Below are 57,671 nucleotides of genomic sequence, written 5' to 3'. Positions count from 1 at the left end.
CGTGCGCGGCTCCGATCTGGTCGTCACGGCCATTGACGAAGGGCGCAAAGCCGCAGAAGGAATACTTGACTACTTAGGTCTTTAAGCCTTAACTGCTTAATATCCTTGAAGGATTCATGGTAACGTGAATCCTTTTTTCTTAGGCCATTTTCCTTCAACCATCGACACTGCAGCTTGCTTGTATTTTGGCGATTGGTAATGAGGATTCATTTGATAAGGACTATCATGCGCGTAGTACTAAGTTTACTGATGTTTGCCACACTAACCGCTTGCAGCCAAGGAGTGACAACTATGACCGATCGCACTGCGACCCCTTGCGGAAATAAACCGAATTGCGTTTCAACTCAAGATGAGCGTAACGCGTTCTCGCTCTCTCCCTTTATCCTCAAAACAGGCGTCTCTTTAGATAAAATTGAAGCGGTTGCGCTTTCTATTCCTCGCTCTAAAACGGCGGTGAAAGAGGACAATTATCTCCGCATTGAATGCACCAGTCGTATTTGGCGATTTGTGGATGATCTTGAACTTAAGATAGAGAACGGCCGTTTAATCGTACGATCTGAATCGCGCATTGGTTATTCAGATATGGGCGTCAATCGTAAGCGAGCAGAAACACTGCGAGAAAACCTCACCAAAGCAGGCTTGATTGAATAGTTGCTCGATATCGCACTGGCGGAAAGTTTCGTGCTAAACTTCGGCCAATTTAGCTATACCCAAACAACTTGGAGTTGCAGGTAGGCGGCAAGTGAGTGAGTCCCTATGAGCATAGGCAAACTATGTGATTGGGGTGAACGAACGTAGCCAACACCGCTGCGGCTTCAAGTAGGAAGGGCATATTCACCAGATATTTACTATTAACCGAATATTTACTACTAACCGAATAAGAGAAACCTCATGAAAATCGGCATTATTGGCGCGATGGAGCAAGAAGTCGCGATATTAAAAAACGCAATCGACAATGTTCAAGAAGTCAGCAAAGCGGGCTGCACCTATTTTTCAGGTCAAATCCATGGGGTGGATGTGGTGCTGCTACAATCTGGCATTGGTAAAGTCGCCGCAGCCATTGGCACCACTCTTTTACTTAATGAATACCAACCAGATGTAGTGATTAACACCGGTTCTGCAGGTGGTTTTGATTCAAGCTTAACCATGGGTGATGTAGTCATTTCAAGCGAAGTTCGTCACCATGATGCCGATGTAACAGCATTTGGCTATGAAATGGGGCAAATGGCAGGTCAACCAGCCGCTTTCAAAGCGGATGATGCTTTGATCCGCGTTGCAGAACAAGCACTCACACACATCAAAGATAAGCACGCGGTACGCGGCCTGATTTGTACCGGAGATGCTTTCGTTTGTACCGCTGAGCGTCAAAGCTTTATTCGCCAACACTTCCCAACAGTGATTGCGGTTGAGATGGAAGCTTCAGCAATTGCACAAACTTGCCACCAATTCAAAGTGCCTTTTGTGGTCGTTCGCGCCATTTCAGATGTAGCCGACAAAGCGTCTCCGATGTCCTTTGATGAATTTTTACCGCTTGCCGCACAAAGCTCATCAGAAATGGTGATGAAGATGGTCGAACTGCTTAAGTAAGCAGTGACAGACTCAACATGGACGAGTTAATCACCTACTTGTATGCCAACGGTACGCTCCTCGTGATGTGGGGAGCGGTTGCCTTTCATCTTATTTTACCCATCCCGCGTAACGCTCATCCCGTCACTTTGTGGCGAAAATTTGCGGAAATATTAGCGGATAAAGTCAATACCAGTAGCAGTTATTCACAAAGCCTACTTTCCGGCACACTGGCTTGGCTATTGATGTGCCTCCCCGCATGGGTCACCTTAGTCGCGTTAAAACCTTTGGTATGGCAACCTCAACTATTTGATTTAGCGCTACTATTACTCGCATTTGATTGGCGTAGCCAAGAGTTATTAGCCAATCAGCTTATCGGCGCACTCAGTAAAGAAGACAAAAAATACGCTCGCAGCGTGCTTGCCCCTTTTGTGAATCGTGAAACCGATAGCTTGTCAGCGCTGGGGTTAGGTAAGGCGGGGGCTGAAACCGTCATTATTGGCTATGGGCGCAACGTGATCGCGGTGCTGTTTTGGTACGCCTGTCTTGGCGGTATTGGCGCGTTGATGTACCGTCTCATCGCTGAACTCGCCAGAGCTTGGGCGCCTTCGCGAGCGGCGTTTCATCCTTTTGGTATTCCATCGGTACGCTTGCTGGCTGTGCTTGACTTTGTGCCACTGCGCCTATTTAGCCTATTGATTATCATTGGTCGCAACGCATCAAACACCTTCTCAGCCATGTTACAACAAAGCCGCTTATGGCCACTCCCGGGGCCTGCATGGCTGTTAACCGCCGTCGGCAATAAACTATCACTGGCCTTAGGTGGCCCAGCTATCTACGGTGATAAAAAAGCCCTGCGCGTAAAAATAGGCGGACGTATCGCCCCATCAGCCTTCCACCTTGCGCAAATCCAAAAACTGTTAGCTTGGCGTATTTTCGCGTGGATAGCATTAGAGAGCGTGATACTGCTGCTCGTCCATCAAGGATTTTAGATGCGTTTACTGTTTCTCAATGTTGTCGTCACGCTGTGCGTGGCTTTTCCAGTTCAAGCGCAAGTTAAACGCATCATTAGCTTAGCCCCTCATGCCACGGAATTGGCCTTTGCGGCTGGCCTTGGTGATAAATTGGTGGCCGTCAGCGAGTACAGTGACTACCCAGCACAAGCACTCAAACTCGAAAAAGTGGCCAATTACCAAGGGTTGAATATAGAACGCATTCTTACCCTAAAACCGGATTTAGTGATTGCTTGGCCTGCAGGTAATCCGGCGAAGGAGCTCGATAAATTAGAGCAGTTAGGACTGACGATTTATACGACAAAAACTCAAAAACTCGATGACATTGCCAATAATATTGAAGCACTTAGCCAATTTGCCGATGATCCGAGTATCGGCCAGCAAGCGGCGCGTGATTTTCGTCAATCACTCATCACTCTGAAACAGAGTTATGGCAGCCAAAGTAAAGTTCGTTATTTCTATCAACTCAGTGAAAAACCGATCATCACACTGGCCAAAGGCAGTTGGCCCAGTGAGGTCTTTGAATTTTGTGGCGGCGAAAATATTTTTGCCAACAGCGCATCCCCCTACCCTCAAGTTGGGATTGAGCAAGTGCTGCTGGCTAAACCTGATGTAATTTTCACCTCTGAACATGCGATAAAAAATGGCACGATGTGGCAAAAGTGGCAACAGCAACTACCCGCTGTACAAAACGGGTTTGTGTGGGCATTGACCTCAGATTGGTTAAATCGACCAACGCCCAGAACACTGCAAGCGATAGAAGAAGTGTGTGAGTACTTTTCCGTCGTTCGCCAAAAACGCTAACGCTTGCGTAATAAAATCTCGTACAATTCCTGCCCGAATTTTGTTCCATTAACGACTAAAGAGAACCCAGTAACATGGACTCCATGCTGCTCTATCTTATTGACTTATTTGGTACGGCTATCTTTGCCATTTCTGGCGTATTATTAGCTGGTCGATTAAAAATGGACCCGTTTGGCGTGGTCGTGCTTGCGAGCGTTACTGCAATTGGCGGTGGAACAATTCGTGATATGGCATTGGGTGCGACGCCAGTTTTCTGGATAAAAGACACCACTTACCTTTGGGTCATTTTCATCACTTGTTTACTCACCATGCTGCTGGTTCGCAGGCCTAAACGCGTTGCTTGGTGGATCTTACCCGTTTGTGATGCAATCGGTTTAGCGGTGTTTGTTGGCATTGGTGTTGAAAAGGCGATGAACTATCAAGACTCGGCCATGGTTGCGGTAATCATGGGCGTTATCACGGGCTGTGGCGGCGGTATTATTCGTGATGTACTGGCCCGTGAAATTCCAATGGTGCTGCGCAGCGAAGTCTATGCTACAGCTTGTATCATCGGCGGTCTGTTTCATACCACAGCACTAGCGATGGGCTACGATAGCTCAAGCGCCTTTCTGGCCGGAGTGGCCTCAACCTTGATCATTCGACTTGGCGCGATCCGCTGGCACTTATCACTGCCCACTTTTGCACTGAATAAATAAAGCCGATTTCATCAAAACCACAAACAGTAACATGTACAGACGCTATAGGTTATGGTCGTTTTGCGATAAGATGAGCCAATCTATTCCTCATCGTCATTAATTATGTTGCTAGAAGGTATCGAAACTTTGCTGGTGCTGAGCAAAGAAAAAACCATGGGGCGTACAGGCAGCCTACTCTACATTAGCCAGTCCGCCGTTAGTAAGCGGATTGCTAATTTAGAAAAAAGGGTCGGTAAAAAGCTGATTGAGCCTGATGGCCGACAGATTAAATTAACCACAGATGCACAGGCCTTGGTTGAAACTATTGGCCCAAGCTTTAGTGAGTTATGCGGTTTGATTTTCGATCAGCAATCTTTTACGGATGCCACACTGCTCAGGATAGACTGCTCAGAAACGTTAGTCGCTGGCTATATTAATACCACCATGGGGCAGTACCTCAAGCACGATAAGTTCATCACCATCACCACGAACCATACGCCGAGGATTGTTCAGCACGTTCAATCAGGCAAAGCGACATTAGGATTTTGCGCAGGCTACTTACCCGCTAATCATGGGCTAATGACGTTTCATCTGGTAGATGAACCCTTTTACATTGTCAGCCAAACACCCTTATCTTCGTTACCTAAACAGCTCGTTACCAATGATTTATCCAACCCAGCGAACGCCTATCAAGTCGATATATTGGCGAAACTCGCCATCACGCCACAGATGGAAATGGACTCGTATACGGCCGCAGCGCAATTGGCATTAGGAGGCATGACGCCTGCTTTAGTACCACTTTCAGTGATTAAAGCGCTGAACATTGAACCTCGCTATTACTTTGATTTTGATGAACTGCAACCTTTGGTTCGGCCTGTTCATCTCTGTCTGCGCAGCAATAGTTATCGCTCGCCAAGGGTCAAAAGATTGATAACAACCATTGCTGATGCTGTTGCCAAAGAAGTTTTATTGCCATCAACATCGACATCACAATAACTAATGGGCGGATCCATTTCTGCCCTTTAGTCACCACTATCTTTGCGCCCATTCTCGCCCCTAAAAAACCACCAACGGCCATCACCAGCCCTATCTTCCAAATCGGCAAACCAGCAATAACAAAAAAAAGCAGCGCAGCAATGTTTGAAGTGAAGTTGAGAACCTTGGTTCTTGCAGTCGCTTCAATCAACGAAAAATGACCTAACACGACAAAACAGACCGTAAAAATAGACCCGGTGCCCGGACCGAAAAAACCATCATAAAAGCCGATACCAAAACCGACCGTAAAAGCAAAAGCCGTTTCAGACAATGGAGCAGGCCCATTGTGGGTTTTCGTCGCGGGTGCAAGTAGAAAATAGAGTGAAATACCGATCAGCAACAGCGGGATTAAGCTGGTCAACAAACTGGCATCCATATGCTGCACAAGTTCAGCCCCACACGCAGCGCCGATAAAAGTACAAGCTATCGCCAACTTCATCTCTTTTAGGTTCACAATGCCATTGCGTACAAAATACCAAGTGGCGGAGAAACTGCCAAATGAGCTTTGCAGCTTATTGGTAGCCAGCGCTTGAGTCGGTGGCACGCCTACTGCCAGCAAAGCCGGCAAAGTAAGCAAACCGCCACCGCCAGCCATCGCATCAATGAACCCTGCAATCCCTGCAACCAAAAACAACAGGCCTAATACTTCCAGTGAAAGTTCCATTTCTTATCAACGCATTGAACAATAAAAACCAACAATAACACCACTTAAAAGGTGAAAATAGCGAAAGCCAAGACAACAACCCATTCCCATTTTTCATCAATTAAAAAGCTATCCTCTAAGCCAAATCTCTTCTTCATTGGTAAAACGATTCAATTCGGCCGAAAAAAAAGCCCGCTTAATTCAGCGGGCAATGAGGTTGTCATGTAGGTCTTAGACCTACTGATTTATTATTTTTTAACGCTTATGCTAAGTGTGCTTTCACTTGCGCGTGTAACTCTTGCACTGACGTAACTGATGACTTCGCATCGGCCGTATGAGACATACAGGTTGCAAAGGCAGCATTCAGTGTTGTGGTGTAGTTGACTTTTTGTGCTAATGCTCCACGACGAAGAACTTTAGAATCTTCAATCGCTTGACGCCCCTCGGCTGTATTAATGATGTAGGTGTATTCATTATTCTTAATACGGTCAAGAATATGAGGGCGACCTTCATGCACTTTATTCACCAAACGTGGGTTAATACCGGCTTCACCTAAAATTACAGCTGTACCGTGGGTAGCATCAAGCTGATAACCTAATTTCACCAGTTTCGACGCTAAATCAACCACACGCTGTTTATCACCTTCACGTACAGAGAGCAGAGCTCGGCCGCCTTCAGGATAAACATTACCGCAACCTAATTCCGCTTTTGCATAAGCTTCAGCAAACGTTGCACCCACACCCATCACTTCACCCGTTGAACGCATTTCAGGGCCAAGCAGTGGGTCAACACCAGGGAATTTATTAAATGGCAGAACCACTTCTTTCACTGAGTAGTAAGGAGGAATGATCTCTTTAGTAAAGCCTTGTGACTCTAGAGACTGCCCTGCCATCACGCGCGCGGCAATTTTGGCAAGCGGTGCGCCCGTTGCTTTTGACACAAACGGTACAGTACGAGCGGCACGAGGGTTAACTTCAATCAGGTACACTTGATTATCTTTAACCGCAAACTGCGTGTTCATCAAACCACGAACGCCTAATTCAAACGCCAGCTTCTCAACTTGTTCACGCATCACATCTTGGATTTCTTGGCTTAACGTGTAAGCCGGTAGAGAGCAAGCTGAGTCACCAGAATGAACACCCGCTTGTTCGATGTGCTCCATGATGCCGCCAATGACGACACGCTCACCATCACAAATCGCATCGATATCGACTTCAATTGCATCATCGAGGAAGCGATCAAGCAGTACTGGGGATTCGTTAGACACACTGACCGCTTCGTTAAAGTAACGACGCAGATCTTGTTCGTCATAGACGATTTCCATCGCGCGGCCACCAAGAACATAAGACGGGCGTACCACCAGCGGGAAGCCGATGTCTTTCGATTTTTCAATCGCCTGTTCCATTGTGGTCACTGTTGCGTTTTCTGGCTGCAGCAGACCTAAACGCTCAACCGCTTGTTGGAAACGCTCACGATCTTCGGCGCGGTCAATCGCATCTGGGCTAGTACCAATGATAGGCACTCCAGCGGCTTCAAGTGCACGAGCCAATTTCAGTGGTGTTTGACCACCGTATTGCACGATGACGCCTTTAGGTTTTTCAACACGAACAATCGCCAATACATCTTCGAGTGTCACTGGTTCAAAATAGAGGCGATCGGAAGTGTCATAGTCTGTTGAAACAGTTTCAGGGTTACAGTTAACCATGATGGTTTCATAACCATCTTCGCGTAGCGCGAGTGAGGCATGAACACAACAGTAATCAAACTCGATACCTTGACCAATACGGTTTGGACCACCGCCGAGCACCATGATTTTGTCTCTATCGGTCGGTTGTGCTTCACATTCGTCATCATAAGAGGAGTACATGTAAGCCGTATCAGACGAAAACTCCGCCGCGCAAGTATCGACACGCTTGTAAACCGGATGAATATTATATTGGTCACGCATACGACGAATTTCACTTTCAGCCACGCCAAGCAGTGAAGAGAGACGCGCATCCGCAAAACCTTTGCGCTTCATCTTGCGTAGAACATCCGCATTTAAGCCAGCAAAACCACCCGCTTTGACTTCTTGTTCCATTTTGACCAGTTCTTCGATTTGTACCAAGAACCAGCGATCAACGTTAGTCAGGTTAAAGACCCCATCCACAGACAAACCAGCGCGGAAAGCATCTGCGATATACCAAATACGCTCAGCACCCGCTTCTTTCAGCTCATGGCGAATTTTAGTCAGTGCATCTGGCGCGTCTAAATCAACCATTTCGTCTAGGCCGTTTACGCCAATTTCCAGCCCACGCAGTGCTTTTTGCAGCGATTCTTGTTGATTACGACCAATCGCCATCACTTCGCCCACCGACTTCATTTGCGTGGTTAAGCGATCGTTAGCACCGGCAAATTTTTCGAAGTTAAAGCGAGGGATTTTCGTCACAACATAATCAATAGTTGGCTCAAACGACGCTGGGGTTGCACCACCAGTAATGTCGTTCATTAACTCATCAAGTGTGAAACCTACCGCCAATTTGGCTGCAACTTTGGCAATAGGGAAGCCCGTCGCTTTCGATGCAAGAGCCGAAGAGCGAGAAACACGTGGGTTCATCTCGATGATCACCATGCGGCCATCTTTCGGGTTGATACCAAACTGTACGTTCGAACCACCCGTTTCCACACCGATTTCACGCAGTACGGCTAGCGATGCGTTACGCATGATCTGATATTCTTTGTCAGTTAGCGTTTGCGCAGGAGCTACCGTGATCGAGTCACCCGTGTGAATACCCATTGGGTCAAAGTTTTCAATCGCACAGACTATGATGCAGTTGTCCGCTTTATCGCGAACCACTTCCATTTCGTACTCTTTCCAACCGATGAGTGATTCATCAATCAACAACTCGTTGGTTGGCGAAAGATCAAGGCCACGGCGGCAAATCTCTTCAAACTCTTCTTTGTTGTAAGCTATACCGCCGCCGGTTCCACCCATGGTAAATGAAGGGCGAATAATGCAAGGGAAACCCACCATCTCTTGAACGCGGTAAGCTTCTTCCATCGTTTTTGCCGTATCAGCGCGAGGACAAGCTAAGCCGATTGACTTCATCGCTTTATCAAAGCGAGAACGATCTTCCGCTTTATCAATCGCATCAGCCGTTGCGCCAATCATCTCAACGCCAAACTCAGCCAGAACACCATGCTTTTCCAGTTCAAGTGCACAGTTCAATGCGGTTTGACCACCCATGGTCGGTAATACCGCGTCTGGGCGCTCTTTTTCGATGATTTTACGCACTACTTCCCAATGGATAGGCTCAATATAAGTCGCATCGGCCATCTCTGGGTCAGTCATGATAGTGGCAGGGTTCGAGTTGACCAAAATCACTCGGTAACCCTCTTCACGCAGGGCTTTACATGCTTGAGCGCCAGAGTAGTCAAACTCACAAGCCTGACCGATTACAATCGGGCCAGCACCTAGAATTAGAATACTTTTAATGTCAGTACGTTTTGGCATTGTCTACTACTCCGAATTACGCTGTGTGCTTTTTAATTAGTTCAATAAAATGGTCAAACAAAGGGGCGGCATCGTGCGGGCCAGGACTCGCTTCAGGGTGTCCCTGAAAGCTAAAGGCTGGTTTATCGGTGCGGTGAATTCCTTGTAGTGAACCATCAAATAGCGATTTGTGCGTTGCACGAAGTGTGACAGGCAGCGTTGCTTCATCAGCAGAAAAACCGTGGTTTTGTGCCGTAATCATCACCACATTACGATCCAAATCTTTCACTGGATGGTTCGCGCCATGGTGGCCAAATTTCATTTTTACTGTTTTCGCACCAGACGCCAATGCCAAAATTTGGTGTCCTAAACAGATACCAAAAATAGGCAGCCCTTTCTCCATGAACACTTTGGTTGCTTCAATCGCATAAGTACATGGTTCTGGGTCACCAGGGCCATTTGATAAAAAGACACCATCAGGTTCCAGCGCTAGAACTTCTTCAGCCGAGGTTTGTGCTGGTACCACAGTTAGGCGGCATCCTCGGTCAACCAACATACGGAGGATATTGCGCTTTGCACCGAAATCGTAGGCAACAACGTGATAGGGCAACTCGCTGTCATCTTTCGCTTCAGGAAGTCCACCTTCGAGCGTCCACGAACCTTGTTTCCATTGGTACGCTTCTTTTGTTGTAACTTCTTTCGCAAGATCCATTCCTTTTAAACCGGGGAACTCTTTGGCTTTTACCAACGCCAATGCTTCATCTAAATGGTCACCTGCCATAATGCAGCCATTCTGAGCTCCTTTTTCACGCAAAATGCGCGTTAGCTTGCGCGTGTCGATATCGGCAATGCCCACAATATTTTGTGATTTAAGGTAGTCAGAAAGGGAAAGTTCATTACGGAAGTTAGAAGCGATAAGAGGGAGATCGCGAATCACAAGGCCTTGTGCATGGATAGAAGAGGATTCTTCGTCTTCGGAATTGGTTCCGGTATTGCCTATGTGGGGGTAAGTAAGAGTAACGATTTGTTGAGAATAGGAAGGATCAGTGAGGATTTCTTGGTACCCCGTCATCGAGGTATTAAAGACTACTTCACCAACGGATATTCCATCAGCGCCAATGGATACACCGTGGAACACCGTCCCATCTTCTAGGACTAACAGTGCTGACTTACTCAAGACAACCTCCAGAATAAAAATGCAAAAAATATAAATTAAACTGCAAACCTGTCTTCCTTAAGGCCATAGAGTCGCGCCATAGGGTGATTTAGACAAATTGGCGGTATTCTAATGACCACCATGATTACTGTCAACATTTCATAATAAATTAAGGCAACATTTAAAGCGTTAGAGATAAAAAGCGAACCTAAGACAGTAAAAAAATAGGTTTGATGAGTAAAAAAATGAGAATGGAGGAATTAGAATCAGCAAACTGAAACTCTTTGATGCATTTTAAACAATCAACGATAAACAAAATCACGCAAACGTTAATCAAGCAGAGAATAAGTACAATTTCAGAGATCTAAAACAAAAATAAAGCAATACCAACTAAAAATACAACAAAAGTAAGTCAGTAAAGTGAAAATAAAGAGAGATAATTAAATCGGTAAAAAGAGGTGTAACAAAGATGCGCCAGCAAACACTGACGCATAATTATGTAATCAAAGATCGTTCAAACCTAACACGTCAGTCATGCTATAAAAACCCGCAGGTTTATCAGCAAGCCAAACCGCCGCTCTCACTGCACCATTGGCAAAAGTCATACGATCCGTCGCTTTATGGGTGATTTCTACACGTTCACCGATATCAGCGAACATCGCGGTATGCTCACCCACGATATCGCCAGCACGAATCGTAGCAAAACCAATCTCATTTTTAGTACGTTCACCGGTAATACCTTCTCGCGCATAGACGGCAACGTCACTCAGTTGGTTACCCATAGCATTAGCAATCGCCTCTCCCATGCCAATTGCGGTTCCTGACGGAGCATCCACTTTATGACGATGGTGGGCTTCAATGATCTCAATATCACAGTAATCACCCATCACTTTAGCCGCTTTTTCAAGCAATTTGAAAACAAGGTTAACCCCAACGCTGTAGTTAGGAGCCATGACAATCGCAATCTGTTGTGCGGCAGCATTGATTTGTGCTCTTTCTGCTTCAGAAAAGCCCGTTGTGCCAATCACTAGCTTCTTACCGTGTTTTTTACATAACTCAATATTGGCTAAGGTGCTCACAGGAGCTGTAAAATCAATGATGACATCGAAGTTATCTACGGCATTCTCTAGGTTATCCACCAACGCGATATCAAATCGCCCTTCACCGCATAACTCACCGATATCAACACCAACCAACGAGGACTCAGGACGCTCTGAGCCCGCACCCACTCGAGCATGGTTATTTTGATAAGTGGCTTTCACCAAATTGCGGCCCATTCGACCCGCCGCTCCTGCAATCGCAATTCTCACCATTGCGTTATTCTCCATTGTGACGACATCAGCTTAAGCTTGCATCGTTTCTCTTCGTTCAAGGTGTTTCTGTAAACTATCAACATTTGCTTGTGGTGGCTAGCGACTTAGGCAAACTCTTTCATGACGCGCTCGACAATGGGCGTATTGGCTTCAGGAAATGAATAGTTTGCCAACTCAGAAACCGCTACCCATTCTCCTTGCTGCCCTTCTTTACCATACGGCTGATGATCAAATTGTGTCACGCAAATAAAATCAAAAGTTAAGGACTTGTCTGAATAGTCAAACTCAAGGTATTGGTAAGGAGATTGCTCAGTAATATGAATACCAATCTCTTCATCTAGCTCGCGGCAAATAGCTTGTTCAATCGTTTCTCCCGCTTCAACTTTGCCGCCAGGGAACTCCCAAAAACCGCCTTTGTGAAGATGATCTGGTCGTTTGGTAATGTAAATTTCTGATTTATCGCTATTGAAGATAATAGCCGCAACAATATGAACACGTTTCATAAAGACTCCGATTCGCCGACTTCCCAACCTAGAAAATAAAGATGAGAAATATTGAGTTAAAAAAAGAGTCGCCTAAGCGACTCTTGGGGTGATGATTCAAGGGATCAGTTGATCTGTCCGTGGCACTGTTTGTACTTTTTACCGCTACCACAAGGGCAAGGCTCATTACGACCAACTTTGCGCTCTTCACGAACCATAGGCTGGTGTCCTTGATCTTCAGAAGCTTCATCTGCAACCGAACTATCGGCACTTTGGTGCTGGAACTGTTGGCGACGCGCGGCTTCTTCCGCCTGTGCTTGACGCTGTGCTTCCATACGTTCAACTTCTTCTTGCTGCTGTACGCGCACCTTCGACAAGATAGTAATCACATCGGTTTTTAAAGAATTCAGTAGTTCTTCAAACAGCTCAAACGACTCACGCTTGTACTCTTGTTTTGGGTTTTTCTGCGCGTAACCACGTAGGTGGATGCCTTGGCGCAAATGATCCATCGCCGCTAGATGCTCTTTCCACAAGGTATCCAGAGTTTGTAGCATGACCGATTTTTCAAAATTACGCAGAACAGAAGCCCCAACCGCTTTCTCTTTTTCACGATACACACTAACCGCTTGTTCAAGAATACGTTCGCGCAGCGCTTCTTCGTACAATTTATCATCAGCATCTAGCCATTGCTGTAATGGCAGCTCTAAATCAAAATCGTTTTTCAAACGATCTTCCAATCCTTTAACATCCCACATGTCCTCAAGTGATTGTGGCGGTATGTATTCGTCAATAACGGAAGTCAGAACATCTTGACGATTCTGCTCAATCATTTCGCTGATATCGTCTGCTTCCATGAGCTCATCACGCAGCTCATAAACTACTTTACGTTGATCGTTAGCAACATCATCGTATTCAAGAAGCTGTTTACGAATATCAAAGTTACGTCCTTCGACTTTACGTTGCGCTTTTTCAATCGAGCGAGAAAGCATCTTACTTTCGATCGCTTCACCTTCATCCATACCACTTTGGATAAGGCTTGCCATACGATCTGAGGTGAAGATACGCAGCAGTGAATCTTCCATCGATAGATAAAAACGTGAAGAACCCGCATCCCCTTGACGACCAGAACGACCACGTAACTGGTTATCGATACGACGAGATTCGTGGCGTTCAGTACCAATAATGTGCAGACCACCAGCGGCTAACACTTGGTTATGAACCTCTTTCCACTTCGCTTTGATCTCATCGATCTGCTCTTGTGTTGGATTCTCTAGCTGCTCAATTTGTGCCTGCCAGCTGCCGCCCAATACAATATCAGTACCACGACCTGCCATGTTAGTCGCAATCGTCACCGCGCCCGGAATACCCGCTTGCGCTACAATTTCTGCTTCTTTTTCATGGAATTTCGCGTTAAGCACGTTATGTTTCACTTTAGCTTGCTTCAACGCATTAGAAAGTAGTTCAGATTTCTCAATCGAAACCGTACCGACTAGCGTTGGTTGACCTTTTGCAACACGCGCTTTGATGTCTTCAATGATCGCCGCAAATTTTTCAGCTTCAGTGCGATACACCACATCAGGCATATCATCACGAACCATAGGTTTATTGGTTGGGATCACCACGGTTTCCAAACCGTAAATCGATTGGAATTCGAACGCTTCGGTATCGGCAGTGCCCGTCATACCAGAAAGTTTTTCGTATAAACGGAAATAGTTTTGGAAGGTGATCGACGCAAGAGTCTGGTTCTCGTTTTGGATTTTAACACCTTCTTTCGCCTCGACAGCTTGGTGTAAACCTTCAGACCAACGACGACCTGGCATGGTACGGCCAGTGTGCTCATCAACGATGACCACTTCGCCCTCTTCTGTCACGATGTAATCAACGTTTTTCTCAAATAACACATGCGCACGCAATGCGGCATTGACGTGGTGAAGTAAGCTAATATTCGTGGGTGAATAAAGAGTATCGCCCTCTTCCATCAAACCATTTTTCACCATTAACTCTTCAACAAATTCTTGACCCGTTTCAGTCAAATGAACTTGTTTTGATTTTTCGTCAACCGTGTAGTGACCATCACCACGATACTCTTCAGAATCTTCTTTATCTTGCTTTTGCAGAAGTGGAATGAGGGTATTAATGCGGATGTACAACTCAGAACTATCTTCTGCAGGACCCGAGATAATCAACGGCGTTCGCGCTTCATCAATAAGAATCGAGTCCACTTCATCGACTACGGCAAAGAAACGTTCACGCTGTACACGATCTTCTTTACGGAAAGCCATGTTGTCGCGTAAGTAATCGAAACCAAACTCGTTATTGGTTCCGTAAAGAATGTCGGCTTGATAAGAAAGTTTTTTCTCTTGTGGTGGCATATTGGGTACGTTAATACCGACCGTCATGCCTAAAAACTCAAACAGTGGGCGGTTTGTTTCTGCGTCACGTTTAGCAAGATAATCGTTGACAGTAACAATGTGCACGCCTTTGCCAGGCAAGGCATTGAGATACGCAGGTAAAGTCGCGGTTAACGTTTTACCTTCACCAGTGCGCATTTCTGCGATTTGACCCGCGTTGAGAACCATACCGCCGATCAACTGTACGTCGAAGTGACGCATACCATATACGCGCTTGGACGCTTCACGCACGGTGGCAAATGCTTCAGGAAGTAATTGGTCTAAGGTTTCACCTTGCTCTAAACGTTGACGAAACTCAACCGTTTTGGCTTTTAATTCTTCATCAGTTAGTGCTTCAAAAGTAGGCTCGTAGCTGTTGATCTCTTTGACAATTTTTTTAAGGCGGCGCAGCGTTCTGTCATTGCGACTGCCAATAACCTTTGTCAGTAGCTTAGTTATCATGTGTCAGGAATCTCTCTTTATTAGATCGTTTTCGATCTACTCTTAATGCCGTCAGTCTCTACCAGTTTTGAACTAAGGATACTGAGATAAATCATGTATCACAGATATTGTGACGGTGAGGTTTATTTTCAAGGTATTAAATAATTATGTAACGCATAGTGTAAGGAATTTTTGCGGCAACAACCAATAGCAAAACTATTTGTTTGAAGCACACTTAATATTTTTACGCTTTTTGAGCACTGTTTAAGCAATAAAATGGATTTATTACTATACGCATCATAGGCACCACAATAGAATTGAATGGCAACTTAAGAGGGAGACACCATGCGCGATCACCGTCCCACGTTAACGAAAGAGCTGATCAGCGATTCATCTCTGAAAAAAATACAGCAACATGCCACCGAGATCCTCGCTTTAAATAAAGTGCTCAATAAGTTGCTTCCTAAAGGTACGGCCGATCATGTCCGAGCCGCTAATGTGCGCGGTGGTCACTTAATCGTTGAAGTGGCCAGTGCATCAATAAAAATGAAGCTTGATTATGACCGATTACACATTTTGAATCAGTTACGCAACCAAGGATTTGCCAAATTGATCAGCATTGAGCTCAAGATAAACCCAACGCTCTATCGTAATCGTGGTATGAAAGAAGAAAAAGAAACGGTCGCTCGCCCACCACTATCTGAAAATACGGCCCAAGCATTACTGATGGTGGCGAGTAGCGCTTCCCCTAAAGTCAAAAAACGTTTGGAAAATTTAGCGAAATTGGCTAGGCCCAAATAAGCGTCATCAATGAATTAGTACAAATAAAAAGGCCAGACAGTTGTCTGGCCTTTTTATTTAAAAATTGCGATTAAGCGAGAACCATATTTGGTTCAGCAAACGCCACTGGAGAGCCAACTTCTTCTTCAAAAGTAGCCCATTCCCACGCCTCTTGGTCGGCTAAGACCGCACGCAGTAGCTGGTTATTTAAACCATGGCCTGATTTATAAGCACGGAACTCACCCACAATGGAATGACCACACATGTACAAGTCACCAATGGCATCCAATACTTTATGAGTGACAAACTCATTGGCAAAACGCAAACCTTCTTCATTAAGAATACGGTATTCATCTAATACGATGGCGCAATCAAAGCTACCACCTAAACAGAGGTTTTGCGATTGTAGGTACTCAATGTCACGCATGAAACCAAAAGTACGAGCTCTTGAAATTTCTTTGACGAAACCTTGCGAGGAAAAATCAAACACCATGCGTTGTTCATCAGAATCGATAGCAGGATGTTGAAAGTCAATCTCAAAATCCATACGAAAACCGTTATGGGGTACAAGTTCCGCCCACTTATCACCATCTTCAAATCGAACTGGTTTCTTAATTCGAATAAAACGTTTTGGTGTATTCAGCGTTTGAATGCCCGCTTGTTGTAGCAAGTAAACAAATGGGCTAGCACTACCATCCATAATAGGAATTTCAGGTGCGTCAACTTCGATGATAACGTTGTCGATTCCCATGCCCGCTAATGCTGCATTTAAGTGCTCAACAGTAGAGATACGAATACCTTCATCGTTGACCAGAGCAGTACATAGCATGGTATCGCGAACAGATTCAGGGTCCGCAGGGAAGTCTACTGGAGGATTGACATCAGTACGGCGGTAAATGATCCCAGTGTTTGCAGCAGCAGGGCGAAGCGTTAATGTGACTTTACGACCAGAGTGTAAGCCCACCCCAGTTGTTTTCACTATTTCTTTCAGAGTTCGTTGTCTGATCATCTACTTGCCTCTATGTCAGTGCGACAAAACACGGTCGGTAAAGCACCGACCGCGAATGCTACCATAATTTTGAACAGTGTCAAATTATGTCTAATTGTTAATCAGCCTGACGACGTAAAAATGCTGGGATATCAAGATATCCATTTTCCTTATCTGCTTTCGGTGCCGTATTTTGGCTTGCACCGGAAGAAGATGAAACAGTTGACGACGATGCTGATTGCGGTTTCACTTCTGCTCTTTCTTGCAAAGGCTGTGCCGTTTTTTCTTCGATTTTCGCTGCTTGCTGAACCATTTGTGGTTGAACTGCTGGTGCGACTTTGGCTTTACCGCCTGCAACTAAAGTAATGTCTGGCTTTTTCTCATTGCCAATACCCGTTGCAACGACAGTCACGCGAATTTCGTCTGCCATATCAGGATCTAACGAAGTACCGATGACAACTGTCGCATTGTCAGAAGCAAACGCCTTAACAGTATTGCCGACGGTTTCAAATTCGTCTAGTCGCATATCCAAACCAGCAGTAATATTGACCAACACGCCACGAGCACCTGCAAGATCAATATCTTCCAAAAGAGGGCTAGAAATTGCCATCTCTGCCGCTTCTTCAGCACGATCTTCGCCGCGAGCCACTCCACTACCCATCATCGCGTGGCCCATTTCTGACATCACAGTACGTACGTCAGCAAAGTCCACGTTAATCATGCCTGGGCGTGTAATTAGCTCTGCAATACCTTGCACTGCATTTTTAAGTACATCATTCGCACTCGCAAATGCTTCAAGTAAGGTAATACCACGACCTAACACTTTCAGTAGTTTTTCATTAGGAATGGTAATCAAAGAGTCAACGTGTTTTGACAACTCTTCAATACCTTGCTCAGCAAATGCCAAACGTTTTTTTCCTTCAAAACTGAAAGGTTTCGTGACAACCGCTACGGTTAAGATACCCAGTTCTTTGGCAACTTCTGCAATAACAGGAGCAGCACCTGTACCTGTACCACCGCCCATACCAGCTGCGATAAACACCATATCGGCACCCATCAGAACTTCTTTAATTCTTTCTCTGTCTTCTAGAGCTGCATCACGTCCAACTTGCGGGTTTGCACCAGCACCCAAACCTTTAGTGATATCACCACCAATTTGAATGACGCTACTTACGCTTGTTTTACGAAGTGCTTGCGCATCGGTATTGACACTGATGAATTCCACGCCTTCGATGGACTCACGCACCATGTGTTCAACAGCGTTACCGCCACCCCCACCAACTCCAACGACTTTAATTACAGCATCGTCAGACATTTCCATCATCGGTTCAAACATGTGTTATCTCCGTTTTCCCTGCAACTCAGGTTAAAACTCTTTTTGTATCCAGTTACGCAAACGACCAATTAAGCTCGACATGGATTGGCGTTTCGGTTCGCTGTATTCCGTGTCGTCATTAATTTGGCTCTCTTTCGCATAATGAAGTAAACCAACCGCCGTAGAATGATACGGCTCTTTTACATAATCTGTAAGGCCACTCACCTCTAAAGGCTTGCCTACGCGAACTTGATTGCGGAAAACGCGTTCCGCACACTCAACCAAACCTTCAATTTGCGCAGCGCCGCCAGTTAAAACAACACCAGCCGCTAAATGGTGTTTAATACCATTTTTGCGCAATTTGTCTTGGACAGTATCTATAGTTTGGTTAACTAATCCCATTAATTCAGTGTAGCGAGGTTCAATCACTTCCGACAAGGTTTGTCTTTGCAAACTTCGCGAAGGTCTTCCTCCTACACTTGGGACGTTAACGGTATCATCCTTGCTTACCAATTCACTCAGCGCACAGCCATATTTTACTTTAATCTCTTCAGCATCACTGACTGGTGTGCCAAACGCAAAAGCAATATCACTGGTTACTGCGTTTCCTGCATAAGAAAACACTTCAGTATGTCGTAACGCACCACCGGTCCAGATAGCAACATCCATAGTGCCTGCGCCTATATCAATTACGCACACACCTAACTCTCGCTCATCTTCCGTAATAACTGCATTACTTGCCGCTAAACCAGAGTAAACCAGTTGTTCAACTTTTAAACCACAGCGTTCTACCGCTTTGATAATATTTCTCGCCATATCATTATGACAAGAAATAAGATGCACGCTCACTTCCATGCGCACACCTGATAAACCAAGCGGGTTTTTAATTCCCTCTTGGTAATCAATCGTAAATTCTTGAGGAATGACGTGCAATATTCTTTGCTCTTCCCCAATTTTTATTGATTTGGCGGTATGAATCGCTCGATCCATATCTTCTTGAGAAACTTCTTCATCTGAAATAGTTCCCATGCCTTTTTCAATACGGCTCGCAATATGTCGCCCAGATAGAGAGAGAAACACATTACTAATTTGGCATTCCGCCATTAATTCTGCTTGGTCAACCGCTCTTTGGACAGACTTAACGACCGATTCAAGATCGTTAACTCCCCCTTTATCCATCCCACGGGATGGGCTCGTACCAGCGCCAATAATATTAATTTGACCGTCAGGCAGTATTTCACCGACTAAAGCTGACACGGTGGCTGTGCCTATATCAAGACCAACAATAATGTTGTCATCAGCGGTCTTAGTCATTTTTACTCTCTTGTGCTTCTTGTTCAGGAAACCAACCTACTGCGGCTCCTGTATCATATCTAAGATCGATATAGCTAACTTGTTCAGCTTTATTACCTAAATTCTTATACAGCGAAATAAAACGTGCAACTCGCTCATCTAGTGATTCTTTACCTAACTCTAAGCGGATGCCATTATCTAAAATTATTTGCCACGCTCGACGATCGTTGAGTAACAGTGACGATATATTTAAGTTTAATGATTGAAACTTAGGGTTCGTTTTATTCCAAACATCCAGTACTTCGTGACTGGTTCCTTGCGGGCCATAAAGTTTCACTCTATCGCCGTTCAATTGACCAATATCACCATTAAATACCGTGCCATATCCGTCTAACAAAGCGTTGCCATTCCAAATCGCTACCGCTCTATACTCTGTCAGAAACACTTTTATTGTGTCAGGCCATTGTTTACGAATCGATGCATGGGCCACCCACGGGATGACCTGTACACTCGATTGAAGTACGTTAATATCTTGCGACATGAAAGTACCGATATGATCCAACTGAGCAAAAGCGCGCTGCACATCTAGCGAAGATACGTATTGCAAGTCACCTTGTAGAACAATTTTTGAAAGCGGTAGCCTCTGTTCGTCCCACATCCAACTGAGTGTTGAATAAATGAGTGAACTTATCAGCAACAACACCACAAATAAAAAAATAGCGCCAGCGGCGTGATCTTTTATGAGTGGCGAACGGGACACAGCTCGGCTTTCATCGAACACATTCATTAACAAAGCCTGATGTTCCTGTTTCTAAATCGCAATCGCATGCCCTATTTGGTTCACAATAGAGGTAAAAGCACTGACTTTAACCTCCGGATTATACTGAGGTCGCTGAAAGTATCAAACATTGAAAGTAATAAATCTGGACTGGATACCATGTTATTCAATATTGATACACAAATAAGCCATTTAAATTAAACCTGTTGCATTTTACTGATATTCAGTTCGAGTCCCGCTAAATGTTTCGCTACCTTGCCGATATCCCCAGCACCTTGCGTCAGAACGAGGTCACCATCTTGTAATACATTAGCCAGAATCGAAGGCAGTATGGTGCTGTCGGGAACAAAAATAGGATCAATTTTACCGCGACTGCGTATCGTTCGGCACAACGATCGACCATCGGCTCCCGAAATCGGCTTTTCTCCTGCGGCATAGACATCGAGCATGATCAGCACATCGACTTGCTCCAGTACATTGGCAAAATCATCATACAGATCGCGAGTTCGACTGTAGCGATGGGGTTGGAAAATCATCACTAGCCGTTTTTCTTGCCAACCACTACGCGCCGCCTTAATAGTCACGCCCACCTCGGTCGGATGATGACCATAATCATCAACGAGCATCGCAACCCCATTGCCCGTATCAAACTCGCCCAGATGATCAAAACGACGTCCCGTACCTTGGGTGCTAGCCATCGCTTTTAAAATCGCTTCATCGCTGATGTCGTCTTCCGTTGCCACTGCAATAGCCGCGGAGGCATTAAGCGCATTATGACGACCTGGAATATTAAGCGTGATATCCAGATTGGCTCGTCCCTGTCTGACGACCGTAAACTGGCCTTGTTGCCCCTGCTGATGGTAATTCTCAATCCTGACATCTGCATCATCGGCAAAACCGTAGGTGATCACTTGACGGCTGATACGTGGAATGATTTCACGCACAACAGGATCATCAATACATAATATCACCTGACCATAAAATGGCAGGTTGTGTAGGAAATCGATGAAGGTCTGTTTGAGCGTTTCAAAATCACCGCCATACGTATCCATGTGATCAGCTTCGATGTTGGTCACGATACTAACCATAGGCTGAAGATGAAGGAATGAAGCATCACTTTCGTCAGCTTCAGCAATCAAAATCCGACTTGAACCCAAACGCGCATTGGTGCCAGCGCTTTTGACTAACCCGCCATTAACAAACGTGGGATCTAAACCAGCCTCAGAATAAATTTGCGTAACCAATGCCGTAGTCGTTGTTTTACCATGCGTACCAGCCACCGCAATGCCATGACGAAAACGCATTAATTCCGCCAACATTTCTGCACGACGAACAATAGGAATGCGTCGCTCACGCGCCGCTTTCAGTTCAGGATTTAGCTCATCGATTGCAGTAGAGACTACCACCACGCTGGCGAGTTCAATATTAGTGGCTTGATGACCGATATAAATGATAGCCCCTTTACTTGCCAATCTTTCAGTCACAGGGTTGGAAGCAAGATCAGAGCCGGTAATTTGGTAGCCTTCATTGAGCAATACTTCTGCAATTCCGCTCATTCCCGCCCCACCAATACCGACAAAGTGAATACACTTGACGCGGCGCATCTCTGGCACCATGGCGCGGATTTGAGCTAAATCTTGAGTATGTTTAATGGTCATGAAAAATTTCTCGTTATTGGGTAAGTGCGATGATAGCGTCGGCAACGACTTTATCAGCATCCAGTTGTGCGGCTGCACGCGCTTGTTGCGCCATCAACAGCAGATCATGACGCTCAAGAGAAGCAATCTCTTGCGCTAGTTTTTCTACTGTGAGCTGCGGCTGTTCAATCATTTTGGCCGCACCACAAGCGACTAAGTGATCCGCGTTAAGCGCTTGCTGTCGGTCTTTATGCATAAAAGGAATAAATATAGCGCCAACACCGGCCGCAGCCACTTCAGAAACCGTTAATGCTCCCGAGCGACACACCAGTAAATCAGCCCACGCATAAGCGCCAGCCACATCCTCAATGAACTCGGTAACGTGTGCATTTTTGATCTGAAGCGCGCGATAAGCTTGCTCAACCGACTGCTGATTATTCTTGCCTGCTTGATGGCAAACTTGGTAATTATCGCCAAGCACAGCTAGTACGTCAGGCAAAGTTCGGTTGAGAATCTGCGCACCTTGGCTGCCGCCCATCACGAGAATGCGGATCGGTTCATTTCGCTCAGCAAAGCGTACTTGCGGTGCGGGTAATGTAGCGACATCTTGACGTACAGGGTTACCTACGACTTGCGCCTCAGTAAAGGCTCCGGGGAAGGCTTGAAATACGCGTTTGGCAATTTTCGAAAGCCAACGGTTGGTTAACCCTGCTACGGCATTTTGCTCGTGAAGCACAACGGGAATTCCCATAGACCACGCTGCCACGCCACCGGGGCCACTGACGTATCCGCCCATGCCGAGCACCGCATCAGGTTGCCACTGCTTCAAATAACGACGCGCTTGAAAAATCGCGTTCACAATTTGAAAAGGCGCTTTCAGCAAACGCCCTATGCCTTGGCCACGTAAACCTTTGACCTGAATAAAGTCGATCTCAATACCATGTTTAGGCACTAATTCTGCTTCCATCCGATCCGCAGTCCCTAGCCAGCGGATCTGCCAACCTTGTTGTTGGAGCTGTTTAGCCACAGCGAGACCGGGAAAAACATGTCCCCCCGTGCCACCAGCCATAACCATTAAACGTTTATTGTTTATCATTGGATTCTTTTTCTATAGACACTCGATTGCGATCTTTGAGTCGACACTCATGATCAATTCTCAATAAGATCGACACCGCAACCGACATAATAATTAAGCTTGAACCGCCGTAACTGATCAAGGGCAGCGTTAGGCCCTTAGTCGGCACCATACCCGCTGCAGCACCCACATTGACGAGCGTTTGGAATGCAAACCAAATTCCAATACCAAAGGCCAAATAGCCACCAAATTGCTGATCATGCTCAAAGGCTTTTTTACCGATAAACACCGCTTTAAGCACCAGACTAAAAATCAGCAGTAGAACCAGTACAACGCCAACAAAACCGAGCTCTTCAGCCAGCACTGCAAATACGAAATCAGTGTGTGCTTCAGGTAAGTACTCTAGCTTTTGAATCGAGTTACCCAGCCCTTGACCAAACCACTCTCCACGACCAAAGGCCATCAAAGATTGAGTCAATTGATAACCGCTGCCAAACGGGTCTTCCCACGGGTCAAGAAATGAAGTCACACGGCGAATACGGTAAGGCTCTGCCGCAATCAGTGCGATTACCGCAACAATTCCAGCCACCATGAGCGCAATAAATTGTGACAGTTTGGCCCCAGCAATAAACAGCATACCAAACAGAGTCACCAGCATCACAACCACGGTTCCCAAATCTGGCTGACCAAGTAGCAAGATAGCCAAGGTTCCAAACACCATAATCGGTTTCATGAAACCACCAAAAAAGGTTTGCCTCACTTCATCTTGTTTACGAACTAAGTAACCAGCCATGAAAATAAACAGTGACAGTTTCGCGACCTCCGCAGGTTGCAGGTTAAATAACCCCAAAGGGATCCAACGCGAGGCACCATTGACCGATTTGCCCGCGAGCAAAACCACAATCAGCAGCATAAAAGAGACGCCAAGTAGCACCGAGCTGTATTGCATCCAACGTTTCATTGGCACTTGCAACACCACACTCGATGTCACGATAGCCAACATCAAGAAAATGGCGTGACGAAACATAAAGTGAAACGGTTGATCCGTTAAACGCGAACTGATAGGAAACGAAGCCGATGTCACCATCACAAGCCCAGTCAGCATCAAACCTAAAGCAATCCATACCAATTGACGATCAAACAAGGCTTCAGGCGCTTGGCTCTGAAACCATTGACGAGTCATTTTGATGAGGCTTGAAAAGGACAAAATGCAATTTCCTGTTGATTAAGCGTAACGCTGCGCAAGCTCGGCAAAGGCGTCACCTCTGGCCATAAAGTTTTTAAACTGATCAAAACTGGCACAAGCAGGCGAAAGCATCACCATATCACCACGACGCAGCTGCGGTTTGATCGATACGATAATCTCTTCCATCGATGAATAGAACTGAGCCGATGGATGCAGTGGCATGAATTGCCCACCGTCAACGCCAAAACAGCACAGTTTTACGTTCAATGTTTTTAGTATCGGTGCTAATGGCGAGAAATCAGCGCCCTTGCCAACGCCCCCCACAAGCAGATACAAAGTCCCTTGGCAATTTAACCCCGACAACGCCGCTTGAGTGCTTGCGACATTGGTCGCTTTCGAGTCATTGACCCATTTTACGCCGTGATTATCAGCAACAACCTGACAACGATGTGTCAGCCCGCGGTAAGATTTCAATGCATCAAGCGCAGATGAGTAATCAACACCCGCTAAATCGAGCAGTGCGAGCACAGTGAGCACGTTAGCACTATTGTGTCGTCCCACTAAGCTGAGTTCCTCGCTTGCCAACAATGGCGTGCCTTTCGCCACTAAGAACGATTTGCCATCAATCATTTGCGTGCAATAGTCCGCGTCATGTTCAACGGAAAAACGTGCGATATGACCTGAAAATGAGGGAGGTTCCGTCTGGCTATCATCGGCGTTCACGACCGCCGCTTGCGCATACTTAAAAATGCGCAATTTAGCTTGGCGATACGATTCCATACCATCGTAGCGATCCATATGATCTTCAGTCAGATTGAGAAAGGCAGCAGAGACGAGTTTTAAACTTGAGGTCGTTTCCAGCTGGAAGCTTGAGAGCTCCAGCACATAAAGATCGGCCTCTTGCTGAAGTAGATCTAAAGCAGGCACACCAATATTGCCGCCAACGGCAACCTTAAGCCCAGCAGCTTTAGCAAGTACTCCGGTTAAATCCGTCACTGTGCTCTTGCCGTTGGCTCCTGTGATAGCGATAACAGGCTTATCCACCTGCCAAGCAAAGAGCTCAATATCGCCCACCACGGGAATATGTTGTGCTAACGCCTGTTGAATCTCTGGCGTAGCTAAAGCAATGCCCGGATTAGTAACAATCAGGTCAGCGTCAAATAACCAAGCTTGGTTCCAGCCGCCACAATGTAGCTCAACTTGCGAGTTTAAATGCTCTCGACCTGGCGGGTTTTCCCGCGTGTCGATCACCTTAATCGTGAGCGAGCGATCTAAGCTCAAAAGGTAGTTAACCACCGAGAGGCCCGTCATACCTAGCCCCACGACCACCACATTATTAACAGTTTGCCAACGATCCATCTTCATTCCATTCAACACCGTTTTGCTCTATCACTAGCGCACTTTTAGTGTAGCCAAACCCACTAACACCAACACAATTGAGATAATCCAAAAACGGACGATCACGCGTGGTTCTGGCCAACCTTTCAATTCATAGTGGTGATGGATAGGGGCCATCCGGAAAATGCGTTGACCACGCAATTTGTAGGAACCGACTTGTAAAATCACCGACAAGGTTTCCATCACAAACACGCCGCCCATGATCACTAACACAAACTCTTGACGAACCAACACCGCAATTGTACCGAGTGCACCGCCTAGAGCGAGTGAACCCACATCGCCCATAAAGACTTGCGCAGGATAAGTGTTGAACCACAGAAAACCTAAACCGGCCCCCACAATTGCAGTACACACCACCACCAACTCTGAGGCATAAGGAACATAAGGAATATGCAGATAACTGGCGAAATTGACGTTCCCAGTTGCCCATGCAATCACAGCAAAACCAGCAGCAACCAAAACAGTCGGCATGATGGCTAAACCATCCAGACCATCGGTTAAATTCACCGCGTTACTGGTTCCGACGATGACAAAATAGGTCAGCACAATGTAGAGCAAGCCCAGTTGCGGCATCACATCTTTAAAGAAAGGCACCACAAGCTGAGTAGCTGCGGTATCGTTGCCATGTGCATAGAGAGCAAACGCCACTATCAACGCAATGGCCGACTGCCAAAAGTATTTCCAGCGCGCGATCAATCCATCACTGTTTTTACGCACCACTTTGCGATAATCATCCACAAAACCGACGACGCCATAACCAAGCAGCACCGCGAGTACAGCCCACACGTAAGGGTTTGAGAGATCTGTCCACAGCAGTACGGTAGTAATGATAGAGGCGAGGATCATAACACCGCCCATGGTTGGCGTACCGCGCTTACTAAAATGTGATTCTGGACCATCGTTACGCACCACTTGACCAATTTGCAGTAGTTGCAAACGTTTAATCAAACGCGGCCCCATCCATAACGACAGAGCAAGTGCGGTTAAAATACTGACGATGGCCCGAAATGAGAGATATTCGAACAGACGAAAAAAAGAGAAGTATGGCTGGAGTAGATCCGCGAGCCAAATAATCATGAGTATTTCTCCTTGAGAGCAGCCACAATTTTACTCATACCCGCACTGTTTGCACCTTTGACAAGTAAGGTATGAGACTCTTGATCGAATTGTGATAATTGCTGCTCGATATAAGCAATCATGTCCGCATGGCTTTCAAAATGAAGGCCATGGCATAGGTCACTGATCACTTTTGCATCGCGACCGTAAGTAAGGACATAGTCAAACTGGAATGGTGCAGCATGTTCACCGACTTGACGATGAAGTGCAAGGCTTTCATCGCCCAACTCAGCCATATTACCTAAAATTAACCAACGCCTTGCAGAGAAAGTGTTAAGTAGATCAACCGCCGCTTTCATCGCTGGAACACTGGCATTGTAACTGTCATCAATCAGTTTCACAGTCGAGCTCAATTGGGTGACATCAACACGCCCTTTCACCTGAGCTAGATGCGCAAGTCCGTACTGCACCTCTTCAAGATTCGCCCCCAACTCAATGGCTAATGCCGCCGCCGCCAACGCATTGGAAACGTTATGTTCACCCACAATATTGAGCCCAATATCAATATGACCGACGGGTGTGATCATTTCAAACTGGGCTTCACCTTGTTCATTAAGCCTAATACCACGGGCGTAAAAATCTGCCATTTGACGGCTAGAAAAGGTTTTAACGGTTTTGTCCGCTAAAATAGCGCTCCACCGCTCACCACCGTGGCTTTCTAAATTAATAATGGCTGTCGAACCTGAAGCAAGGCCTTGATAAATTTCACCTTTCGCCTGTTTTACGCCCTCAATTGAGCCAAAACCTTCCAGATGCGCCGCGGCAACATTGTTCACCAATGCGACATCCGGCTTCACTAAAGAGGTGGTATAAGCAATTTCACCAATATGGTTCGCCCCTAACTCAATCACCGCATACGCATCATTAAGACCAGAGCGAAGCAGAGTGAGCGGCACGCCGATATCATTATTAAAATTGCCAGCAGTAAAGAGCACGCGGCCTTTGGCTGATAAAATATTTGCCACCATCTCTTTGACTGTGGTTTTACCGCAACTGCCTGTGATCGCAGCGGTCGGTGTTTGACACTGTTGATGAACCCAAGCGCCAAGCAGGCCTAACGCCTGTTTGGTGTCGGTGACCACCAGTTGAGGAACCGAAACCGCCAAAGGGCGCTGAACCAATAACGCCTTTGCACCAGACGCAACCGCTTGTGCAGCAAACTCATGAGCATCAAATTTATCCCCGACCAAGGCAACAAAGAGCGCACCGGGTTTAATTTGACGAGTGTCGGTCGAGACCTCAGACACGGTGACATCACAACCAACCAATTGTGCCTGCAAAACGTGCGTCAATTGCTGTAAAGAGACTTCTATCATGCACTTATCTCCAGTAAGGTTTGCGCCGTTTCGCGATCCGAATAGTGAATAGTTTGATGGGCCATCACTTGATAATCTTCATGCCCTTTGCCTGCCAATAAAATGATGTCTTGCTGATCAGCATGTTGCAGGGCGTATTGCACGGCAGCGTAACGATTGTGTTCAACGTGTGCGCGACTTGCAAACTCAAGCCCTGCCACCATATCTTGCACAATGTCTGCCGGTTTTTCGCTACGAGGGTTATCGTCGGTCAAAATGACCTTATCGGCGCAGCGCTCTGCAATTTCGGCCATCATCGGGCGTTTGCCTTTATCACGGTCGCCACCACAACCAAAAATCGCCCATAGCTGACCTTGGCAATGAACGCGAAGTGCTAATAGTGCTTTTTCCAAAGCATCAGGCGTGTGTGCATAATCGACGACGATCTTCGCACGATTTGGCGCTTGAAAGAGCTCCATTCGCCCTAAGACTGGCTGCAGTTGAGAGGCCGTTGTCATCAAGGCTTGTTTATCAAAACCTAAAGTCAGCATAGTGGCAAACGCGAGTAGAAGATTGCTGGCGTTAAATTCGCCAATCAACGGCACGCTCAATTCACCTTGACCATAGTAGCCGTCGAAGGTTAATGAAATACCATTATCACTGTAAGAGACCGAGCTCGCCCACAGCGCTTTAGCGCATTGCGGTTGCTGCTTTAAAGAGACGGCAATCGGTGCTTTCAGCTGTGCTAACCAACTCGCACCCACCGCATCGTCGGCATTAATGACAGCGTGTTGGCAGTGATGAGCGGTAAATAAGGAGAGCTTTGCTTTGGCGTACTCTTCCATGGTGCCATGATAATCGAGATGATCGCGGCTTAAGTTAGAAAACACGCCCACAGCGAACTTCAATGCTTGAACTCGCCCTTGAACTAATCCGTGCGAAGAGACTTCCAGAGCGGTATAGCGAGCGCCCTGTTGCGCTAATTGATAGAGTGTTTCTTGGACCTCAAGGGCATTACCTGTGGTATTGGCGGCAGGCTGTAAATGGTTGAGAAAACCATTCCCCGTAGTACCCAGCACCGCCGCTTTCTCGCCTAACAAGTCAATCCACTGCGCGATTAATTGAGTAATGGTGGTTTTACCGTTGGTTCCCGTAACCCCAATCAACGTACTGGTCTTCGAGCGGTAAAGCCGCGATGCCAGTTGAGATAGATGTTGGTTTAGATCAGCAAGGTAAATCACTAACACGCCATTGACCGTAGTCATACTGCCATGCGGATGCTGCTCACACGCTTGAGCCAATACCAGATTCGCCCCAGCTTGAGTGGCGCTATCAATAAACTGCCTTCCGTCGATGGTATGGCCGACCACTGCAATAAAGGTATCATTGGGTGATATTTTACGGCTATCGAGCACTAAACGAGTCACCGACAACGTTGAAATAGAATGGCCATCGAGGTCAAGCCAAGGGGCGATGAGATCTTGTAAACACATACTCGGCGTCATTGTGCTTCTCTCTTAATTATTTTTGGAATCGATTTTCATCAGGAGCGACATTGAGGATCTGCAACGCTCCTTTCATTATTTCGGCAAAGACAGGGCCGGCAACGGAACCGCCATAATATAAGTCACCTTGAGGTTCATTCACCATCACCACTAACGAGACTCGAGGGTCGCTCACTGGAGCCACTCCTGCCGTGTAAGCAAAATATTCATCACCATAACCGCCGGCAATCGCTTTGCGCGAAGTGCCTGACTTGGCCGCAATACGATAGCCCGGAACCGCGGCTTGAGTTGCTGTGCCACCGGGTTGGGTAACGGTTTCTAACATTTCCAACACTTTCTTAGCATTAGTTTTATCAACCACTTGGCGTGATAAATCTTGCTGGTTGCTGTCAATAATATGGATTGGTTGGTACTGACCTAAATTGCCTAAAGTGGCATAAGCATGAGCCAACTGAATGGGTGTAATTGACAAACCATAGCCAAATGCCAAGGTGGCAATTTCAAACGGTGACCAACGGCGGCGATTCGGGAAAATACCCAAAGTCTCACCGACGAGGTTTAAACCGGACATTTCACCAAGCCCTACAGAGGTATACATACCTAATAGGGCTTCGAGAGGCATTTCAAGCGCCAGCTTAGCCACTCCGATGTTACTCGATTTTTTCAGAATTAAGGTTAAATCGGCTTTGCCGACTTTTGAGGTATCACGCACTCGACTGCCGCCGATTTGCATGATGCCATTCCCTGTATCAATCACCGTTTTGTCATTCGCAACACCATTTTCAAGCGCGGCCAATACCACAAAAGGTTTGACAGTTGAGCCCGGTTCAAAGGCGTCCGTGATCACGCGGTTACGCATTTTAAAACTTTGCCAATCGGAACGGTTATTGGGGTTGTATGAAGGGGCGTTAACCATCGCTAATACCGCACCCGTTTTCACGTCGAGCAAAATGGCCGATGCCGAAGTGGCACGATAGTCCGCTACAGCTTGCTTGACCGCACGAAAGGCGATCGCTTGCAAACGTTGGTCAATGGTCAACGCCAGCGGCTTGCCCTCTTCACGCTCTTCAAGCGAGATATTTTCCACCACTCGGCCATACCGATCTTTGCGGATCACCTGTTTGCCAGCTTCCCCCGTCAGCCATTTATCATAGCTGCGCTCAACCCCTTCTAAACCGTGGCCATCGATGCCCGTCACACCAATTAAGTGCGCACTCGCCTCACCAGCTGGATAGTAACGGCGAGATTCGGCCTTGAGCCCCACACCCGCTAATTTAAGTTCGCGAATATAATTGGCCATTGCAGGGCTCACTTGACGCTGCAAATAGATAAAACGGCGGGTTTGGTTCTCTTCAATTTTTTTCAGCAGCTCACTGCGCTTAATGCCTAACACATCAGCCAGTGCGTACCAACGTTCACGTTCAACTAAGCCGCCGGCTTTAAAAATAGCCACAGGATCAGCCCATACTGCATCGACAGGAACACTGACTGCGAGAGGTTCACCATTACGATCTGAAATGATTCCGCGTGCCGATGGCAAGGTTTTGGCTCGGACAGAGCGCATATCCCCTTCGCGGATCAAATTATCCGGTTCGATAATTTGGATGAAGGCAACACGCCCAACCAATAAAGCGAAAGCAACGAATACAAAAAAGAGGATGAGATAGAATCGCCAACGGATCAAAATAGGAGATGTCGCTTTTTCTTGACGAGGTGCCGCTTGGGCTTTGTCTTTTTTCATTTGAGCGTAATCACCACTTCTTTATCAGAATCAGGTCGCTTCATTTCCAGCTCTTGTTTGGCAAGATTCTGCACGCGGCTATGTTCTGCGAGGGCCGTTTCCTCAAGAATGAGGTTACGCCATTCATTATCGAGCCGCTCGCGCTCAACTAAGGTTTGATCTTTTTCTGAAATCGCCTGCCTAGAATGATGGGTAATAAACACCACTCCCATCGCACTGGCAAAAATTAACATTAACAAAATAAGCGGCACTCGACCCACCGTAAACAGGTCAAGTGCAATCAGTTTGGTTAAGTTAGGCGGCGACTTAGACATGGACTACAGTTTTTCAGCAACTCGTAATACTGAGCTGCGTGAACGGGGATTGAGTTCCACCTCTTCTTTAGTTGGCATAATCGCTTTCCCAACTGGTTTTAAGTTGGCTGAGCCCAATGCCTGAATTTGTATTTCTGTTAACGGCAAACCATGTGGAACCTCTGGGCCTTTACTCTCTTTACGAATAAAGCGTTTGACCATGCGATCTTCAAGCGAATGGAAACTGATCACCGATAAGCGCCCTTGTGGGGCTAAGATCTTAGCTGCGCCTTTTAATGCAGTGTCGATCTCTTCTAATTCACTATTGATATAGATACGAAATGCTTGAAATGAGCGCGTAGCCGGGTGTTTTTTCTCTTTAAAGCTTTTCGGCGCAGCTTCTGAAATCAGTTTAGCCAATTGACTGGTGCGCGTCAGAGGCTCTTTTTCATCGTCTTCACGGTAAGCGACAATCGCTTTGGCAATACGGCGCGCATGCTTGTCTTCACCAAATTCACGAATCACCCAAGTAATGTCGTCCAAATCGGCTTGCGCAAGCCACTGCGAGACAGGGAGCCCTGACGTCGGGTCCATACGCATATCAAGCGGGCCATCTTTCATGAAGCTAAAACCGCGCTCGGCATCGTCCAACTGTGGCGAGGAAACGCCTAAATCAAGTAGTACTCCATCCACTTTTCCGACCAGATCGTAGCGCTCAGCGTATTGTGCCATGCCAGAAAATGGGCCATGAATGATAGTAAAACGCGGGTCGTTAATTTTTCCAGCTTCAGCAATCGCTTGTGGATCGCGATCTATGCTGTACAGACGACCATGGTCACCCAACTTAGAGAGAATTGTACGACTATGACCACCACGGCCAAACGTGCCGTCGATATAAATACCGTCTGGTTTGATAGCAAGGCCATCAATGGATTCATTCAGTAGTACAGAAATGTGTTGAAAAGGTTCAGTCATCGTTTTCTCATCGGGCTAAAGCTGAAATATAGCAATCGGCTACGGCGCAAGTATTCAGTTTACTGATTTAACGCCGCATCGCTACCACTTGACGTTGGCATCACGTGATATTGCGCTAAGTTTAGTGCTTACGAAATAATTTTCGTCAATAAAAAGCAAAAAACCCATCATAACCGCAAGAGTTATGATGGGTCTGCAATAGGTGGAGTTGACGTATAAGCCGGGTTCTGTTCCGCTTGCGCGGCAGTAGCCATTCGTCTAGGCCAGCAATCACTCACTGGCTCAAGCAACCTACCCGCTTCCTTACGCGAGCAACGCAATGTGGAAGCCTATTTGGTCTTGCTCCGGGTGGAGTTTACCTTGCTACGAACTGTTGCCAGACGCACGGTGCGCTCTTACCGCACCCTTTCACCCTTACCTGTGCCCATTCCGAAGAAATTGGGCCATCGGCGGTCTTCTCTCTGCTGCACTTGTCGTAGGCTTTCGCCCCCCAGGCGTTACCTGGCACCCTGCTCTATGGAGCCCGGACTTTCCTCCCCTCCATCAGTCTCCCCAGCACAAGGCTAAAGGACATCAATGAAGCAGCGACTACCCAGTCAACTCCGAGGGCGGATTGTATAGAGAAAGATAGGTACTGTCTAGGCTCAAACAACTTCTGTGTTTAATTCACGCTTAAGCGTTTAATTATCCATCGATTTAAAACATCAAGATGCCGCTGGCTAATTAAGCAGATAGGTTTTCAAGCCCCCACTTATAAAGGGCATTTTTCTTAAGGTTATAAATTTCAGCCGCCAATGCGGCCGCTTTTTTCAGAGGCAGCTCTTTTGTCAAAATCGCTAAACTGCGCAACGCTTCGTCTGGCAAGCTATCGTCCACGCTTTCTCTGTAACCATGGATCAGTAACACCATTTCACCACGCTTGCGGTTCTCATCTTCATTAATCCAATTAATCAGTTCGCCTAACGGCAAACCTTGAATCGTCTCGAAGGTTTTGGTGAGCTCGCGGGCTAGCACCACGTTACGATCTGGCCCTAAGATAGCTAACATATCTTGCAGTGATTCGCTAATTCGGTGTGGTGACTCATAAAAAATACAGGTGCGTTCAGCCTTAGCGATCTCTAGGAATTTATCTTTACGCCCTTTGCTTTTCGGCGGCAAAAAACCTTCAAAACTGAAACGATCAGAAGGCAAGCCTGATGCACTGAGCGCAGTAATCACAGCACAAGCGCCCGGAAGTGGCACAACTCTCACACCAGCTTGACGACATTGATTGACAAGATGGTACCCTGGATCACTGATCAGTGGCGTTCCTGCATCAGAAACCAACGCAATAGATTGCCCTGATAATAATTTATCGACTAACACTTGTGCTTTTTGCTGTTCGTTGTGATCATGCAAGGCAAAGGTTTTAGTCTGGATATTGAAGTGAGCGAGAAGTCTGCCAGTATGGCGTGTATCTTCCGCAGCGATAACATCAACACTTGAGAGTACTTCAATGGCTCGCTGGGTAATATCACCCAAATTGCCAATTGGCGTAGGAACAATGTAGAGAGTTGGGATCTCTGCTGGCAAGGTTTTGCTATCTGTCATTTGTTTACCATCACTTCAACGATTAATATAGAGACAATTTTACACGGAATAACGAAAGAACTCATGGCTATGAAGAACCATCCGAGACTCAGTGTACCACGCTTATTCACGCCCGTTGCATTAGCAATGGCTTTGGCGGCGTGTTCGTCTTCACCGTCGACGCCCACCTCAGTCGACATTACGCAAGATCCCACCAAGTCAGCGCAAACTTACTTGATGCAAGCAGATAGTAGCCAAGGTTCACTGCAAAATGATTGGTTGATCATGGCTCTTAAAGCCGCCATTAACGAAAACAACAGCGAACAAGCGCAACTGTTGATTATGCGCTTAGCCAAACAGTCGCTCTCTGAAGCGCAACAAGCTGAATGGCAAATGGCTAAGGCGCAGTTGTTGAGTAATGCGGAACAGTTTTCACAAGCGCTCTCTCAGCTTAATTTTCAGGCTTGGTGGAAGCTAAGCCCTGAAACATGGGCTCAATACCATCAAATGCGCGCCGATATTTTTACCGCGCTCAGCCGCCCTTTTGATTCAAGTAGGGAGCTTATTGCATTAAGCACTTACGTTGATGATGCCGAGCAAGAAGCGATTGCCGATCAAATTTGGCTCAATTTCAATCACTATAGCGAACGTGAAATTACCCAATTAAATCCAGAGCCTAACGAAAACGTGCTCGATGGCTGGCTACAACTGGCTATATATATGAAAACGCTCAATAGCAATATTCCGCAGTTGAAGAATACGCTCGAAAAATGGCTTGCGGAAAACAGCAATCACCCAGCGGCTCGTTATACACCTAAAGCGATACAAGATATTTTAGCGCTGGAGATCATCAAGCCCACTAACACCGCGTTGTTACTTCCTCTTTCAGGAAAGTTTGCCACGCAAGCTCAACTGATCCGTGATGGCTTTATCATGGCGATGATGAATGACCGTAACCGTGACCTCAATGCTACCTTGACTGTGATTGATACCAATGCCGAAGACGCCGCGCTCATAGACAAGCAATTGATTGAAAAAAACATTGATTTCATTGTTGGGCCACTCATCAAAGAGAACATAGAAAATCTACATAAGCTTCAACAAGCACGCTTAGCTTCTATCCCTACGCTGGCGTTGAATATTCCAGACCAAATTGAAGATCATCCTAACACTTGCTATCTTGCACTTTCGCCAGAGCAAGAGGTTGAACAAGCCGCTAAGTATCTGTTTAGCCAAGGCTATCAATACCCTTTAATACTCGCTCCTCAAGGTAATTACGGCCAGCGTGTAGTAGAAGCGTTTAACGCAGAATGGCAAAAATACAGCAAGAATAAAGTATCGGTGAACCTATTTGGTGATAAGCGTCAATTGCAACGCAACATTAACTCAGTATTTGGTCTGCAAGATAGCCAACAAAATATCGCGCAAATGGATGCGTTGATGGGTATTGATTTGCAAAGCCTGCCCCGCAGTCGTCGTGATATCGATTCGGTTTATATCGTGGCTAACAGCGCAGAATTGACTTTAATTAAACCCTTTATCGAGGTCGCAATTAACCCTGACACTAAGCCACCCAAACTGTTTTCAAACTCTCGTAGTAACAGTGGTAACACACAGTATGAAGACCTCTCTGGTGTAACTTATAGCGATATTCCATTACTCATTCATCCCAATTCAATGCTGGATAATGAAATGAACCAATTGTGGCCAAAGAACTCCAATAGCGAGCGACGCTTACAAGCATTAGGTATGGATGCTTATCAGTTAATGATTGAGTTGCCACAAATGAAGGTCGTCGAGGGGTATAGTATCGATGGCAAAACAGGCACATTAAGTATTGATGAGCAATGCGTGGTACAGAGAGAGATCAGTTGGGCGGTGCATGGCGCTCTTTAGTCGCCGCGCAGTTGGTCAACAGTATGAAACCGCAGCCAAACACTATTTATTAGGTTGTGGTTTGGCTTTTATTGAACAAAACTTCAATACCAAAGTCGGTGAAATCGACCTCATTATGCGAGATAAAAACACCTTAGTGTTCGTAGAGGTTAAATACAGAAAAAACCAATGTCATGGGCATGCCGCAGAAATGGTTACTACCGCAAAAATGGCAAAGTTGATGAAAACCGCGAATTTATGGCTACTGAAACATGGCCTATCGCCCTATGACACCGATTTTCGTTTCGATGTGATCGCCATCCACCAAGATGTGCACCACATTGAGTGGATTAAAAACGCAATAACTCAAGGATAAACGATGCTCGACAGCATTAAAGACAGTTTTACCGAAAGCATCCAAATTCAAATTGCGGCTGCTGAAGCACTACCCCATGCGATCACGCATGCTGCACAAGCCATGGTGGCAACGCTACTTAACGGTCATAAAATTCTCTGTTGCGGTAATGGTGGCTCTTCGGCCAATGCCCAGCTTTTTTCTTCTTGCTTACTGAACCGTTTTGAAACTGAACGCCCGAGTTTACCCGCCATTGCATTAACCGCAGACAATACCACGTTAACCGCAGTTGCTAACGACTATCACTACCAAGAAATATTCTCGAAACAGGTACGTGCATTTGGTCAACCTGGTGATGTTTTGTTGGCTATTTCAACCAGTGGTAACAGCAAAAACATCATTAAAGCGATGGAAGCGGCTGTGACTCGTGATATGACGATTATCGCTCTCACAGGCAAAGACGGTGGAGAAATGGCTGGTCTTCTAGGTGAAAATGATGTGGAGATCCGCATCCCCTCGCAGCGGACGGCTCGAATCCATGAAGTTCATATGGTCACCCTACACTGCTTATGTGACTTGATTGATCAAGTCCTTTTCCCTTCTCATGAAGAATAGACAATGAATAGATTAAAACTTTCACTCATTCTACTGTTGAGCTTTGCTGTATCAGGTTGTGCAGGAGTTATCCTTGCTGGCGCGGCAACAACAGCGAGCCTAGTAACAGACCCTCGAACCACTCAAGAAATTTGGAATGATAATAACATCGAATTTGAAGTAGCAGGGATCGCCAATAAAGCCCCCTTTAACGGAAAAACTCGCATTACGGCCAGTTCTTATCAAGGGATTGTCGTGTTGATGGGACAAGCTGAAAACTCCAGATTACTCAATGAGTTTGAAAATAAAGCACGTGAGACAAAAGGGGTCAAAACCATTCATAATCAAGTCAGAATAAAAGCGCCTTTATCAATTGGCGAAATCAGTAACGACAGTTGGATTACGACTAAAGTAAAATCAGCGCTGTTGGCCAATTCTGAACTGAACACAATCAAAATCAAAGTAATCACAGAAAATAGAGAGGTATTTTTACTTGGCTATGTCTCGGCAGAACAGGCTAATCTAGCCAGTGATATTGCCCGAAACATATCAGGCGTAAAACAGGTGATTAAGGCATTTCAATACAGCGAATAACCTCGGTTATCCTTTGTTTTTTTAGAAAAAAAGCAGCGAATATCGCTGCTTTTTCGATCATGACTGCTTAATGTGTGAAAATGAGTTACTTAATAACTCTTAAGCTTGGTTTTCCCTTCGGCCGAGAGGTTTCTTGTGCTCGAGTCTCTAATAATTCCTCATCTTCTTGAGAAGCAACGCTTAACATCGGCTCTTGTTCAGATTCCTCTGTTATGCCCGCTTCTAGATAAGGGATATAGGCCTCTTCAGGTTCGAACATAGTACCTGCACCGTTTTCACGTGCATAGATAGCTTGCACTGCGTACAAGGGCACTATGACCGAATGAGGACGTCCGCCAAAGCGAGCATTGAACGTAATCGCTTCATTGCCAAGCTCAAGGTTACCTATCGCTCTTGGGGCAAGATTAAGGATAATTTGTCCATCTTGCACAAACTCCATCGGCACTCGTACACCTGTAAGAGTAGCATCCACAACAACATGAGGAGTCAATTCATTTTCTAATAGCCAATCATAAAATGCTCTAAGCATATAAGGTCGGCGAGGAGTCATTTGAGAGATATCCATCAAACTGCCTTAACGAACTAAACGCATCTCACGTTCAGCTTCTGTTAAAGAAGCCAAGAATGAATCACGCTCAAAAACACGATTCATATATACTTTAAGCTCTTTAGAGCCAGGACCAATCAGATCAATACCCAAAATAGGTAAGCGCCATAGTAATGGAGCTAAATAACAGTCAATGAGGCTAAACTCTTCACTCATGAAATATTCATATTCCGCGAACACAGGACCAAGAGTAAGCAGATCATTGCGTAATTTATTACGAGCTGCTTCTGACTCTTCCGCATTGCCCTTCACGACTTTCTCAGCCAGTGAGTACCAGTTTTTCTCAATACGGTAAATCATCAAACGGCTATTACCACGAGCCACAGGATAAACAGGCATCAGCGGTGGATGAGGGAAACGCTCATCTAGGTATTCCATGATGATCTTTGAGTCATAAAGAGCAAGCTCACGATCAACTAACGTTGGTACTGTCTTATATGGGTTTAGCTCAATAAGGTCAGCTGGCAGATTGGTTTCATCAACTAATTCTACTTCAACACTGACACCTTTTTCCGCTAGAACAATACGTACCTGATGACTATACATATCAGATGCACTCGAAAATAGCGTCATCACAGAACGTTTATTGGCAGCTACAGCCATGGAGCCCTCCAGCACACTTACAGATATAAAAACAATGGAGGCCAAGCCTCCATTGAAGATTCTAAAAATTAGAAATTAACGCCGCATGGTAGCACAATTAATGCACATCACGCCAATATTCTTTCTTCAATAGAACAACCACGATAGTAAATAGCACAAGGAATGCCATTACCCACCAACCTAAAGTTTGACGTTCAAGCTTGACTGGTTCTGCTGAATATTCAAGGAAGTTAACAATGTCACGGACCGCTTGATCATACTCACTTTGGCTCAGCTCACCCGTTCCATCAGACTCGACACCAATAACAGCCTTGACTTCCTCGCCATTGACAAGATGAGTACCATAAACTGGTTGTGGGATCCCTTGTAGCTCTTCAAGCACATGAGGCATACCGACACTTGGGAATACGATGTTGTTTACGCCAAAAGGCCGGCTAGGATCGGCATAAAATGAGCGAAGGTAAGTATACAACCAATCTGTTCCTCGAACACGAGCCACAAGCGTTAAATCTGGTGGTGGTGCACCAAACCATTTCGCTGCCGACTTATCTGGAATAGCATTCTCCATCAGTTGACCAATTTTGGCATTCGGATCAAAAATCAAATTCTCTTTCATCAAATCCGAGGGAATATTCAAATCATTCGCTACACGCTCATAACGCTGGTACTGAGTTGAGTGACAACCAAAACAGTAGTTCATGAATAGCTTTGCACCATGCTGCAATGATGCTTGATCTGTTAAATCATTATTTGCTTTATCTAAATGTACATTTGCGCCAGCTGCCAAAGCAAGAGATGGCAGCATTGCAAACAAAATTACAATCCACTTTTTCATTTAAATGTCACCCTCTCTGGTAATGGTTTCGTTGCTTCATTTTTGCTGTAGAAGAACAACAAAACAAAGAACATGAAGTAACCAACGCTAAATATACGTGCAAGCATTGTGTAAGTGGCTGTCGCAGGTAACGCACCTAAAACACCTAACGCAATAAAGCAGATAGTGAACTGAATAATATTGATTAAGTGGAACTTACTACGATAACGGTAAGAACGAACCTTACAACGATCCAGCCATGGCAATAAGAACAACACCACAATCGATGCTCCCATCGCAGCCACACCAATTAACTTATCAGGAACAGCACGTAAAATTGCATAGAAAGGAGTGAAATACCAAACAGGTGCGATGTGTGCTGGCGTTTTTAGTGGGTTTGCCGCTTCAAAGTTAGGCGGCTCAAGGAAGTAGCCCCCCATCTCTGGGTTAAAGAACAACACATAACAGAACAGGATTAAGAAACCGGCTACACCAATAAGATCTTTCACTGTCCCGTAAGGATGGAATGGAATCGAATCAATGATGTCGTATTTCTTGGTGTAGTAGTCGTGAAATTTAAACTGCGTTTTATAATCATCGCCCATCGACCCTTTTGGTACTTTGGTTTCGATACCGTCAGGGTTATTAGAGCCGACTTCATGCAGTGCTAATATATGGAGAACAATTAGCAACAATAAAACAATAGGTAAAGCAATCACATGCAGTGCAAAGAAACGGTTCAGAGTGGCACCTGAAATAACGTAGTCACCACGTATCCATAGAGTTAAATCATCACCGATAACGGGGATTGCGCCGAACAAAGAGATAATAACTTGCGCTCCCCAGTAGGACATTTGTCCCCATGGTAGCAAGTATCCCATAAAGGCTTCGGCCATCAACACTAAGAAGATCAGCATGCCAAATAGCCATAGCAGCTCACGAGGCTTCTGATAGGAACCGTAAATTAAGCCACGGAACATATGTAGATAAATCACCACAAAGAAAGCTGAAGCGCCAGTGGAGTGCATATAGCGCAGTAACCAACCATACTCAACATCACGCATTATGTATTCAACAGATGCAAAAGCCCCTTCACCTGATGGCACATAGTTCATGGTTAGCCACACACCAGTGAGCAGTTGGTTAACAAGAACCAACATGGCTAACGATCCAAACAAATACCAAAAGTTAAAGTTTTTCGGCATTGGATATTCAGATAGGTGTTTTTTGTAAGCGTTCATTGCAGGTAAACGCTTTTCTACCCAATCAAGTAAAACTTGCATTATGCAGCCTCCCCGGTCTCATCTAATCCTATGACAATACGAGTATCGCTAAGATACATATATTGAGGGATAACCAAGTTTAGTGGTGCCGGAACACCTTGAAAAACTCGACCCGCCATATCAAATTTCGAACCATGGCAAGGACAGAAAAAACCAGATTTAACCCCTTGAACTTGTTCACTAAAAGAATCAGGCAAATAAGTAGGTGAACAGCCAAGGTGAGTACAAATACCCACAGCAACGAAATATTCAGGTTTAATCGATCGATAAGCATTTTGCGCATAATTAGGCTGCTGCTGCTCATCCGATTGAGGATCTCGAAGTTGGTTTTCTATATCTTTTAGCCCATCGACCACTGATTGAGAACGACGAACAACCCAAACAGGTTTTCCTCGCCACTCAACACGAACCATTTGCCCCTCTTCAAGTTTACCGATTTCAACTTCAACGGGGGCTCCAGCCGCTTTGGCTTTGGCACTTGGGTTCCAAGATTTAATAAAAGGAACGGCGACAGCAGCAGCTCCTAACCCTCCGACAACGGCTGTTGTCGCGGTTAAGAAACGTCTGCGACCGTTATTTAAAGGCGCATTGCTCATCCAAACATTCTCCCATTTGCTCCCTGTGGATTATTATTATTCCGCTTATCAAGAGCATGGCTAACAAAATACGAATCTAGTTGTATTTATTTGATGGCAAATCATAAATAAAACCCTACTTTTTGACAAGATAAAGCTACCTTTTCGTAACATTCGTGAAGTAAATCGCACGTGAGGTCACAAAAGGAAGATTAAAGAGCAACAACCAAATGATGTGATTAAAAAAATGAGTGTTTGCTAACACCAAAAAACAAAAAGCCCGGTATAAATACCGGGCTTTTGAACCACAATCCAGTAACACTGGAAGCGAATCTTTTGAAAAAAGATTAACGCTTAGAGAATTGTGGTTTACGACGTGCTTTACGCAGACCAACTTTCTTACGTTCAACGCAACGAGCGTCGCGAGTAACGTAGCCAGCTGCACGTAGAACAGGACGTAGTGATTCGTCGTATTCCATTAGAGCGCGAGTGATACCGTGACGGATAGCACCAGCTTGACCAGAAATACCACCACCTTTAACAGTAATGTATAGATCTAGTTTCTCAGTTAGTTCAACTAGCTCAAGAGGTTGTTTAACAACCATGCGAGAAGTTGGACGACCAAAGTAAACATCAAGGCTACGCTTGTTGATTACAATGTTGCCGCTGCCTGGTTTAATAAAAACGCGTGCAGCTGAGCTTTTGCGACGGCCAGTGCCGTAGTATTGATTCTCTGCCATTTTCGAAATCCCCAATTAGATGTCTAGTACTTTTGGTTGTTGAGCAGCATGGTTGTGCTCAGCGCCAGCGTAAACTTTCAGCTTACGGTACATAGCACGGCCTAGAGGACCACGTGGTAGCATACCTTTAACCGCTAGCTCAATAACCATCTCTGGCTTACGAATAATCAGCTTGTCGAAAGTGATTGATTTTAAGCCGCCTGGAAATTCAGTGTGACGGTAGTAAGTTTTAGCTGCTGCTTTGTTACCTGTTACAGTAACTTTCTCAGCGTTTACAACGATGATGTAATCACCAGTGTCTACGTGAGGAGTGTATTCAGCTTTATGTTTGCCACGTAGGCGAGATGCAATTTCACTTGCTAGACGACCTAGAGTTTTACCCTCAGCGTCTACGATATACCAGTCGCGTTTTACAGTTTCTGGTTTAGCAACGAAAGTTTTCATGCTAATAATAACCCGTTAAATAAAATTTACACTAAAAGGAGCATTAAAATGCCCCCACTGTCTAAGAGTCCAAAGTTGCCCCTTCGAGCGTTTGGTTTCTCTCGGCCTCTCGTTTCACAGAAACAGGCCTGCAGTAACGGTGGGTCGCAGGATTATAGGGAAGTCAGTAGAAAAAATCACCTCTTTTTGAACAAAATCACGAATTTTTTATTTTGCTTTAAAAGTGTTCGGATTGAGCTAGGCCAGATGTTCCCTTGATAAATACTCATGACTTTGCATTTCAATTAACCGCGACTGACAACGTTTGAATTCAAACTCCAGTTGCCCATGCAGATACAGATCGTCCAGCGCCACTTCGGCGGAGATAATTACTTTGACATGTCGTTCGTAAAATTCATCAATCAACGCAATAAAACGCCGCGCTGCATCATCGATGGCGCGATCCATTTGCTTCACATCAGCCAGCAGTACTGTATGGTAAATTTTGGACAACTCAATGTAATCGTTTTGGCTTCTCGCCGTTTGGCATAACTGTTCAAATGTCGCATGTAAAATACCATCACTAGCCTTTACAACAGCGAGGGTGCGATGATTGATTTCAATCTCACTGCGTGCTTCTTTTTTCTCGTCACCAACCAATTGCCGATAGTAATGTTGTAAATTGTGGCTTGCTGCTTCATCCAATGGATAGTGGTAAATTTCCGCTTGCTCTAATGTTCTTAAGCGATAATCAATGCCACTATCGACGTTCAACACATGACAGTGTGATTCAATCAAAGCAATTGCAGGGAGAAAGCGTGCTCGCTGCAAGCCGTTGCGGTATAAGTCGTGGGGTGGAATGTTCGATGTCGCCACTAAGATAATGCCGCGCTTAAACAGTGCTTGAAACAAGGTACCCAAAATCATCGCATCGGTAATATCTGATACAAAAAATTCATCAAAACAGATAATTTCCGTTTCAGACTTTAAAATATCGGCAACCTTTTCTAAAGGCTCTTCAACTCCAGCCAGCGCCTTCAACTCATCATGAACTCGGTACATAAAACGGTGGAAATGCACTCGCATTTTGCGAGTGGTTGGCAGAGCCTCAAAAAACGTATCCATTAGATAGGTTTTTCCTCGCCCGACACCGCCCCAAAAATAGAGCCCTTTAGGTAAGTTAGGCTGTTTAGGTTGGCGGCCAAGCCATTTAGTCCAAACCGCGGAGGGCTTAACTGGTTGGTTAAGATAATCCTGAAACTGATGGTAGAGTAAATCCAGCGCATCGACGGCGCTTTCTTGGGCAGAGTCTCGTTGAAAACCGAGTTTTTTTACATCGTGTTCATATCGCTGTTTTGGTGTCATGACCGCCTACTGCACTAAAGAAAATGGAAACTGCTATTTCGTGTATTTCGCTTTATTGGCTAGAGCAGTCATAGTAACATGTCCAAGCGACGTGTGTAACCAACAGGTAAAAAACATGTTAAATAACAACAATAAGGAGCTGTTATGCCTTGGATATATGCCATTGTAGGCTTGCTAGTAGGGGCCGTGTTGGGAATGGTCATTTCACGATTGACTACGCCTCAATATAAAAACCAAAAGTCTCTACAAAAAGAATTAGATAACGCGAAATTTAGTTTGGAACAACAACGCCAAGAATTGTCGGATCATTTTGCTCAAGCGGCAGAAATACTCGATACACTAGGTAAAGATTATACAAAACTGTATCAACACATGGCCAAAACATCGTCCGAAATTCTGCCGAATATGCCAGAGCAAGATAACCCATTTATCAAAAAAATCGCTCTGCATAATGATACAGATAAAAGCAACGATGACATTTTGGAACAGCCACCGAAAGATTATGCCAATGGCGCAACAGGGCTTTTTAATACCCCCAAAAAAGAGATCATTCATTCTGCAGACGTGGTTAAGGTGAAAGCCGTTTAATCTGAATTCATGAACTTTATAAAGGTTTTTGAGTCATAAACCTCACGAGAGTGTTGAAGTTTTGTCTTTCGTACAAATATTAAACTTCGAACACAGTTATTACAAAGGAGCTTATGATGAAAAAACCTTTACTTCTTTTAACCGCTCTATCGTTAAGTTTAAGTTCAATCATCACCCCACTACCCGCAATGGCAGCGCTACCCTTTTCTGTCAGTGGTGAGCCACTGCCGAGCTTAGCACCGATGCTAGAGCAAGTGACACCAGCGGTTGTAAGTATCTCAGTTGAGGGAACTCAAGTCTCCCATCAACGTTTACCCGAGCAGTTTCGATTTTTCTTTGGTCCTGACTTCCCAATCGACCAATCGCAAGAGCGGCCATTTAGAGCATTAGGCTCTGGTGTCATTACTGACGCAGACAAAGGTTATGTTGTGACTAATTATCACGTCATCGATGGCGCTGATAAGATTCGCGTCAAACTATACGACGGCCGAGAATACGATGCGGAGCTCGTCGGCGGCGATAAAATGTCCGATATCGCGCTAATCAAACTCAAAAAAGCAAAAAATTTAACCCAAATTCGTATCGCGGATTCAGACAAACTGCGTGTAGGTGATTTCACTGTCGCGATCGGGAACCCGTTTGGTCTTGGTCAAACGGTGACTTCCGGCATTGTTTCTGCGCTAGGACGAAGTGGACTTAATCTTGAAAACTTTGAGAACTTTATTCAGACCGATGCCGCGATTAACAGTGGCAACTCTGGTGGTGCCTTAGTCAATCTCAATGGTGAATTGATTGGGATTAATACCGCGATTCTTGGGCCGAATGGTGGCAACGTTGGGATCGGTTTTGCAATACCATCAAATATGATGAAAAACTTGACCGAACAGATCTTAGAATTTGGTGAGGTAAAACGTGGCGTGCTCGGCGTTCAAGGGGGTGAAATAACCTCTGAACTGGCTGAAGCGCTAGGCTATGAGTCAAGTAAAGGGGCGTTTGTTAGCCAAGTTATCAAAGATAGCGCCGCCGATAAAGCAGGGATCAAAGCGGGTGATGTCATCACAGCTATTAATGGAAAAAACGTTTCTACCTTCAATGAATTAAGAGCCAAAGTGGCAACATTAGGTGCAGGTAAAAAAATCACAATCGATGTTATCCGCGATGGTAAAAGCAAAACCTTCGACGTAACCTTGAGTGAAAACAACACCACAACCAAAGCAGAGCAACTGCACTCGGGGTTGACTGGTGCGGCACTGACCAATACGACCGATCAAGACCCAATCGCTGGTGTTAAAGTGACTGCTATAGAGAAAGGGTCAGCGGCAGAAGCGTATCAACTACAAAAAGAGGACATCATCATTGGTGTTAACCGCCAACGAGTGAAAAACCTCGCACAATTACGCGGAATTTTGGAGAAAAAGCCGAGCATACTTGCGCTGAATATCCAACGAGGTGATAGAACCATTTACTTGGTTATTCGCTAATTAGTGAGAATCGCTTGTGGAGCGATCAGGGCAGCATTTGAATGCTGCCCTTTTCTTATTCAATCATGTAGTGCTATTCTTCCTCTCTCAAGCTCAGGTGTAAAATAAGCTGAGTATATAGCGGGTTTTGTTTGGGGAAGATATGCTTAATTTTTTACTTCGTTCAGTGGGGCTTGGGCTTCTCGCTGCTGTTGTTATTTTACTAGCGGTTCCCTCGCTACGTTCAAATGTTCTCCCGCAAATCGCGGCCGAAGAGTCTCCCAATGCGCTCTCTTTGCAAATTTCGTTTAACCAAGCCGTTCGCCGCGCCGCACCTGCTGTAGTCAATATTTACAACCAAAAATACACCGAAAGCGATCGCAGTAAACTGTCGATTCAAGGGTTAGGCTCTGGTGTGATTGTGAGCGAGAAAGGGTACATCATTACTAACTATCACGTAGTAGCCCAAGCCGACCAAATCGTAGCGGCCTTACAAGATGGCCGTCTCGCAGCCGCGCAATTAGTAGGCAAAGATCGACGCACGGATATCGCAATTTTGCGAATCGAAGGAACGAACCTTCCCGTTATTCCACAAAATCCCAATTACTCGGTGAAAGTTGGCGATGTGGTACTGGCCATTGGCAATCCATACAACCTTGGACAAACCACTACTTTTGGTATTATTTCTGCCACTGAACGTTCATCAGTCAGTACCGATGGACGTCAAGCTTTCATCCAAACTGATGCGGCCATCAATGAAGGCAATTCCGGTGGAGCTTTGGTCAACACTCAAGGAGAGCTCGTAGGTATTAACACGGCTTCGTTTCAACAAGCAACTGAAATGAAAACCGATGGTATATCATTCGCAATTCCCTACAAATTAGCCAATACCATTATGGAAAAAATCATTGCTGATGGACGCGTGATTCGCGGCTATATCGGTATTGATGGGCAAGATATTACCCCAGTAACATCTCGCTTACTTGGCAGTGAACATATTGGCGGCATAGTTGTGTTGGGCATTGACCCCAATGGCCCTGCGGAAACGGCTGGTTTTAAAGAGCGGGACATTATTCTAAAAATTGGCGGTAAAAAAATTAATGGTCGCAAGAGTGTGATGGAAATTGTCACTGACTTGCGCCCAGGAACCGTTGTCGATGTGCTTATCTTACGTAAAGGTGAAGAGATGACACTTCCCGTGACAATTGTTGAAGACCTACGCGAATAAACTAAACCACCAAAAATAAAGAGACATAAAAAAGCCCCCAACTCACGAAGGGGGCTTTTATTTATAGATTTTTACTCTTGCTCAAGATCTGAATCACTAAGTTCTGATTCAATCTCAATCGCAGTAACACGTTGTAACCCTCTCGGCAGCAAGCTACCTCGACGTCCACGCTCACCACGGAAGTTTTCTAGATCGCTGGCTTTTAAACCAAGTTTGCGTTTGCCGGCATAGAGCGTAATAGCCGATCCTTGAGGCAAGGAGATTAAGTGTGACACAAACTCTTCACGCTCTTTGGACTTAGCCGCAGGAATATTGATTATTTTGTTGCCTTTGCCTTTGGTTAGCTGTGGTAAATCTTTGATTGGGAATAGCAACATTCGTCCCTGATTCGTGATCGCTAAAATGTCATCAGACTCCAAATTACCGATGGCCTGTGGCGTCATTACCTCTGAGTTCTCAGGCAAATTAACTAAGGCTTTACCACTACGGTTTTTCGACAGCAGTTCACCACCTTTACACACAAAACCATAACCGGCATCCGAGCCCACTAACCAGAGTTGATCCTCTTCCCCCATCACTACTTGGCGAATAGACGAGCCCTCTGTGATGTTGAGACGACCCGTAATCGGTTCACCTTGGCTGCGCGCCGAAGGTAGCGAGTGAGCTTCAAGCGAATAACTTCGACCATCGCTACCCAAGAATACGACCTGTTGATTGCTCTTACCACAAGCATGAGCCAAATACTGGTCGCCGGATTTGTAGCTCAAACTTTGGCAATCCACATCATGCCCTTTGGCATGACGTACCCAGCCTTTTTCCGAAAGCACAACGGTGATCGCTTCACTTGGCACAAGGTCACGCTCAGTCAACGCTTTAGATTCAGCTCGCTCAATCAGTGGTGAACGGCGATCATCACCGTACTTCTCAGCATCCGCTTTGATCTCTTTCTTCAACAATGTGTTCAAGCGACGCTCAGAACCAAGCAACTGCTCTAATTTTTCGCGCTCTTTGGCAAGCTCATCTTGCTCACCACGAATCTTCATCTCTTCAAGTTTGGCTAAGTGGCGAAGTTTGGTATCTAAAATCGCATCGGCTTGAATAGCACTAATACCAAAACGGGCTATAAGTACCGCTTTAGGTTCATCTTCAGTACGAATGATTTCAATCACTTCATCAATATTCAGATAAGCAATGAGCAAACCTTCCAAGATGTGCAAACGCGCCATGACTTTATCAAGACGGTACTGTAAGCGGCGGCGAACCGTGGTGCGACGAAACTCAATCCACTCAGAAAGAATGGTCACTAAACCTTTCACTTCAGGACGATTGTTTAAGCCAATCATGTTCAAGTTAACACGGAAGCTTTTCTCTAGATCGGTTGATGCGAACAAGTGGCTCATCAACAAGTCACAATCTACGCGGTTAGAACGCGGCACAATAACAATACGCGTAGGGTTCTCATGATCCGATTCATCGCGTAAATCTTCAACCATTGGCAATTTCTTCGCGCGCATTTGGTTAGCGATTTGTTCGAGCAATTTAGCGCCTGAGACTTGATGAGGTAATGCTGTGATCACAACATCACTCCCCTCTTTATGCCAAACCGCGCGCATTTTGATACTGCCGCGACCTGAGCGATATATTTTCTCAATTTCAATTCTGGGTGAAATAATTTCCGCTTCGGTCGGATAATCTGGCCCTTGCACGTACTGCATCACATCATGCAGTTGCGCTTCCGGGTTATCGATCAGGTGAATCGTCGCATCGGCAATTTCACGCACATTGTGTGGCGGGATATCGGTCGCCATGCCCACCGCAATTCCCGTGACGCCATTGAGCAAAATATGAGGTAAACGCGCCGGCAGCATTTGTGGTTCTTGCATTGTGCCATCAAAGTTAGGCTGCCAATCAACGTTGCCTTGTCCAAGCTCACCCAGTAAAACTTCAGCGAATTTAGACAGTTTCGCTTCGGTATAACGCATCGCCGCGAAGGATTTTGGATCGTCCGGAGCACCCCAGTTACCTTGACCATCCACCAGTGGATAGCGGTAAGAAAAGGGTTGTGCCATTAATACCATCGCTTCGTAACAGGCCGAATCACCGTGCGGGTGGTATTTACCGAGCACGTCACCAACGGTACGCGCTGATTTTTTGTACTTGGCTGACGCCGAGAGTCCAAGCTCCGACATCGCATAAATAATACGTCGCTGTACCGGTTTTAAACCATCGCCAATATAAGGCAGTGCGCGGTCCATGATGACGTACATCGAATAATTGAGATAGGCGTCTTCAGTGAACTTACGCAGCGGCAGTTTCTCAACACCATCAAAGGTTATTTCAGTTGACATTTATTGCACCTCTGCCATATCACCATAACGTTGCAACCATGCGCGGCGGTCATCTGCACGCTTTTTACCTAGCAACATGTCCATCATCTCATCCGTTGCTTCAGCATCATCAATGGTCAGTTGCACCAAGCGGCGCGTGTTTGGATCCATCGTTGTTTCACGCAATTGAAGCGGATTCATTTCACCCAAACCTTTAAATCGCTGTACGTTGATTTTGGCTTTTTTCTGGCTAAGTCGCTCTAAAATGCCCTCTTTTTCAGCATCATCGAGTGCATAAAAGACCTCTTTGCCGCAGTCGATCCGATACAAAGGAGGCATCGCAACAAAAATATGACCCGCTTTGACTAATGCTCGGAAATGTTTGGTAAATAAGGCACAGAGCAAGGTGGCAATATGTAAACCATCAGAGTCCGCATCTGCGAGAATACAGATTTTACCGTAACGCAATCCATCGAGATCGTCGTTATCAGGATCAATCCCAAGCGCAACAGAAATATCATGCACTTCTTGTGAAGCCAGCACTTGGTCTGCCGAGACTTCCCACGTATTTAAAATTTTCCCACGCAGTGGCATAACCGCTTGAAATTCACGATCGCGCGCTTGCTTAGCACTGCCGCCTGCTGAATCCCCTTCGACAAAGAAGATTTCCGTGCGGCTCAGGTCTTGCACTGAACAGTCGGTCAATTTACCGGGGAGCGCGGGGCCTGATGCGATTTTTTTCCGTACCACTTTTTTGCTGGCTCGCATGCGGCGATGCGCATTGGCTATGCACACTTCGGCAAGTAATTCAGCGAGTTGTGGTTTTTCATTCAGCCATAAACTAAAGGAGTCTTTTATTACACCTGAAACAAAAGCCGCGGTTTGACGTGAAGAAAGGCGCTCTTTGGTTTGCCCTGCAAACTGTGGGTCTTGCATCTTAACCGACAACACATAAGAACAGCGGTCAAAGACATCTTCACCAGTTAACTTAACGCCACGCGGCAACAGGTTGCGGAATTCACAGAATTCACGCATCGCATCGAGCAACCCTTGGCGTAAGCCGTTAACGTGCGTACCACCTTGTGCGGTAGGGATTAAGTTAACATAGCTTTCAGTGATCATCTCACCACCTTCAGGTAGCCAAATCACTGCCCAGTTGGCCGCTTCAGTTTCAGCGACAAACTCACCCGTAAATGGCTCTTCGGGCAATAAGGTGTAACCCTTTACGCCTTCTGCGAGATAATCTTTTAGGCCGTCTTCGTAGTACCAACGGTGCTCAAGATTGTTAACCTTATCACTAAAGGTGATCTCGAGCCCCGGGCAAAGTACCGCTTTAGCGCGCAAATTATTGATTAGGCGAGTCACTGAAAAGTTAGGCGAATCAAAGTAGCTGGTATCGGGCCAAAAGTGGACACTCGTCCCTTTATTACGACGACCACAGGTACCAGTTACCGTCAATTCCTCGACTTTATTACCGTGCTCAAACGCCATTTCATATATTTGCCCATCACGGCGAACGGTCACTTCCACACGCTTGGATAGGGCATTCACTACGGAAATACCTACCCCATGTAAACCACCGGAGAACTGGTAGCTTTTGTTTGAAAACTTACCACCCGCATGCAATTTACAGAAGATAAGCTCAACGCCTGATATTTTCTCTTCAGGGTGAATATCAACAGGCATACCACGCCCATCATCGATCACTTCAAGTGATTGATCTGCGTGGAGAATAACTTGTACCTTGGAGGCATATCCGGCTAGCGCTTCATCGACACTGTTATCGATAACTTCTTGGCCTAAATGGTTAGGTCGCGCGGTGTCCGTATACATCCCAGGTCGGCGACGTACTGGCTCTAAACCATTAAGAACTTCAATGGCCCCAGCATTATATTGTTCAGTCATAATACGGAATGCTTTTATAGATAAATGATTCGTTACTTTTTCGGCAGTTTATCAATGATGTGCTTGTGATTAATTAACGACAACAACGCTGATTTTTTCAGCATTACAAACTGCAAAAGTATAGATAGGACATAGTCTGGAAGAGCCTTGCTTATGTCAAGCGAGATAAGTAAGTTACAGGTAAAATTATGACTCCCCCCTCAATGAATCGGTCAGAGATCTAGGAATTCGATGATTTGTCGCGGATATCGCTCAAAGTTCACAAAACTATGATCGCCGCCAAATTCAACCGTCTGTTTTGCTCCCGCCAATTTAGCGACGGCTTGACGGTAATCTAAGACTTCATCACCCATTTGTTGCAACAACCAAAATGACGTGACGTCATTAATTTTAACCTCTAATGCTTTGAGCTCTTCAATATGTTTCGCCTCTAGCCGATAGTGCTCTTGCGTGTAGGGGTTGACTTGTTCGCCTAAAAAATTGACCAATAATTCATACGGTTTGATTGCTGGGTTTATCACCACGGCACGAAAACCAAACAAATGGTTTAACCAAATAGACAAATACCCGCCTAATGAACTCCCCACCAGCGCAATACGATATTGATCTTGATGTTGATGAATAAGATCAAGTAGATATTCCGCAGCTTGCGCGGGAAAACTGGGTAACTTAGGCACCATCACTTTGATATCAGGACGCTGCATTTGGCAATACTTCACCATCACTTGTGCTTTGTGCGACAGCGGCGAGCTATTAAAACCGTGAATATAAAGCAGCATAGGTTGACGTGTAGGCATCTCAGTATCCATTAGCGTTAAAATCCGGTTGGAATGCGCCGTTAGCTAAACGTTTGACTTGAGTTTCTATTTGACCATCAGCAGATAGCGTCAATTCACGCCATCCTGGGGAAGTACGATCCAAAGCAAAATCATCTGAATTGGGCTTAAATTGTACACAGGTCGAGGGAGTGGCCATCACTCGGACACCGTGATGGAGTTTATCCATATTTTGATGAACATGACCACACAAGACAGCTTTCACATTGCGATGTTGCGTGACGATATTCCAAAAAGCATCGCTGTCTTTAAGGCTATGTTGATCGAGCCAGGCGCTCCCCACCAATAGAGGATGATGATGCAGCACAATCAAAGTGTGTCGCTGATGGTGCGTCGATAATTTTTCGTCAAGTAAAGCCAATTGTTGATCGCTCAGCCGTCCATGCGGTACGCCCACAACTTGAGAATCGAGCATCACCATCTGCCAGTGCTCACCGAGTAATACATGCTCCGACTGTTGAATCTGCTCTGACGGGAATACGGCGCCCATATTGGGTTTAAAGTCGTGATTACCGGGAAGCCAAAAACAAGTTTTTTCTAATGAAGAAATACCACGAGAGAAACGAAGATAAGACTCAGCACTATGATCTTGCGAGATGTCGCCCGTAGCCAGAATTGCATCAAATTCAACACTTTGCGCGCAGATCTCTGCCACAACAGCATGAAAGCTATCTACCGTATTAACACTCAACAGGCTGCCATCATCCGGCGCAAACAGATGCGTATCGGTAATTTGTAGCAGCTTGATGCTGTCTGAATTGTCTAGAGTTGGCGACACGTTCAAAATTTATTAATCCAAATTGAATGACTAATTTTCATCTATGACGAAGACTAAATTGGAGCTCGGCTAATCCCGTGCTTTAAACAAAAAGTAAGCCAATCGCCTAAAAAGCGATTGATTTGCGCTTTCTCATCTTTTTGCATCATTTGTTCATTCGGGTAATCATAGCGAGCTTTGATCTGATTTATCCGCGCACTTGCACACACTTCGGAAACACGTGCATCGTGGTAAAGCCTGACAGACATCGACGGTAATGGAAATACTGAAACGTCATCACTCTGACAAATCTCCACTAAAGTTGTGTACTTTGTGACCTCTAGCACTTGTAATTGATAGGTCATTTGAGCAGCCTGATAACAGCGTAAGTCACCCACGCTCGGCTGACTTGGTAACAAAGCGTTCAATTTCGCGTAGTTAGTTTCGTACACACGCATTAGTTCCGATAAATCAACGTGATACGGTTTCTTCAATGCTAATTCTGCCATTGCAATTGTAACTGTTGATAGTTTAGCTCTAACCATTGTAAAGCGATAATTGAGGCACCATTCTCAATTTGGCCATTTTTCACTAAGCGGTAAGCCTCTTCACGGCTCATGACATGAACTTTGATGTCTTCACCTTCATAGTCAAGCCCATGTACGCCTTTAGCTTGCGTTGCATCGATTTCACCAACAAAGACGTCGAGTAATTCAGAGCATCCGCCAGATGATGGATAATAAGAGCTAACTTTTTCGATTCGGTTCACTTCAATTCCCGCCTCTTCCATCGCCTCTCGACGAATAACCTGCTCGGACGTTTCATTAGGGTCGATGACTCCAGCAATAATCTCCAGTTGCCAAGGATGGGCGTGCTCTAGTGCTCCAACTCGAATTTGCTCTATAATCACGACTTCATCACGCGCAGGATCATAAGGAAGCATAGCCGCAGCATGACCTCTTTCAAACATTTCTCTTTCAATCACCTCACTCCATCCACCTTCAAACAACTTGTGTTTAAAGCGGTATTTCACCATGCGGAAAAAACCTTGGAACAGTGTTTCTTTTGAAATGACGTCCACATCTTGGGGCGTAAAAATGTTGTACCGTTTGTCAGACTGCTGCATTTGAAACCTCGCTCAGTGAATCTCATAGTTTAATCATGGAATTCATCCATCACCAAGGATATTGCTCAACTTTTTATATAAATTTTATATTTATTTTTAAACGAGCATCGAATTTTATTGCACAGATGGACAGTTATGTGTAAAAAAGTGCAAAGTTTCGAGTGAATTACCACCAATTTAAGTTAAACTCCTTAAAAGTAACCTTCTTACATATTAAGGCAGGGAATAGGACCAATGAAAAAACTGCTTCCACTATTCATCAGCGCAGCATTAGGCAGCCTGAGTTCTTCAGTATGGGCGGATACTCTTACTGAAATCTATAATCAAGCCAAAGAAAATGATCCTCAGCTACTGAGCTCTGCAGCTCAACGTGATGCTGCATTTGAAGCGGTAACATCTAGCCGTGGCGATCTGTTACCACAAATCAACCTGACCGCTGGTTACAATATCAACCGCAGTGATATTGATGCACGCGAAAGTGATAAGCTCACAGCAGGCATCAGTTTCTCTCAGCAGCTTTATCAACGTTCAAGTTGGGTTTCTTTAGACACGGCAGAAAAGAATGCACGCAAAGCGGATTCTGCCTATGCGGCCACCCAGCAAGGTCTGATTTTACGCGTTGCACAAGCCTATTTTGAAGTGCTTCGCGCCAAAGATAACTTGGCATTTGTCCGTGCAGAAAAAGCGGCAGTGGCTCGTCAATTAGAGCAAACGAAACAACGTTTTGAAGTCGGCCTTTCTGCAATTACTGACGTGCATGACGCACAAGCGCAATACGACGGCGTGCTTGCTGATGAAGTTTTGGCAAAAAATAGCCTCACCAATAGTTATGAAACCTTGCGTGAAATTACCGGCCAAGAACATTCTGATTTAAGTGTGTTGGATACTAATCGTTTTTCAGCCAGCAAAACAACGCAGCCGATTGATGCTCTGCTTGAAGAAGCCCAACAGAAAAATCTCTCTTTGCTGACCGCTCGTATTGCTCAAGATGTCGCGAAAGATAATATTTCATTAGCAAGTTCAGGGCACTTACCCTCACTGACTCTTGATGGCGGCTACAAGTACGGCGATGAAAGTAATAATAACAGCGGCTCTAAAGGGGATTATAACGATTTTAATGTCGGTATTAACCTTGCGGTGCCATTGTACACTGGTGGAAAAACCACTTCGCAAACCAAACAAGCTGAATTTGCGTACGTTGCTGCAAGCCAAGATTTAGAAAAAACGTATCGCAGCGTTGTGAAAGATGTACGCGCATTTAACAACAACATCAATGCCTCTATTGGCGCTTTACGTGCTTATGAGCAGTCAGTTATTTCAGCGAAATCAGCACTGGAAGCGACCGAAGCAGGGTTTGATGTCGGTACGCGAACTATTGTTGATGTACTTGATTCAACGCGCCGTCTCTACGATGCGAATAAAAATCTCTCTAACGCACGTTATGACTATGTGCTGAGCGTACTGCAATTGCGTCAAGCAGTAGGCACCTTGAGTGAGCAAGATATTTTAGATATCAACGCTGGCTTAAAAGCAGACAGCTAAAAAAGTAAAAGCCGCTGACAATTCAGCGGCTTTTTTGTCGTGATTGGCTCATTTTATACAAAATGCCAAAGGATACGGCGCGATGTTAGCCTCTACCGCCTTTAATCGCTTCAATAATTTCTGTGGTTGAGCAACCATCTTCAAAGTTCAACACTTTGACTTCTCCACCCGCAGCAATCACTTCTTCACCACCGGCGATATCTTCAGGTTTATAGTCACCACCTTTCACCAGTAAATTAGGTAGTACAGCCGCTATCAAACGCTGTGGCGTATCTTCAGAAAAAGGAACCACCCAATCGACAGCGCCCAATGCAGCAAGTACCGCCATGCGGCGATCTGTTGTATTGACTGGGCGACCTGGGCCTTTTAAACGCTTAACCGACTCATCCGTGTTAACGGCAACAATCAGGCGATCGCCCAATTTGGCTGCGTGGTTAAGATAAGAAACATGTCCTGCATGCAAAATATCAAAGCAACCATTGGTCATCACCACCTTTTCGCCCTGAGCTTGAGCCACTTTTACCGCATCAATTAAGGCTTGTTCACTGATGACACCATAATCAGTATCTTTGCTACCGTGAACCGCTTCCGCTAGTTCAATGGTTGAAACGGTTGACGTGCCCAGTTTACCAACCACAACACCCGCCGCCGCATTGGCTAATGCACACGCTTCATCAAGTGGTTTACCTGCTGCAACTGATGCTGCAAGCACTGAAATCACCGTATCTCCAGCGCCCGTTACGTCATACACTTCTTTGGCTAATGTTGGTAAATGGAATGGCTTCTGATTGCGTTGTAACAGTGTCATGCCGTGTTCGCTGCGAGTCACCAACAGCGCGCCAAGATCAAACTGTTCAATCAAGGCAAAGCCTTTTTCTACTAGCTCTTGCTCTGTTTTTACTTTGCCTACGACCTGTTCAAATTCAGACATGTTAGGTGTGAGCAATGTTGCGCCACGATAACGTTCGAAATCGGCTCCTTTAGGATCGATAAAAACGGGAACGTTGGCTGCACGTGCTTTTTGGATCAATTGCTGCACATGCTCTAATGCACCTTTAGCGTAATCGGACAAGATCACCGCTTTTACTTTCGGTAACGCCAGCTCCATGCGAGATAAAATCAGTTCTGGATCGGTGTTCTCAAACTTATCTTCGAAATCCAAACGGATCAGCTGCTGGCCTCGGCTTAGCACGCGTAATTTTGTAATGGTTGGATAATTTGGCAGAGCAACAAAATCACAACTCACTTTCAACGCTGTTAACGTTTCAGTCAGAACGTTAGCTGGCTCATCCACGCCAGTTAAACCAACAATGTGCGCATGACCGCCTAGTGAAGCAATGTTCATTGCAACGTTTGCCGCGCCGCCTGGACGTTCTTCGCTATTCTCGACCTTTACTACAGGAACGGGGGCTTCTGGTGAGATGCGACCGGTTGGACCATACCAGTAGCGATCAAGCATCACATCGCCAATAATCAATACACCTGCATCATTGTAGTCAGGTAGGATTGGTTTCATTGTGGATCTCCAATTTTTGTTATTGCGCTGAGTGTAACACAGCTCATTGAGTCTCTAAAACACTCAACCTAGCCACTGCTGCCAAGCGTTTGTAACTCGTTTTCGCAGGTCAACAAACTTACTTTCGTCAACATCCGCATCCAAGTTAAGCAAGTTTCGATGATGGATCTGATTGCGCATCGAAGTATAGGCATCGGTGAGAGCCTGCGCTTGTTCTTTGTCCATCACACCTTGGTTTAGTAGTGACTCAAAAATGCGTACGTTGTCTGACCAAAACGTCAATTTTGGCTTTTCATGGCTAAAACGCAGCACTAGATATTGAGCTAAAAACTCAATATCAGTGATGCCACCAGCATCTTGTTTAAGCATAAAACGGCCACTTTTCTTTCCCCCCAAATGATCGCGCATTTTTATCCGCATCGCGACTACATCCTGCTTGAGCTTGGTTTCATCTCTTGCCAATGACAAAATCTCATGGCGGGTGCGATGGAAAGCCTGTTGCAGTGGCTCATCACCATAAATCATTCGAGCTCGAACTAAGGCTTGGTGTTCCCACGTCCACGCTTCATTGCGCTGGTATTCATCAAATGCTTCAACGGGGCTAACTAATAAACCGGACGCTCCA

At 45.6% G+C, this 57,671-nt stretch carries 53 protein-coding genes and 1 other RNA gene (2 of these 54 running past the window's edge); 16 read left to right on the top strand and 38 right to left on the bottom strand.

What is annotated here, in order from left to right:
- From AACR75_RS01710 to AACR75_RS01680, 7 genes are all read left to right on the top strand, one after another.
- A protein-coding gene (locus AACR75_RS01710; RefSeq protein WP_047691579.1) for an FAD-dependent oxidoreductase crosses the window boundary here: on the top strand, positions 1-85 show its 3' portion. It extends 1,328 nt beyond the left edge of the window; only the last 85 of its 1,413 coding nucleotides appear in the window; the start codon falls outside the window, past its left edge; the stop codon is at positions 83-85.
- A gap of 140 nt (positions 86-225) precedes the next feature.
- Positions 226-651, top strand: coding sequence for a DUF1499 domain-containing protein (locus tag AACR75_RS01705; protein ID WP_081244961.1), 426 nt, complete (start codon positions 226-228; stop codon positions 649-651).
- A gap of 240 nt (positions 652-891) precedes the next feature.
- Positions 892-1,587: a 5'-methylthioadenosine/S-adenosylhomocysteine nucleosidase gene (gene mtnN, locus AACR75_RS01700; RefSeq protein ID WP_047691577.1), complete on the top strand. Its 696-nt coding sequence runs from the start codon at positions 892-894 to the stop codon at positions 1,585-1,587.
- 17 nt (positions 1,588-1,604) lie between these two features.
- The gene (locus AACR75_RS01695; RefSeq protein WP_047691575.1) at positions 1,605-2,558 is read left to right on the top strand and encodes a cobalamin biosynthesis family protein; all 954 of its coding nucleotides are present in this window, start codon (positions 1,605-1,607) and stop codon (positions 2,556-2,558) included.
- Complete coding sequence (gene btuF / locus AACR75_RS01690) at positions 2,559-3,383, top strand: vitamin B12 ABC transporter substrate-binding protein BtuF (RefSeq protein WP_047691573.1); 825 nt, start codon at positions 2,559-2,561, stop codon at positions 3,381-3,383.
- Between the two features lie 74 nt (positions 3,384-3,457).
- Positions 3,458-4,078, top strand: coding sequence for a TRIC cation channel family protein (locus AACR75_RS01685; RefSeq protein ID WP_013856095.1), 621 nt, complete (start codon positions 3,458-3,460; stop codon positions 4,076-4,078).
- Between the two features lie 102 nt (positions 4,079-4,180).
- A complete protein-coding gene (locus AACR75_RS01680; protein ID WP_047691571.1) occupies positions 4,181-5,053 on the top strand; it encodes a LysR family transcriptional regulator in 873 nt (290 codons plus the stop codon).
- Here AACR75_RS01680 and AACR75_RS01675 read toward each other — a convergent pair.
- The 6 genes from AACR75_RS01675 to secA form a co-directional block, all read right to left on the bottom strand.
- Positions 4,977-5,756 carry a TSUP family transporter gene (locus AACR75_RS01675; protein ID WP_017047462.1) on the bottom strand — a complete coding sequence of 260 codons (780 nt, stop codon included), beginning with the start codon at positions 5,754-5,756 and terminating at the stop codon, positions 4,977-4,979. The genes AACR75_RS01680 and AACR75_RS01675 overlap by 77 nt on opposite strands.
- 241 nt (positions 5,757-5,997) lie before the next feature.
- Positions 5,998-9,228: a carbamoyl-phosphate synthase large subunit gene (gene carB, locus AACR75_RS01670; protein WP_010317985.1), complete on the bottom strand. Its 3,231-nt coding sequence runs from the start codon at positions 9,226-9,228 to the stop codon at positions 5,998-6,000.
- 16 nt (positions 9,229-9,244) lie between these two features.
- Positions 9,245-10,384: a glutamine-hydrolyzing carbamoyl-phosphate synthase small subunit gene (carA, locus tag AACR75_RS01665; protein ID WP_047691569.1), complete on the bottom strand. Its 1,140-nt coding sequence runs from the start codon at positions 10,382-10,384 to the stop codon at positions 9,245-9,247.
- 482 nt (positions 10,385-10,866) lie between these two features.
- A complete protein-coding gene (gene dapB, locus AACR75_RS01660; protein WP_026027267.1) occupies positions 10,867-11,676 on the bottom strand; it encodes a 4-hydroxy-tetrahydrodipicolinate reductase in 810 nt (269 codons plus the stop codon).
- 104 nt (positions 11,677-11,780) lie between these two features.
- Positions 11,781-12,179 carry an 8-oxo-dGTP diphosphatase MutT gene (mutT, locus tag AACR75_RS01655; RefSeq protein ID WP_010317990.1) on the bottom strand — a complete coding sequence of 133 codons (399 nt, stop codon included), beginning with the start codon at positions 12,177-12,179 and terminating at the stop codon, positions 11,781-11,783.
- 104 nt (positions 12,180-12,283) lie between these two features.
- Positions 12,284-15,010 (bottom strand): preprotein translocase subunit SecA, encoded by a 2,727-nt coding sequence (gene secA, locus AACR75_RS01650; protein WP_013856087.1) that lies wholly within the window; start codon positions 15,008-15,010, stop codon positions 12,284-12,286.
- A 324-nt stretch (positions 15,011-15,334) separates the two neighbouring features.
- Here secA and AACR75_RS01645 point away from each other — a divergent pair, with 324 nt between their 5' ends.
- Complete coding sequence (locus AACR75_RS01645) at positions 15,335-15,790, top strand: DUF721 domain-containing protein (RefSeq protein WP_047691567.1); 456 nt, start codon at positions 15,335-15,337, stop codon at positions 15,788-15,790.
- A gap of 70 nt (positions 15,791-15,860) precedes the next feature.
- Here the strand turns inward: AACR75_RS01645 and lpxC are convergent, their stop codons facing one another.
- The 16 genes from lpxC to rsmI all read right to left on the bottom strand — a co-directional run bounded on the left by lpxC (position 15,861) and on the right by rsmI (position 33,954).
- Positions 15,861-16,778, bottom strand: coding sequence for a UDP-3-O-acyl-N-acetylglucosamine deacetylase (lpxC, locus tag AACR75_RS01640; protein ID WP_010317993.1), 918 nt, complete (start codon positions 16,776-16,778; stop codon positions 15,861-15,863).
- A 97-nt stretch (positions 16,779-16,875) separates the two neighbouring features.
- Positions 16,876-18,093 carry a cell division protein FtsZ gene (gene ftsZ / locus AACR75_RS01635; RefSeq protein WP_017042647.1) on the bottom strand — a complete coding sequence of 406 codons (1,218 nt, stop codon included), beginning with the start codon at positions 18,091-18,093 and terminating at the stop codon, positions 16,876-16,878.
- Between the two features lie 30 nt (positions 18,094-18,123).
- Positions 18,124-19,386: a cell division protein FtsA gene (ftsA, locus tag AACR75_RS01630; protein ID WP_010317995.1), complete on the bottom strand. Its 1,263-nt coding sequence runs from the start codon at positions 19,384-19,386 to the stop codon at positions 18,124-18,126.
- Positions 19,379-20,152: a cell division protein FtsQ/DivIB gene (locus tag AACR75_RS01625; protein WP_088718004.1), complete on the bottom strand. Its 774-nt coding sequence runs from the start codon at positions 20,150-20,152 to the stop codon at positions 19,379-19,381. Before AACR75_RS01625 ends, ftsA begins: the two co-directional genes overlap by 8 nt.
- A 188-nt stretch (positions 20,153-20,340) precedes the next feature.
- Positions 20,341-21,801 carry a UDP-N-acetylmuramate--L-alanine ligase gene (murC, locus tag AACR75_RS01620; RefSeq protein ID WP_047691564.1) on the bottom strand — a complete coding sequence of 487 codons (1,461 nt, stop codon included), beginning with the start codon at positions 21,799-21,801 and terminating at the stop codon, positions 20,341-20,343.
- Positions 21,802-21,814: 13 nt separating this feature from the next.
- Complete coding sequence (murG, locus tag AACR75_RS01615) at positions 21,815-22,876, bottom strand: undecaprenyldiphospho-muramoylpentapeptide beta-N-acetylglucosaminyltransferase (protein ID WP_017050453.1); 1,062 nt, start codon at positions 22,874-22,876, stop codon at positions 21,815-21,817.
- The gene (ftsW, locus tag AACR75_RS01610; RefSeq protein ID WP_038148764.1) at positions 22,863-24,038 is read right to left on the bottom strand and encodes a cell division protein FtsW; all 1,176 of its coding nucleotides are present in this window, start codon (positions 24,036-24,038) and stop codon (positions 22,863-22,865) included. The genes murG and ftsW overlap by 14 nt, the downstream gene beginning before the upstream one ends.
- Positions 24,039-24,080: 42 nt before the next feature.
- A complete protein-coding gene (gene murD, locus AACR75_RS01605; RefSeq protein ID WP_094125313.1) occupies positions 24,081-25,418 on the bottom strand; it encodes a UDP-N-acetylmuramoyl-L-alanine--D-glutamate ligase in 1,338 nt (445 codons plus the stop codon).
- A gap of 15 nt (positions 25,419-25,433) precedes the next feature.
- Complete coding sequence (gene mraY / locus AACR75_RS01600) at positions 25,434-26,516, bottom strand: phospho-N-acetylmuramoyl-pentapeptide-transferase (protein WP_013856079.1); 1,083 nt, start codon at positions 26,514-26,516, stop codon at positions 25,434-25,436.
- Positions 26,513-27,871, bottom strand: a complete 1,359-nt coding sequence (locus AACR75_RS01595) for a UDP-N-acetylmuramoyl-tripeptide--D-alanyl-D-alanine ligase (RefSeq protein WP_047691559.1) — start codon at positions 27,869-27,871, stop codon at positions 26,513-26,515. Before AACR75_RS01595 ends, mraY begins: the two co-directional genes overlap by 4 nt.
- On the bottom strand, positions 27,868-29,355 hold the full coding sequence (gene murE, locus AACR75_RS01590) for a UDP-N-acetylmuramoyl-L-alanyl-D-glutamate--2,6-diaminopimelate ligase (protein ID WP_047691557.1): 1,488 nt from the start codon (positions 29,353-29,355) through the stop codon (positions 27,868-27,870). Before murE ends, AACR75_RS01595 begins: the two co-directional genes overlap by 4 nt.
- Before the next feature lie 16 nt (positions 29,356-29,371).
- A complete protein-coding gene (locus tag AACR75_RS01585; protein ID WP_047691555.1) occupies positions 29,372-31,096 on the bottom strand; it encodes a penicillin-binding transpeptidase domain-containing protein in 1,725 nt (574 codons plus the stop codon).
- Positions 31,093-31,410, bottom strand: coding sequence for a cell division protein FtsL (gene ftsL, locus AACR75_RS01580; RefSeq protein WP_010318013.1), 318 nt, complete (start codon positions 31,408-31,410; stop codon positions 31,093-31,095). Before ftsL ends, AACR75_RS01585 begins: the two co-directional genes overlap by 4 nt.
- A 3-nt stretch (positions 31,411-31,413) precedes the next feature.
- Positions 31,414-32,364 (bottom strand): 16S rRNA (cytosine(1402)-N(4))-methyltransferase RsmH, encoded by a 951-nt coding sequence (gene rsmH / locus AACR75_RS01575; RefSeq protein WP_047691553.1) that lies wholly within the window; start codon positions 32,362-32,364, stop codon positions 31,414-31,416.
- A gap of 200 nt (positions 32,365-32,564) precedes the next feature.
- An RNA gene (gene rnpB / locus AACR75_RS01570) (RNase P RNA component class A) lies at positions 32,565-32,968 on the bottom strand.
- A 119-nt stretch (positions 32,969-33,087) separates the two neighbouring features.
- Positions 33,088-33,954, bottom strand: coding sequence for a 16S rRNA (cytidine(1402)-2'-O)-methyltransferase (gene rsmI, locus AACR75_RS01565; protein ID WP_013856074.1), 867 nt, complete (start codon positions 33,952-33,954; stop codon positions 33,088-33,090).
- A gap of 69 nt (positions 33,955-34,023) precedes the next feature.
- Here rsmI and AACR75_RS01560 point away from each other — a divergent pair, with 69 nt between their 5' ends.
- From AACR75_RS01560 to AACR75_RS01545, 4 genes are read left to right on the top strand one after another with little or no spacing between them, the layout of a single operon-like run.
- The gene (locus tag AACR75_RS01560; RefSeq protein WP_026027950.1) at positions 34,024-35,829 is read left to right on the top strand and encodes a penicillin-binding protein activator; all 1,806 of its coding nucleotides are present in this window, start codon (positions 34,024-34,026) and stop codon (positions 35,827-35,829) included.
- Positions 35,816-36,184 carry a YraN family protein gene (locus AACR75_RS01555; RefSeq protein ID WP_017046509.1) on the top strand — a complete coding sequence of 123 codons (369 nt, stop codon included), beginning with the start codon at positions 35,816-35,818 and terminating at the stop codon, positions 36,182-36,184. Before AACR75_RS01560 ends, AACR75_RS01555 begins: the two co-directional genes overlap by 14 nt.
- A 3-nt stretch (positions 36,185-36,187) precedes the next feature.
- Positions 36,188-36,778, top strand: a complete 591-nt coding sequence (locus AACR75_RS01550) for a phosphoheptose isomerase (RefSeq protein ID WP_010318025.1) — start codon at positions 36,188-36,190, stop codon at positions 36,776-36,778.
- Between the two features lie 3 nt (positions 36,779-36,781).
- Positions 36,782-37,351 carry a BON domain-containing protein gene (locus AACR75_RS01545; RefSeq protein WP_047691551.1) on the top strand — a complete coding sequence of 190 codons (570 nt, stop codon included), beginning with the start codon at positions 36,782-36,784 and terminating at the stop codon, positions 37,349-37,351.
- Between the two features lie 85 nt (positions 37,352-37,436).
- Here the strand turns inward: AACR75_RS01545 and sspB are convergent, their stop codons facing one another.
- The 8 genes from sspB to zapE form a co-directional block, all read right to left on the bottom strand.
- Positions 37,437-37,916 (bottom strand): ClpXP protease specificity-enhancing factor, encoded by a 480-nt coding sequence (gene sspB / locus AACR75_RS01540; RefSeq protein ID WP_026027949.1) that lies wholly within the window; start codon positions 37,914-37,916, stop codon positions 37,437-37,439.
- A gap of 9 nt (positions 37,917-37,925) precedes the next feature.
- A complete protein-coding gene (sspA, locus tag AACR75_RS01535; RefSeq protein WP_026027272.1) occupies positions 37,926-38,561 on the bottom strand; it encodes a stringent starvation protein SspA in 636 nt (211 codons plus the stop codon).
- Between the two features lie 97 nt (positions 38,562-38,658).
- Positions 38,659-39,396 (bottom strand): cytochrome c1, encoded by a 738-nt coding sequence (locus tag AACR75_RS01530; protein ID WP_047691547.1) that lies wholly within the window; start codon positions 39,394-39,396, stop codon positions 38,659-38,661.
- Positions 39,393-40,658, bottom strand: a complete 1,266-nt coding sequence (locus AACR75_RS01525) for a cytochrome b (RefSeq protein WP_017046505.1) — start codon at positions 40,656-40,658, stop codon at positions 39,393-39,395. Before AACR75_RS01525 ends, AACR75_RS01530 begins: the two co-directional genes overlap by 4 nt.
- On the bottom strand, positions 40,658-41,254 hold the full coding sequence (gene petA / locus AACR75_RS01520; RefSeq protein WP_010318038.1) for a ubiquinol-cytochrome c reductase iron-sulfur subunit: 597 nt from the start codon (positions 41,252-41,254) through the stop codon (positions 40,658-40,660). The genes AACR75_RS01525 and petA overlap by 1 nt, the downstream gene beginning before the upstream one ends.
- 326 nt (positions 41,255-41,580) lie before the next feature.
- Entirely contained in the window at positions 41,581-41,973 is a 393-nt protein-coding gene (gene rpsI, locus AACR75_RS01515; protein WP_010318040.1) for a 30S ribosomal protein S9, read from the bottom strand.
- A 15-nt stretch (positions 41,974-41,988) separates the two neighbouring features.
- Entirely contained in the window at positions 41,989-42,417 is a 429-nt protein-coding gene (gene rplM, locus AACR75_RS01510) for a 50S ribosomal protein L13 (RefSeq protein ID WP_013856066.1), read from the bottom strand.
- Between the two features lie 237 nt (positions 42,418-42,654).
- Complete coding sequence (zapE, locus tag AACR75_RS01505) at positions 42,655-43,761, bottom strand: cell division protein ZapE (protein ID WP_047691545.1); 1,107 nt, start codon at positions 43,759-43,761, stop codon at positions 42,655-42,657.
- 144 nt (positions 43,762-43,905) lie between these two features.
- Between zapE and zapG the strand changes: the two genes are divergently transcribed.
- The 3 genes from zapG to degS all read left to right on the top strand — a co-directional run bounded on the left by zapG (position 43,906) and on the right by degS (position 47,037).
- On the top strand, positions 43,906-44,349 hold the full coding sequence (gene zapG, locus AACR75_RS01500) for a Z-ring associated protein ZapG (protein WP_013856064.1): 444 nt from the start codon (positions 43,906-43,908) through the stop codon (positions 44,347-44,349).
- A gap of 116 nt (positions 44,350-44,465) precedes the next feature.
- Complete coding sequence (locus tag AACR75_RS01495; RefSeq protein WP_047691543.1) at positions 44,466-45,830, top strand: Do family serine endopeptidase; 1,365 nt, start codon at positions 44,466-44,468, stop codon at positions 45,828-45,830.
- A gap of 142 nt (positions 45,831-45,972) precedes the next feature.
- Positions 45,973-47,037: an outer membrane-stress sensor serine endopeptidase DegS gene (gene degS / locus AACR75_RS01490; RefSeq protein ID WP_026027274.1), complete on the top strand. Its 1,065-nt coding sequence runs from the start codon at positions 45,973-45,975 to the stop codon at positions 47,035-47,037.
- A gap of 71 nt (positions 47,038-47,108) precedes the next feature.
- On the opposite strand, the gene parC is transcribed toward degS, so the two are convergent.
- From parC to nudF, 6 genes are all read right to left on the bottom strand, one after another.
- Positions 47,109-49,385: a DNA topoisomerase IV subunit A gene (parC, locus tag AACR75_RS01485; RefSeq protein ID WP_047691540.1), complete on the bottom strand. Its 2,277-nt coding sequence runs from the start codon at positions 49,383-49,385 to the stop codon at positions 47,109-47,111.
- Entirely contained in the window at positions 49,386-51,269 is a 1,884-nt protein-coding gene (parE, locus tag AACR75_RS01480; protein WP_017042666.1) for a DNA topoisomerase IV subunit B, read from the bottom strand.
- A 212-nt stretch (positions 51,270-51,481) separates the two neighbouring features.
- Complete coding sequence (gene yqiA / locus AACR75_RS01475; protein ID WP_013856059.1) at positions 51,482-52,078, bottom strand: esterase YqiA; 597 nt, start codon at positions 52,076-52,078, stop codon at positions 51,482-51,484.
- Positions 52,068-52,889 carry a 3',5'-cyclic-AMP phosphodiesterase gene (cpdA, locus tag AACR75_RS01470; RefSeq protein ID WP_047691538.1) on the bottom strand — a complete coding sequence of 274 codons (822 nt, stop codon included), beginning with the start codon at positions 52,887-52,889 and terminating at the stop codon, positions 52,068-52,070. The genes yqiA and cpdA overlap by 11 nt, the downstream gene beginning before the upstream one ends.
- A gap of 47 nt (positions 52,890-52,936) precedes the next feature.
- A complete protein-coding gene (locus AACR75_RS01465; protein WP_017042669.1) occupies positions 52,937-53,371 on the bottom strand; it encodes a DUF1249 family protein in 435 nt (144 codons plus the stop codon).
- Positions 53,359-53,988, bottom strand: coding sequence for an ADP-ribose diphosphatase (gene nudF / locus AACR75_RS01460; protein ID WP_047691536.1), 630 nt, complete (start codon positions 53,986-53,988; stop codon positions 53,359-53,361). The genes AACR75_RS01465 and nudF overlap by 13 nt, the downstream gene beginning before the upstream one ends.
- A 234-nt stretch (positions 53,989-54,222) precedes the next feature.
- Between nudF and tolC the strand changes: the two genes are divergently transcribed.
- Positions 54,223-55,530 (top strand): outer membrane channel protein TolC, encoded by a 1,308-nt coding sequence (gene tolC / locus AACR75_RS01455; protein ID WP_017046499.1) that lies wholly within the window; start codon positions 54,223-54,225, stop codon positions 55,528-55,530.
- 85 nt (positions 55,531-55,615) lie between these two features.
- On the opposite strand, the gene hldE is transcribed toward tolC, so the two are convergent.
- Positions 55,616-57,046, bottom strand: a complete 1,431-nt coding sequence (gene hldE, locus AACR75_RS01450) for a bifunctional D-glycero-beta-D-manno-heptose-7-phosphate kinase/D-glycero-beta-D-manno-heptose 1-phosphate adenylyltransferase HldE (protein ID WP_017042672.1) — start codon at positions 57,044-57,046, stop codon at positions 55,616-55,618.
- 63 nt (positions 57,047-57,109) lie between these two features.
- Positions 57,110-57,671: the end of a bifunctional [glutamate--ammonia ligase]-adenylyl-L-tyrosine phosphorylase/[glutamate--ammonia-ligase] adenylyltransferase gene (gene glnE, locus AACR75_RS01445; protein ID WP_047691533.1), read on the bottom strand. 2,285 nt of this gene lie beyond the right edge of the window; 562 of the gene's 2,847 nt are visible here — the last part of the coding sequence; the start codon falls outside the window, past its right edge; the stop codon is at positions 57,110-57,112.

This window comes from Vibrio sp. ZOR0018 (genome assembly GCF_963865925.1).
Classification (GTDB): Bacteria; Pseudomonadota; Gammaproteobacteria; order Enterobacterales; family Vibrionaceae; genus Vibrio; species Vibrio anguillarum.
The sequence above is the reverse complement of the archived record's forward strand: the minus strand, read 5'-3'. Positions and strand labels throughout refer to the sequence as shown.

Bases quoted from the DNA above. Each gene is read 5' to 3' on its own strand.
- AACR75_RS01705 (WP_081244961.1), top strand. From the start codon at position 226: ATGCGCGTAGTACTAAGTTTACTGATGTTTGCCACACTAACCGCTTGC.
- mtnN (WP_047691577.1), top strand. From the start codon at position 892: ATGAAAATCGGCATTATTGGCGCGATGGAGCAAGAAGTCGCGATATTA.
- AACR75_RS01695 (WP_047691575.1), top strand. From the start codon at position 1,605: ATGGACGAGTTAATCACCTACTTGTATGCCAACGGTACGCTCCTCGTG.
- btuF (WP_047691573.1), top strand. From the start codon at position 2,559: ATGCGTTTACTGTTTCTCAATGTTGTCGTCACGCTGTGCGTGGCTTTT.
- AACR75_RS01685 (WP_013856095.1), top strand. From the start codon at position 3,458: ATGGACTCCATGCTGCTCTATCTTATTGACTTATTTGGTACGGCTATC.
- AACR75_RS01680 (WP_047691571.1), top strand. From the start codon at position 4,181: ATGTTGCTAGAAGGTATCGAAACTTTGCTGGTGCTGAGCAAAGAAAAA.
- AACR75_RS01675 (WP_017047462.1), bottom strand. From the start codon at position 5,756: ATGGAACTTTCACTGGAAGTATTAGGCCTGTTGTTTTTGGTTGCAGGG.
- carB (WP_010317985.1), bottom strand. From the start codon at position 9,228: ATGCCAAAACGTACTGACATTAAAAGTATTCTAATTCTAGGTGCTGGC.
- dapB (WP_026027267.1), bottom strand. From the start codon at position 11,676: ATGGTGAGAATTGCGATTGCAGGAGCGGCGGGTCGAATGGGCCGCAAT.
- mutT (WP_010317990.1), bottom strand. From the start codon at position 12,179: ATGAAACGTGTTCATATTGTTGCGGCTATTATCTTCAATAGCGATAAA.
- secA (WP_013856087.1), bottom strand. From the start codon at position 15,010: ATGATAACTAAGCTACTGACAAAGGTTATTGGCAGTCGCAATGACAGA.
- AACR75_RS01645 (WP_047691567.1), top strand. From the start codon at position 15,335: ATGCGCGATCACCGTCCCACGTTAACGAAAGAGCTGATCAGCGATTCA.
- lpxC (WP_010317993.1), bottom strand. From the start codon at position 16,778: ATGATCAGACAACGAACTCTGAAAGAAATAGTGAAAACAACTGGGGTG.
- ftsZ (WP_017042647.1), bottom strand. From the start codon at position 18,093: ATGTTTGAACCGATGATGGAAATGTCTGACGATGCTGTAATTAAAGTC.
- ftsA (WP_010317995.1), bottom strand. From the start codon at position 19,386: ATGACTAAGACCGCTGATGACAACATTATTGTTGGTCTTGATATAGGC.
- AACR75_RS01625 (WP_088718004.1), bottom strand. From the start codon at position 20,152: ATGAATGTGTTCGATGAAAGCCGAGCTGTGTCCCGTTCGCCACTCATA.
- murC (WP_047691564.1), bottom strand. From the start codon at position 21,801: ATGACCATTAAACATACTCAAGATTTAGCTCAAATCCGCGCCATGGTG.
- murG (WP_017050453.1), bottom strand. From the start codon at position 22,876: ATGATAAACAATAAACGTTTAATGGTTATGGCTGGTGGCACGGGGGGA.
- ftsW (WP_038148764.1), bottom strand. From the start codon at position 24,038: ATGACTCGTCAATGGTTTCAGAGCCAAGCGCCTGAAGCCTTGTTTGAT.
- mraY (WP_013856079.1), bottom strand. From the start codon at position 26,516: ATGATTATTTGGCTCGCGGATCTACTCCAGCCATACTTCTCTTTTTTT.
- AACR75_RS01595 (WP_047691559.1), bottom strand. From the start codon at position 27,871: ATGATAGAAGTCTCTTTACAGCAATTGACGCACGTTTTGCAGGCACAA.
- murE (WP_047691557.1), bottom strand. From the start codon at position 29,355: ATGACGCCGAGTATGTGTTTACAAGATCTCATCGCCCCTTGGCTTGAC.
- AACR75_RS01585 (WP_047691555.1), bottom strand. From the start codon at position 31,096: ATGAAAAAAGACAAAGCCCAAGCGGCACCTCGTCAAGAAAAAGCGACA.
- ftsL (WP_010318013.1), bottom strand. From the start codon at position 31,410: ATGTCTAAGTCGCCGCCTAACTTAACCAAACTGATTGCACTTGACCTG.
- rsmH (WP_047691553.1), bottom strand. From the start codon at position 32,364: ATGACTGAACCTTTTCAACACATTTCTGTACTACTGAATGAATCCATT.
- rsmI (WP_013856074.1), bottom strand. From the start codon at position 33,954: ATGACAGATAGCAAAACCTTGCCAGCAGAGATCCCAACTCTCTACATT.
- AACR75_RS01560 (WP_026027950.1), top strand. From the start codon at position 34,024: ATGAAGAACCATCCGAGACTCAGTGTACCACGCTTATTCACGCCCGTT.
- AACR75_RS01555 (WP_017046509.1), top strand. From the start codon at position 35,816: ATGGCGCTCTTTAGTCGCCGCGCAGTTGGTCAACAGTATGAAACCGCA.
- AACR75_RS01550 (WP_010318025.1), top strand. From the start codon at position 36,188: ATGCTCGACAGCATTAAAGACAGTTTTACCGAAAGCATCCAAATTCAA.
- AACR75_RS01545 (WP_047691551.1), top strand. From the start codon at position 36,782: ATGAATAGATTAAAACTTTCACTCATTCTACTGTTGAGCTTTGCTGTA.
- sspB (WP_026027949.1), bottom strand. From the start codon at position 37,916: ATGGATATCTCTCAAATGACTCCTCGCCGACCTTATATGCTTAGAGCA.
- sspA (WP_026027272.1), bottom strand. From the start codon at position 38,561: ATGGCTGTAGCTGCCAATAAACGTTCTGTGATGACGCTATTTTCGAGT.
- AACR75_RS01530 (WP_047691547.1), bottom strand. From the start codon at position 39,396: ATGAAAAAGTGGATTGTAATTTTGTTTGCAATGCTGCCATCTCTTGCT.
- AACR75_RS01525 (WP_017046505.1), bottom strand. From the start codon at position 40,658: ATGCAAGTTTTACTTGATTGGGTAGAAAAGCGTTTACCTGCAATGAAC.
- petA (WP_010318038.1), bottom strand. From the start codon at position 41,254: ATGAGCAATGCGCCTTTAAATAACGGTCGCAGACGTTTCTTAACCGCG.
- rpsI (WP_010318040.1), bottom strand. From the start codon at position 41,973: ATGGCAGAGAATCAATACTACGGCACTGGCCGTCGCAAAAGCTCAGCT.
- rplM (WP_013856066.1), bottom strand. From the start codon at position 42,417: ATGAAAACTTTCGTTGCTAAACCAGAAACTGTAAAACGCGACTGGTAT.
- zapE (WP_047691545.1), bottom strand. From the start codon at position 43,761: ATGACACCAAAACAGCGATATGAACACGATGTAAAAAAACTCGGTTTT.
- zapG (WP_013856064.1), top strand. From the start codon at position 43,906: ATGCCTTGGATATATGCCATTGTAGGCTTGCTAGTAGGGGCCGTGTTG.
- AACR75_RS01495 (WP_047691543.1), top strand. From the start codon at position 44,466: ATGAAAAAACCTTTACTTCTTTTAACCGCTCTATCGTTAAGTTTAAGT.
- degS (WP_026027274.1), top strand. From the start codon at position 45,973: ATGCTTAATTTTTTACTTCGTTCAGTGGGGCTTGGGCTTCTCGCTGCT.
- parC (WP_047691540.1), bottom strand. From the start codon at position 49,385: ATGTCAACTGAAATAACCTTTGATGGTGTTGAGAAACTGCCGCTGCGT.
- parE (WP_017042666.1), bottom strand. From the start codon at position 51,269: ATGACTGAACAATATAATGCTGGGGCCATTGAAGTTCTTAATGGTTTA.
- yqiA (WP_013856059.1), bottom strand. From the start codon at position 52,078: ATGGATACTGAGATGCCTACACGTCAACCTATGCTGCTTTATATTCAC.
- AACR75_RS01465 (WP_017042669.1), bottom strand. From the start codon at position 53,371: ATGGCAGAATTAGCATTGAAGAAACCGTATCACGTTGATTTATCGGAA.
- nudF (WP_047691536.1), bottom strand. From the start codon at position 53,988: ATGCAGCAGTCTGACAAACGGTACAACATTTTTACGCCCCAAGATGTG.
- tolC (WP_017046499.1), top strand. From the start codon at position 54,223: ATGAAAAAACTGCTTCCACTATTCATCAGCGCAGCATTAGGCAGCCTG.
- hldE (WP_017042672.1), bottom strand. From the start codon at position 57,046: ATGAAACCAATCCTACCTGACTACAATGATGCAGGTGTATTGATTATT.